Origin of the sequence: Agromyces subbeticus DSM 16689 (genome assembly GCF_000421565.1) — a bacterium.
Taxonomy (GTDB): Bacteria; Actinomycetota; Actinomycetes; order Actinomycetales; family Microbacteriaceae; genus Agromyces; species Agromyces subbeticus.
The window spans coordinates 1-56,612 of record NZ_ATXG01000016.1; the positions used below are offsets into that span (position 1 = coordinate 1).

Annotated in this window: 54 protein-coding genes and 2 tRNA genes (1 of these 56 running past the window's edge); 35 read left to right on the plus strand and 21 right to left on the minus strand. The window is 70.3% G+C overall.

The features are described from left to right. Positions 1-77: 77 nt before the first annotated feature. Positions 78-4,103: an ATP-dependent RNA helicase HrpA gene (hrpA, locus tag H521_RS0117250; RefSeq protein ID WP_022894267.1), complete on the plus strand. Its 4,026-nt coding sequence runs from the start codon at positions 78-80 to the stop codon at positions 4,101-4,103. A gap of 45 nt (positions 4,104-4,148) precedes the next feature. On the opposite strand, the gene H521_RS0117255 is transcribed toward hrpA, so the two are convergent. The 3 genes from H521_RS0117255 to H521_RS0117265 are packed head-to-tail and all read right to left on the minus strand — an operon-like array spanning position 4,149 to position 6,849. After that, entirely contained in the window at positions 4,149-4,901 is a 753-nt protein-coding gene (locus tag H521_RS0117255; protein WP_026482430.1) for an amino acid ABC transporter ATP-binding protein, read from the minus strand. A gap of 59 nt (positions 4,902-4,960) precedes the next feature. Further along, positions 4,961-5,956, minus strand: coding sequence for an amino acid ABC transporter permease (locus H521_RS0117260; protein ID WP_022894269.1), 996 nt, complete (start codon positions 5,954-5,956; stop codon positions 4,961-4,963). Beyond that, positions 5,956-6,849 (minus strand): ABC transporter substrate-binding protein, encoded by an 894-nt coding sequence (locus tag H521_RS0117265; protein WP_022894270.1) that lies wholly within the window; start codon positions 6,847-6,849, stop codon positions 5,956-5,958. Before H521_RS0117265 ends, H521_RS0117260 begins: the two co-directional genes overlap by 1 nt. 141 nt (positions 6,850-6,990) lie before the next feature. On the opposite strand from H521_RS0117265, the gene H521_RS0117270 reads away from it, so the two are divergent. The 8 genes from H521_RS0117270 (at position 6,991) to H521_RS0117305 (ending at position 14,231) form a co-directional block, all read left to right on the plus strand. Next, the gene (locus H521_RS0117270) at positions 6,991-8,199 is read left to right on the plus strand and encodes an MFS transporter (RefSeq protein ID WP_022894271.1); all 1,209 of its coding nucleotides are present in this window, start codon (positions 6,991-6,993) and stop codon (positions 8,197-8,199) included. 14 nt (positions 8,200-8,213) lie between these two features. After that, positions 8,214-9,047, plus strand: coding sequence for an aldo/keto reductase (locus H521_RS0117275; protein ID WP_022894272.1), 834 nt, complete (start codon positions 8,214-8,216; stop codon positions 9,045-9,047). Positions 9,048-9,207: 160 nt separating this feature from the next. Beyond that, a complete protein-coding gene (locus H521_RS24080) occupies positions 9,208-10,173 on the plus strand; it encodes a DUF4349 domain-containing protein (RefSeq protein ID WP_022894273.1) in 966 nt (321 codons plus the stop codon). 9 nt (positions 10,174-10,182) lie between these two features. After that, positions 10,183-11,358, plus strand: coding sequence for an acyl-CoA dehydrogenase family protein (locus H521_RS0117285; RefSeq protein WP_022894274.1), 1,176 nt, complete (start codon positions 10,183-10,185; stop codon positions 11,356-11,358). Positions 11,359-11,433: 75 nt separating this feature from the next. After that, entirely contained in the window at positions 11,434-11,610 is a 177-nt protein-coding gene (locus tag H521_RS25935) for a hypothetical protein (RefSeq protein WP_022894275.1), read from the plus strand. Between the two features lie 5 nt (positions 11,611-11,615). Beyond that, complete coding sequence (locus H521_RS0117295) at positions 11,616-12,497, plus strand: alanyl-tRNA editing protein (RefSeq protein ID WP_022894276.1); 882 nt, start codon at positions 11,616-11,618, stop codon at positions 12,495-12,497. Between the two features lie 44 nt (positions 12,498-12,541). Next, positions 12,542-13,036 carry a cation:proton antiporter regulatory subunit gene (locus H521_RS0117300; RefSeq protein WP_022894277.1) on the plus strand — a complete coding sequence of 165 codons (495 nt, stop codon included), beginning with the start codon at positions 12,542-12,544 and terminating at the stop codon, positions 13,034-13,036. 10 nt (positions 13,037-13,046) lie between these two features. Beyond that, positions 13,047-14,231 carry a cation:proton antiporter gene (locus tag H521_RS0117305; protein WP_022894278.1) on the plus strand — a complete coding sequence of 395 codons (1,185 nt, stop codon included), beginning with the start codon at positions 13,047-13,049 and terminating at the stop codon, positions 14,229-14,231. Positions 14,232-14,253: 22 nt separating this feature from the next. Here the strand turns inward: H521_RS0117305 and H521_RS24085 are convergent, their stop codons facing one another. Continuing rightward, positions 14,254-15,384, minus strand: a complete 1,131-nt coding sequence (locus H521_RS24085; RefSeq protein WP_022894279.1) for an LLM class flavin-dependent oxidoreductase — start codon at positions 15,382-15,384, stop codon at positions 14,254-14,256. A 190-nt stretch (positions 15,385-15,574) separates the two neighbouring features. Between H521_RS24085 and H521_RS0117320 the strand changes: the two genes are divergently transcribed. The 3 genes from H521_RS0117320 to H521_RS0117330 all read left to right on the plus strand — a co-directional run bounded on the left by H521_RS0117320 (position 15,575) and on the right by H521_RS0117330 (position 18,511). Further along, the gene (locus H521_RS0117320) at positions 15,575-16,228 is read left to right on the plus strand and encodes an NADPH-dependent F420 reductase (RefSeq protein WP_022894281.1); all 654 of its coding nucleotides are present in this window, start codon (positions 15,575-15,577) and stop codon (positions 16,226-16,228) included. A gap of 110 nt (positions 16,229-16,338) precedes the next feature. Further along, positions 16,339-17,787 carry an MFS transporter gene (locus H521_RS0117325; protein WP_022894282.1) on the plus strand — a complete coding sequence of 483 codons (1,449 nt, stop codon included), beginning with the start codon at positions 16,339-16,341 and terminating at the stop codon, positions 17,785-17,787. A gap of 34 nt (positions 17,788-17,821) precedes the next feature. Beyond that, positions 17,822-18,511 carry a DNA alkylation repair protein gene (locus tag H521_RS0117330; RefSeq protein ID WP_022894283.1) on the plus strand — a complete coding sequence of 230 codons (690 nt, stop codon included), beginning with the start codon at positions 17,822-17,824 and terminating at the stop codon, positions 18,509-18,511. A gap of 55 nt (positions 18,512-18,566) precedes the next feature. Here the strand turns inward: H521_RS0117330 and H521_RS0117335 are convergent, their stop codons facing one another. Continuing rightward, positions 18,567-20,060 (minus strand): MFS transporter, encoded by a 1,494-nt coding sequence (locus H521_RS0117335; RefSeq protein ID WP_022894284.1) that lies wholly within the window; start codon positions 20,058-20,060, stop codon positions 18,567-18,569. Positions 20,061-20,191: 131 nt separating this feature from the next. Here H521_RS0117335 and H521_RS0117340 point away from each other — a divergent pair, with 131 nt between their 5' ends. Next, positions 20,192-21,172, plus strand: coding sequence for a PfkB family carbohydrate kinase (locus tag H521_RS0117340; RefSeq protein WP_022894285.1), 981 nt, complete (start codon positions 20,192-20,194; stop codon positions 21,170-21,172). Continuing rightward, positions 21,169-21,912, plus strand: a complete 744-nt coding sequence (gene surE, locus H521_RS0117345) for a 5'/3'-nucleotidase SurE (protein WP_022894286.1) — start codon at positions 21,169-21,171, stop codon at positions 21,910-21,912. The genes H521_RS0117340 and surE overlap by 4 nt, the downstream gene beginning before the upstream one ends. A 65-nt stretch (positions 21,913-21,977) precedes the next feature. Here surE and H521_RS0117350 read toward each other — a convergent pair. From H521_RS0117350 to galU, 4 genes are all read right to left on the minus strand, one after another. Next, positions 21,978-22,053 (minus strand) — tRNA-Ala (locus H521_RS0117350). Between the two features lie 52 nt (positions 22,054-22,105). Continuing rightward, positions 22,106-23,155 carry a hypothetical protein gene (locus H521_RS0117355; protein ID WP_022894287.1) on the minus strand — a complete coding sequence of 350 codons (1,050 nt, stop codon included), beginning with the start codon at positions 23,153-23,155 and terminating at the stop codon, positions 22,106-22,108. A 52-nt stretch (positions 23,156-23,207) separates the two neighbouring features. Then, positions 23,208-23,870 carry a GNAT family N-acetyltransferase gene (locus H521_RS0117360; RefSeq protein WP_022894288.1) on the minus strand — a complete coding sequence of 221 codons (663 nt, stop codon included), beginning with the start codon at positions 23,868-23,870 and terminating at the stop codon, positions 23,208-23,210. A gap of 2 nt (positions 23,871-23,872) precedes the next feature. Further along, positions 23,873-24,772 (minus strand): UTP--glucose-1-phosphate uridylyltransferase GalU, encoded by a 900-nt coding sequence (gene galU, locus H521_RS0117365; RefSeq protein WP_022894289.1) that lies wholly within the window; start codon positions 24,770-24,772, stop codon positions 23,873-23,875. A 79-nt stretch (positions 24,773-24,851) separates the two neighbouring features. Between galU and H521_RS0117370 the strand changes: the two genes are divergently transcribed. Genes H521_RS0117370 through mscL form a run of 3 tightly spaced genes read left to right on the plus strand, consistent with a single transcriptional unit; the run spans position 24,852 to position 26,343 of the window. Then, positions 24,852-25,430 carry a 5-formyltetrahydrofolate cyclo-ligase gene (locus H521_RS0117370; protein WP_022894290.1) on the plus strand — a complete coding sequence of 193 codons (579 nt, stop codon included), beginning with the start codon at positions 24,852-24,854 and terminating at the stop codon, positions 25,428-25,430. Positions 25,431-25,472: 42 nt separating this feature from the next. Further along, on the plus strand, positions 25,473-25,844 hold the full coding sequence (locus H521_RS0117375; RefSeq protein WP_022894291.1) for an FmdB family zinc ribbon protein: 372 nt from the start codon (positions 25,473-25,475) through the stop codon (positions 25,842-25,844). Between the two features lie 34 nt (positions 25,845-25,878). Further along, complete coding sequence (mscL, locus tag H521_RS0117380) at positions 25,879-26,343, plus strand: large conductance mechanosensitive channel protein MscL (RefSeq protein ID WP_022894292.1); 465 nt, start codon at positions 25,879-25,881, stop codon at positions 26,341-26,343. Between the two features lie 208 nt (positions 26,344-26,551). Here the strand turns inward: mscL and H521_RS0117385 are convergent, their stop codons facing one another. Then, complete coding sequence (locus H521_RS0117385) at positions 26,552-30,244, minus strand: AAA family ATPase (protein ID WP_211215515.1); 3,693 nt, start codon at positions 30,242-30,244, stop codon at positions 26,552-26,554. 183 nt (positions 30,245-30,427) lie between these two features. Between H521_RS0117385 and H521_RS0117390 the strand changes: the two genes are divergently transcribed. The 3 genes from H521_RS0117390 to H521_RS0117400 all read left to right on the plus strand — a co-directional run bounded on the left by H521_RS0117390 (position 30,428) and on the right by H521_RS0117400 (position 32,845). After that, entirely contained in the window at positions 30,428-32,161 is a 1,734-nt protein-coding gene (locus tag H521_RS0117390) for an FAD-dependent oxidoreductase (protein WP_425393599.1), read from the plus strand. A 76-nt stretch (positions 32,162-32,237) separates the two neighbouring features. Beyond that, entirely contained in the window at positions 32,238-32,546 is a 309-nt protein-coding gene (locus H521_RS0117395; protein ID WP_022894295.1) for a rhodanese-like domain-containing protein, read from the plus strand. A gap of 2 nt (positions 32,547-32,548) precedes the next feature. Then, the gene (locus tag H521_RS0117400) at positions 32,549-32,845 is read left to right on the plus strand and encodes a metal-sensitive transcriptional regulator (protein ID WP_026482432.1); all 297 of its coding nucleotides are present in this window, start codon (positions 32,549-32,551) and stop codon (positions 32,843-32,845) included. A gap of 26 nt (positions 32,846-32,871) precedes the next feature. Here the strand turns inward: H521_RS0117400 and ald are convergent, their stop codons facing one another. After that, on the minus strand, positions 32,872-33,969 hold the full coding sequence (gene ald / locus H521_RS0117405) for an alanine dehydrogenase (RefSeq protein ID WP_022894297.1): 1,098 nt from the start codon (positions 33,967-33,969) through the stop codon (positions 32,872-32,874). Positions 33,970-34,114: 145 nt separating this feature from the next. On the opposite strand from ald, the gene H521_RS0117410 reads away from it, so the two are divergent. The 7 genes from H521_RS0117410 (at position 34,115) to H521_RS0117440 (ending at position 41,445) form a co-directional block, all read left to right on the plus strand. Further along, the gene (locus H521_RS0117410) at positions 34,115-34,630 is read left to right on the plus strand and encodes an Lrp/AsnC family transcriptional regulator (protein WP_022894298.1); all 516 of its coding nucleotides are present in this window, start codon (positions 34,115-34,117) and stop codon (positions 34,628-34,630) included. Positions 34,631-34,887: 257 nt separating this feature from the next. Beyond that, positions 34,888-35,934 carry an ATP-dependent DNA ligase gene (locus H521_RS0117415; RefSeq protein ID WP_022894299.1) on the plus strand — a complete coding sequence of 349 codons (1,047 nt, stop codon included), beginning with the start codon at positions 34,888-34,890 and terminating at the stop codon, positions 35,932-35,934. Positions 35,935-36,085: 151 nt separating this feature from the next. Then, positions 36,086-36,253, plus strand: a complete 168-nt coding sequence (locus H521_RS25940) for a hypothetical protein (protein ID WP_022894300.1) — start codon at positions 36,086-36,088, stop codon at positions 36,251-36,253. Further along, positions 36,250-36,522, plus strand: coding sequence for a hypothetical protein (locus H521_RS0117425; RefSeq protein ID WP_022894301.1), 273 nt, complete (start codon positions 36,250-36,252; stop codon positions 36,520-36,522). Before H521_RS25940 ends, H521_RS0117425 begins: the two co-directional genes overlap by 4 nt. 72 nt (positions 36,523-36,594) lie before the next feature. Then, a complete protein-coding gene (locus H521_RS0117430; protein ID WP_169514011.1) occupies positions 36,595-37,290 on the plus strand; it encodes a TMEM175 family protein in 696 nt (231 codons plus the stop codon). A 58-nt stretch (positions 37,291-37,348) separates the two neighbouring features. Beyond that, positions 37,349-40,756 carry a DEAD/DEAH box helicase gene (locus H521_RS0117435; protein ID WP_022894303.1) on the plus strand — a complete coding sequence of 1,136 codons (3,408 nt, stop codon included), beginning with the start codon at positions 37,349-37,351 and terminating at the stop codon, positions 40,754-40,756. Between the two features lie 59 nt (positions 40,757-40,815). Then, positions 40,816-41,445 carry a VOC family protein gene (locus H521_RS0117440; RefSeq protein ID WP_022894304.1) on the plus strand — a complete coding sequence of 210 codons (630 nt, stop codon included), beginning with the start codon at positions 40,816-40,818 and terminating at the stop codon, positions 41,443-41,445. An 83-nt stretch (positions 41,446-41,528) separates the two neighbouring features. On the opposite strand, the gene H521_RS0117445 is transcribed toward H521_RS0117440, so the two are convergent. Both H521_RS0117445 and H521_RS25945 read right to left on the minus strand, forming a co-directional pair. After that, positions 41,529-41,603: transfer RNA gene (locus H521_RS0117445), tRNA-Arg, on the minus strand. Between the two features lie 12 nt (positions 41,604-41,615). Then, entirely contained in the window at positions 41,616-42,212 is a 597-nt protein-coding gene (locus H521_RS25945) for an HNH endonuclease signature motif containing protein (protein WP_022894305.1), read from the minus strand. Positions 42,213-42,335: 123 nt separating this feature from the next. Between H521_RS25945 and H521_RS0117460 the strand changes: the two genes are divergently transcribed. Beyond that, positions 42,336-43,376: a lactonase family protein gene (locus tag H521_RS0117460; RefSeq protein WP_169514012.1), complete on the plus strand. Its 1,041-nt coding sequence runs from the start codon at positions 42,336-42,338 to the stop codon at positions 43,374-43,376. 45 nt (positions 43,377-43,421) lie between these two features. Here the strand turns inward: H521_RS0117460 and H521_RS25170 are convergent, their stop codons facing one another. The 4 genes from H521_RS25170 to H521_RS0117485 form a co-directional block, all read right to left on the minus strand. Continuing rightward, positions 43,422-44,372: a CHAP domain-containing protein gene (locus H521_RS25170; protein ID WP_022894308.1), complete on the minus strand. Its 951-nt coding sequence runs from the start codon at positions 44,370-44,372 to the stop codon at positions 43,422-43,424. A 136-nt stretch (positions 44,373-44,508) separates the two neighbouring features. Further along, positions 44,509-45,006: an HNH endonuclease gene (locus tag H521_RS0117470; RefSeq protein WP_022894309.1), complete on the minus strand. Its 498-nt coding sequence runs from the start codon at positions 45,004-45,006 to the stop codon at positions 44,509-44,511. 360 nt (positions 45,007-45,366) lie between these two features. Continuing rightward, a complete protein-coding gene (locus H521_RS24100; protein WP_156891522.1) occupies positions 45,367-46,047 on the minus strand; it encodes a C40 family peptidase in 681 nt (226 codons plus the stop codon). Between the two features lie 394 nt (positions 46,048-46,441). Further along, positions 46,442-47,134 (minus strand): iron-dependent transcriptional repressor DtxR, encoded by a 693-nt coding sequence (locus tag H521_RS0117485; RefSeq protein ID WP_022894312.1) that lies wholly within the window; start codon positions 47,132-47,134, stop codon positions 46,442-46,444. A gap of 70 nt (positions 47,135-47,204) precedes the next feature. Here H521_RS0117485 and serC point away from each other — a divergent pair, with 70 nt between their 5' ends. Both serC and H521_RS0117495 read left to right on the plus strand, forming a co-directional pair. Next, positions 47,205-48,320, plus strand: a complete 1,116-nt coding sequence (serC, locus tag H521_RS0117490) for a phosphoserine transaminase (RefSeq protein WP_022894313.1) — start codon at positions 47,205-47,207, stop codon at positions 48,318-48,320. Between the two features lie 5 nt (positions 48,321-48,325). Next, entirely contained in the window at positions 48,326-48,592 is a 267-nt protein-coding gene (locus tag H521_RS0117495) for a DUF2530 domain-containing protein (RefSeq protein ID WP_022894314.1), read from the plus strand. Here the strand turns inward: H521_RS0117495 and H521_RS24105 are convergent. Further along, positions 48,565-49,245 carry a DUF3027 domain-containing protein gene (locus tag H521_RS24105; protein ID WP_022894315.1) on the minus strand — a complete coding sequence of 227 codons (681 nt, stop codon included), beginning with the start codon at positions 49,243-49,245 and terminating at the stop codon, positions 48,565-48,567. The two genes, H521_RS0117495 and H521_RS24105, sit on opposite strands and share 28 nt — an antisense overlap. Beyond that, on the minus strand, positions 49,238-49,618 hold the full coding sequence (locus H521_RS0117505) for a cold-shock protein (protein ID WP_026482435.1): 381 nt from the start codon (positions 49,616-49,618) through the stop codon (positions 49,238-49,240). Before H521_RS0117505 ends, H521_RS24105 begins: the two co-directional genes overlap by 8 nt. Positions 49,619-49,727: 109 nt before the next feature. On the opposite strand from H521_RS0117505, the gene H521_RS0117510 reads away from it, so the two are divergent. From H521_RS0117510 to H521_RS0117520, 3 genes are all read left to right on the plus strand, one after another. Further along, complete coding sequence (locus H521_RS0117510) at positions 49,728-50,000, plus strand: hypothetical protein (protein WP_022894317.1); 273 nt, start codon at positions 49,728-49,730, stop codon at positions 49,998-50,000. A 9-nt stretch (positions 50,001-50,009) separates the two neighbouring features. Next, a complete protein-coding gene (locus H521_RS0117515) occupies positions 50,010-51,872 on the plus strand; it encodes a helicase-associated domain-containing protein (protein ID WP_022894318.1) in 1,863 nt (620 codons plus the stop codon). A gap of 100 nt (positions 51,873-51,972) precedes the next feature. Then, the gene (locus tag H521_RS0117520; RefSeq protein WP_022894319.1) at positions 51,973-53,616 is read left to right on the plus strand and encodes a DNA repair helicase XPB; all 1,644 of its coding nucleotides are present in this window, start codon (positions 51,973-51,975) and stop codon (positions 53,614-53,616) included. Between the two features lie 110 nt (positions 53,617-53,726). Here the strand turns inward: H521_RS0117520 and H521_RS0117525 are convergent, their stop codons facing one another. Together H521_RS0117525 and folP are read right to left on the minus strand one after the other, a co-directional pair. Next, complete coding sequence (locus H521_RS0117525; protein ID WP_022894320.1) at positions 53,727-54,449, minus strand: pyrimidine reductase family protein; 723 nt, start codon at positions 54,447-54,449, stop codon at positions 53,727-53,729. After that, positions 54,446-55,318: a dihydropteroate synthase gene (gene folP, locus H521_RS0117530; protein ID WP_022894321.1), complete on the minus strand. Its 873-nt coding sequence runs from the start codon at positions 55,316-55,318 to the stop codon at positions 54,446-54,448. Before folP ends, H521_RS0117525 begins: the two co-directional genes overlap by 4 nt. Before the next feature lie 120 nt (positions 55,319-55,438). Here folP and H521_RS0117535 point away from each other — a divergent pair, with 120 nt between their 5' ends. Continuing rightward, the gene (locus H521_RS0117535) at positions 55,439-56,131 is read left to right on the plus strand and encodes a response regulator transcription factor (RefSeq protein WP_022894322.1); all 693 of its coding nucleotides are present in this window, start codon (positions 55,439-55,441) and stop codon (positions 56,129-56,131) included. 31 nt (positions 56,132-56,162) lie between these two features. Beyond that, positions 56,163-56,612, plus strand: the beginning of a protein-coding gene (locus H521_RS0117540) for a sensor histidine kinase (RefSeq protein WP_022894323.1). Its footprint extends 1,341 nt past the window's final position; only the first 450 of its 1,791 coding nucleotides appear in the window; it begins with the start codon at positions 56,163-56,165; its stop codon lies off the right edge, out of view.

The following is a 56,612-nucleotide window of genomic DNA, read 5'->3' on the forward strand; positions in this document are numbered from 1 at the left end:
CGCGCCGCATGCTGATACTGCAGGGCTCAGAGGGAGTTCTCCCACGAGCCCGCTCGCGCCGCATACGATGGAGGGCTGTGCTTGCTGCGATCACCTACCCCGCCGAGCTGCCCGTCTCCCGGCAGCGTGAGGAGATCGCGCGCGCCATCAGCGAGAACCAGGTCGTCATCATCGCCGGCGCGACCGGCTCGGGCAAGACGACCCAGCTGCCGAAGATCTGCCTCGAGCTCGGTCGCGAGTCGATCGGGCACACCCAGCCGAGACGGCTCGCCGCCCGCACGATCGCCGAGCGCATCGCCGAAGAGCTCGGCGAAGAGGTCGGCGGCGTCGTCGGCTACCAGGTGCGGTTCACCGACAAGGCGAGCGCATCGACGCGCATCAAGCTGATGACCGACGGCATCCTGCTGAACGAGATGCACCACGACCGGATGCTGCGCCGGTACGACACGATCATCATCGACGAGGCCCACGAGCGCAGCCTCAACATCGACTTCCTGCTCGGCTACCTCAAGCAGCTCCTGCCGAAGCGCCCCGACCTGAAGGTCATCGTCACGAGCGCGACGATCGACCCCGAGAGCTTCGCGCGGCACTTCGCGACAGTGCCTACCGATGGTGGCGCGGGCAGCCCGGCACCGATCGTCGAGGTGTCGGGGCGAACCTACCCCGTCGAGATCAGGTACCGCCCGCTCGTGGCGGAGGGGGCCGACACCGACGATCCCGACGACGAGGCGTCGCCGGCCTCGGCGGGCAGGGGCGACGACAAGGACTACCTGCAGGGCATCATCGAGGCGCTCGACGAACTCGATCGAGAGTCGCGAGGCGACGTGCTGGTCTTCCTCTCGGGTGAGAACGAGATCCGCGATGCGGAAGAGGCGGTGCGGGGGCACTACGCCGGCCGCGGGGCATCCGTCACCGAGGTGCTGCCGCTCTACGGCCGGCTCTCTTCCGCCGACCAGCACCGCGTGTTCCAGCCGTCGACGGTCGCCGGCGTGCGCCGCCGGGTCGTGCTCGCGACGAACGTCGCCGAGACGAGTCTCACGGTGCCCGGCATCAAATACGTGATCGACGCGGGCACCGCGCGCATCAGCCGGTACTCGGTGCGCTCCAAGGTGCAGCGCCTGCCGATCGAGGCGATCTCGCAGGCGTCGGCGAACCAGCGCTCGGGCCGCTCGGGTCGCACGAGCGATGGCATCGCCATTCGCCTGTACTCCGAAGAGGACTTCGCGCGCCGCCCCGAGTTCACCGAGCCCGAGGTGCTGCGCACCAACCTCGCAGCCGTCATCCTGCAGATGATCTCGCTCGGTCTCGGTGACATCGAGGCGTTCCCGTTCCTCACGCCCCCCGACGCCCGCGGCGTGAAGGACGGTGTCGAGCTGCTGCGCGAACTCGGTGCGGTCGACGCTTCGTCAGGCTCAGGGAGCGGGGGGAAGGGTGGTTCCGGGGCGGAGCCGCGCCTGACGAAGGTCGGCCGCGCCCTCGCGAAACTGCCGATCGACCCGCGCTTCGGGCGCATGGTCGTGGAGTCCAAGCAGCACGACGTGAGCCGCGAGGTGCTCGCGATCGTCGCCGGCCTCACCATCCAAGACCCTCGCGAGCGGCCGCTCGAGCGACGGCAGCAGGCCGACGAGCGTCACGCGCGCTTCGCCGACCCCACGAGCGACTTCATCACCCTGCTGAACCTCTGGAACCACCTCGAGACGCAGCAGCGCGAACTCGGTTCGAGTGCGTTCCGCCGTATGTGCCGCGACGAGTTCCTGAACTACCTGCGCGTGCGCGAGTGGAACGACGTCTATCGGCAGCTCCGCCAACTGGCCAAGCCGCTCGGGTTGACGGTGCAAGGCGGTGGCTCCGGTGACGGCCCCGCGCCCGACGCCGACCGCATCCACAAGTCGCTCCTCGCCGGACTGCTCAGCCACATCGGCCTGAAGGATGCCCCGGCGAGCACGCAGCCGTCGACCACACGCGGCGGCGCGGCATCCGGCGGCCGCAAGCCCAAGGGCGAATACCTCGGCGCCAGGCAGTCGCGCTTCCTGATCTTCCCCGGTTCGACGCTCGCGAAGAAGCAGCCCGACGCGATCATGAGCGCCGAGCTCGTCGAGACGAGCCGGCTCTTCGCTCGCATGAATGCCGCGATCGACCCGGCGTGGGCCGAGCCGCTCGCCGGATCGCTCGTCAAGCGCAGCCACAGCGAGCCCCATTGGGAGAAGCGGCAGGGCGCCGCCGTCGCCTACGAGAAGGTGACCCTCTACGGCGTGCCGATCGTCGCGCGCCGGCGCATCCAGCTCGCGCGCATCGACCAGTCGTACGCCCGGGAGCTCTTCATCCGGCACGCGCTCGTCGAGGGCGATTGGCCGAACGACATCCGCCGCGACCGGCTCTTCGACTTCGACCGCGCGAACCGCAAGCTGCGCGCCGAGCTCGAGGCCGTCGAGGAGCGCAGTCGTCGCCGCGACATCCTCTTCGATGACGAGGCCGTCTTCGACTTCTACGCGTCGCGCATTCCCGCCGACGTCACCTCGACGCGGCTCTTCGAGACCTGGTGGCGCGGGGCGAAGCAGGAGTCGCCCGCCCTGCTCACGATGACCGCCGACGCACTCGCCCCCGACGACGCGCCGGTCATCGACGAAGACGCCTTCCCGCCGAACTGGCGCCAGGACGACCAGACACTCGCGCTGCGCTATCGCTTCGAGCCGGGCGCGGCCGACGACGGCGTGACCGTGCAGGTGCCGCTCGTGCTGCTCGCGCGGCTTCGCCCAGAGGGGTTCGACCGGCAGGTGCCAGGACTGCGCACCGATCTCGTGACGGCGATGATCAAGGCGCTGCCCAAGGTGATCCGCCGAAACGTCGTGCCCGCCGGCGACTGGGCGGCGAAGATCGTCGACGAACTGGGCGAGACCGATGCCCCGGCCGGCATGTCATTCGCCGACGAGGTCGCCGCGGCGATCAAGCGACTCACCCACACCCCGGTGACGGGCGCGGATTTCGCGATGGACCGGGTGCCGCCGCACCTCGTGATGTCGTTCCGCGTGGTCGACGGGCGCGGCAAGCAGCTCGCCGTCGGCAAGGACCTGCGGGCGCTGCAGTCGCAATTGTCGGAGCGCGCTCGCGACGCGGTCGCCGACACGTTCGCTCGGCCGGCCGGCGGCGAGCGCGGGCATCGCGGGCCACGAGCCGTCGAGGGTCCCGGCGGCGTCACTCCCGGCACTATCGCCGCGGCCGGCGAGGCACCGGGCGCGGGCATCGAGCGCACCGGCCTGACCAGCTGGGACTTCGCGGAACTGCCGCGGTTCGTCGACACCACCGTCGGCGGTAATCGCGTTCGCGCGTACCCCGCGCTCATCGACGACGGCGCAAGCGTCAGCATCCGGCTGCTCGCCACGCCAGAGGAGCAGGCGCGGGCGATGCCCGGCGGCATCCGTCGGTTGCTGATGCTCGCGACGCCGTCACCGGTGAACTACGTGCAGCAGCACTTGACCGGCACCGAGAAGCTCGTGCTCGCCACGAGTCCGTACGCGAGCACGACCGCGCTCTTCGCCGACTGCCTCATCGCGTGCGTCAACGACGTGCTCTACCGGGTGAAAGACGACGGCATGCTCTTCACGAAGGTCGAGTTCGACACGGTGCGCGACCGCGTCTCGGGCGTCGTGATGGACACCATGTTCGAGACCGTCGGCCTCGTCGCCCGCACACTGACGGCGCTGCGCGCCGCCGAGAAAGCCGTGAAGTCGGCCACGAGCATGGCGCTGCTGCCCGCCCTGAGCGACGCGAAGGAGCAGCTCGCCGGCCTCGTGTTCCCGGGCTTCGTCGCGCGCACCGGACTCGAACGCCTGCGGCACGTGCCGCGCTACCTCGAGGGCGTCACCGTGCGCGTCGGCAAGCTCGCCGACAATCCCGGTCGCGACCGGGTGTGGATGAACGAGGTGCAGACGGCCCTTGCTCGACTCAACGACGCCGGCGGCACGATTCCCCTCGCGACGGATGCCCCGGCGAACGTGGTGCGGGCGCGCTGGCTCATCGAGGAGCTGCGCATCAGCCTCTTCGCGCAGGAGCTGCGGGCCGCCGAGAGCGTGTCACTGCAGCGCATCGCGAAGCTGCTCGCGTAGCCCGCCGGTCGACGAGCGCTGGACTCGTCGACCGACGGCGCCCCGCTACAGCACCTTCGAGAGGAACGCCTTCGTGCGCTCGTGCTGCGGGTTCGCGAGCACCTCGCCCGGGTCCCCCGTCTCGACGACCACTCCGCCGTCCATGAAGACGAGCGTGTCGGCGACCTCTCGAGCGAAGCCCATCTCGTGCGTCACGACGATCATCGTCATGCCGCTCTTCGCGAGCCCCTTCATGACGTCGAGCACCTCGCCGACGAGCTCGGGGTCGAGCGCCGAGGTGGGCTCGTCGAAGAGCATGAGCTTCGGGTCCATGGCGAGCGCTCGCGCGATCGCGACCCGCTGCTGCTGCCCTCCGGAGAGGTGGGCCGGGTAGTAGTCGGCGCGCTCGGCGAGGCCGACCCGTGCGAGCAGCTCGTGCGCGCGAGCCCTGGCCTTCGACTTCGAGACGCCCTTGACCTGGGTCGGCGCCTCCATGACGTTCTCGAGCGCCGTCATGTGCGGGAACAGGTTGAAGCGCTGGAACACCATACCGATGTCGCGGCGCTGCTTCGCGGCATCCTTCGGGTGCATCTCGTGCAGCCGGTCGCCGACCTCGCGGTACCCGACGAGGGAGCCGTCGACCGAGAGCCGACCCGACGAGACCTGCTCGAGGTGGTTGATGCAGCGAAGGAACGTGGACTTGCCCGACCCCGAGGGGCCGACGAGGCAGAGCACCTCGCCGCGCTTCACCTCGAGCGAGATGTCTTTCAGCACCTCGTTGGAGCCGAAGCTCTTCGACACATGCTCGGCGAGCACCATCGGCGTCGGGGTCTGCGCAGCCGCCGCGCCCGCACCAGCGGACGCCGTCGTCTGTTCGCTCATCGGGCGTCTCCTCCGTGCTTTGCAGCGATCGAGGCCTCGGCGATGCCGGCGTCGACGGCGCCCATCGCGCCGGTGACCGGGCCGGGGCCGGTATCGGGCCGCGCGCCGACACCGCGCGCGAAGCGCTTCTCGAGGAAGTACTGCCCGACCATGAGCACCGAGGTGATCGCGAGATACCAGATCGAGGCGACGATCAGGAGCGGGACCGGCGCGAAGATCGCGGCCGAGATGTCGCGCGTGCGGGTGTAGAGCTCGAGCGTGAACGGCACCGCGGTGACGAGCGAGGTCGTCTTCAGCATCGAGATGACCTCGTTGCCGGTCGGCGGGATGATCACCCGCATCGCCTGCGGCAGCACGACACGGCGCATCGTCGTGCCCCAGCCCATGCCGAGCGCGGTCGCCGCCTCGCTCTGGCCGGGGTCGACCGAGAGCAGGCCGGCGCGCACGATCTCGGCCATGTACGCCGATTCGTTGAGCGCGAGGCCGATGACGGCGAGCCAGAAGGTGTTCAGCAGAGCCGTGGTCGGGTATGAGACCCACGGCTCCATGAACGGCACGCCGAGGTCGATCGACGTGTAGATGGTCGACAGCAGCCCCCAGAACACGAGCTGCACGTAGACCGGGGTGCCGCGGAAGATCCACAGCCAGACCCAGGCCACGGTTTTCAGCACCGGGTTCGGCGACTGCCGCATGACCGCCAGGATGACTCCGAGCACGACGCCGATGACCATGGAGAGCACGGTGAGCAGCAGGGTGAACCCCGCCGCCTGCGAGACGCGCTGGTCGAAGACGTACTTGCCGACGGTCGGCCAGTCGAAGGCCTCGCGTTGTGCGGCATCGATGACGAAGACGGCGACGACGGCGAGCAGCAGCACGGCGACGACGATGCGCCACGGATGCCGCAACCGCACGACCTTCGTCGGAACCGGGGCGGCACCGGGGCCGCCCGCCGGCGCGGGCCTCGTCGCCCGGCCGGAGGACGCGTCGCTCATCAGGTGCCCGCGTTGATCTCGATCGTGTCGACGGCGCCCGACTCGACGCCCCACTCGGCGAGGATGTCGCCGTAGGTGCCGTCGTCGATGAGCGACTGCATGGCCGCCTGGACGGCCGCGGCGAGCTCGGAGCCCTTCGCCACCGGGAAGCCGTACGGCGCGGAGTCGAACACGTCGCCGGCCGCCTCGAGCTTGCCGTCGGTCTGCGCGATCGCGTAACCGGTGACCGGGGAGTCGGCGCTCATGGCGTCGGCCTGCCCGAGCACCACCGCGTTCGCCGCGGCATCCTGCGTGTCGAACGGCGTGATCTCGATCGCGGGCTTGCCCGCGTCGGTGCACGCCTGGCTCTTCGCGGGCAGTTCGTCGGTGTGCTCGTAGGTCGTGGCCTGCACGGCGACCTTCAGCCCGCACGCGTCGTCGGGGTCGACGGTCGCGCCGGCGGGTGCCGCCCAGAGGATGCCGGCTTCGTAGTAGTCGACGAAGTCGACCTGCTGCTGGCGTTCGGCGTTGTCGGTGAAGCTCGACATGCCCATGTCCATCGTGCCGCCAGTGATCGACGGGATGATCTTGTCGAAGCTCGCGATCTCGTACTCGACCTCGAGGCCGAGCTTGGCGCCGAGGGCGTCGACGAGGTCGACATCCCACCCGATCGGGTTGCCGGCGTCGTCTTTGTACTCGTTCGGCGGGTAGGCGGCGTCGGTGCCGACCACGAGCGTGCCGGATTCGGCGATCTCGGCGGGCAGCAGGGCCGCAGCGGCCTCGTCGACCGCGATCGTGGGGGCCGAGGAGTCGGTGTTCGGCTCGTCGCCACCGGTGGTGTTGTCGACACAGCCGGTGAGGAGGAAGATCGCCGCGGCGGCCGCGGCGGGAATGAACAGGCGTCGGGAGTGCATGTGAGAACCTCTGTCGTTGCGATGGTGATCGACGACGAAGACTCGGGCTCCGGCGCCGTTACACAGAGAGCTTATGTCACCGGCGGCGCGCTGGATCCGGCGCCGAGATCACGATCGGTGCCTCGATAGAGTGATTGCACCGTGGGAAGCTACTCCGATCTGCTCAGAACCTCGGGCGTCGCTCGCATCATCGCCGCCCAGCTGACCGCGCGCTTCCCGTCGGGCATGCTCTCGCTCGCCTTCCTGCTGCACGTCGAGCAGCAGACCGGTTCGTACGGCGCCGCGGGGCTCGTGCTCGCCGCGACGTCGATCGGGCAGGCGGTCGCCGGCCCGATGACGAGCCGGCTGATGGGCCGATTCGGCATGCGTCGCGTGCTCATCACCACGCTCGTCATCTGCGTCGCGGCGGTCATCACGATCGGTGTGGTGCCGTTGACGGTTCCCCTCTACATGACGGTCGGCCTCGTCGCCGGACTCGCCAACCCACCGGTGCAGCCGGCGGTGCGCACGATCTATCCGAAAATGGTGAACTCCCGCCAGCTCACGCCGCTCTTCTCGCTCGACGCCTCGGCGCAAGAGATCATCTGGGTGGTCGGGCCCGTGGTCACGACGTTCGTCGCGGTGCAGATCGGCACGGTCTGGGCCATCCTGCTCGCCGCAGTGCTGATGGTCGGCGGCGGCATCTGGTTCATCTCCTCGCCCGAACTCGGTCGAGTGCGCATCCCGCGCTCGAAACGACGCTTCGGCGTGGTGCTCGGGCGCCCACCGGTGCTGCTCGCGACGGTCGTCGGCTTCCTGCTCATCGGCGCGTGCGCGGCGATCGAGGCCGGCGTCGTCGCCGTGTTCGGCCACGACGGCGCCGAAGCGGGCATCGTGCTCGCCATCTTCGCGGCGGGTTCGCTCGCGGGCGGCCTCTTCCTCGGGCACGTGCCGATCGGCCCCTGGTCGACCGCGCGACGCATGTTCATCGTGTTCGCGGGCACGGCCCTCGCCGCCGGCCTCATGGACTTCTGGTGGCTCTCGGCCACCCTCTTCATCGCCGGCATCGGCATCGCCCCGGCGCTCGCCGTGCTCTTCGCGATCGTGTCGGCGAGCGTGAAGTTCTCCGACACGGCAGAGGCGTACGGATGGGTCGGCACCGGGCAGCTCATCGGCGCGGCACTCGGATCGGCGCTCGCCGGCTTCCTGATCGACAGCTCGGGCCCGCAGGGCGCGTTCTGGGCCGCCGCCGGGCTCGCGCTGCTCGGCTTCATCGTGCCCGTGCTCGCGCGGCGATGGCATCCCGACCTTCGGGGTCGCGACGCGAGCCCCATTCCCGACACCGAACCCGTGCCGATGCAGCCGAGCTGACCGGGGAACCGTACATGTCGCACCAGTCGCCCGCCGCCCCGCACCTGCCACTCGCCGATGGCTCGTTCATCCCGCAGCTCGGGTACGGCCTCTACAAGGTGCCGACGACGGACGCCGCGAGGCTCAGCCTCGACGCGATCGCCGCCGGGTACCGGCACCTCGACACAGCTGCCTTCTACGGCAACGAGCGCGAGGTCGGCGAGGCCGTGCGAGCCTCGAGCCTGCCCCGCGACGAGCTCTTCGTGACGAGCAAGGTCTGGAAGGACGACAACGGCTTCGACTCAGCGCTGCGGGCGTTCGACGAGTCGATGCGCCTGCTCGCCCTCGACCGACTCGACCTGTACCTGATCCACTGGCCGGTGCCGTCGACCGATCGCTACGTCGACACCTGGCGGGCGCTCGTTCGCCTGCGCGACGAGGGTCGGGTGCGCTCCGTCGGCGTCTCCAACTTCCACGCCCACCACATCGAGCGGCTGATCGACGAGACCGGCGAGGCACCCGTCGTCAACCAGGTGGAGCTGCACCCGTGGCTGCCGCAGACGGCGCTTCGCGAGTTCCACGCGGCACGAGGCATCCGAACCGAGGCTTGGTCGCCGCTCGCGCGCGGCCGGGTGCTCGGCACGCCGCTGCTCGACGACCTGGCAGCGAAGCACCGGCGCACGCCGGCGCAGATCGTGCTGCGCTGGCACGTGCAACTCGGCAACGTCGTGATTCCGAAGGCGTCATCGGCCGAGCGCATCCGCCAGAACCTCGACGTCTTCGGCTTCGAGCTCGACGCCGACGACCTCGCCGCCATCGCGACCCTCGAGACCGGGGAACGCACGGGGCGCGATCCCGACGACGACTGAGTCGGGCATCGAACCGAGCCGCCCCGGACTGCGCTGAACGGACCGAGCCTCGGGAACGTTGTGGGCGTTCGGAGACTCACAGCCAAGCGCAATCCGATCGTGATCCGACTCCCAGCCGGGTACCAGACATCGGGTTCCGCCTGCGGAATACAGTGAGCGCATGAGACGACGCATCGCACCGGCGGCAGCAGCAGCGGCCGCGATCACCGCCCTTCTGCTCGCGGGATGCACGGCCGGAAACGGCGCCTCGTCGAGCGAGCCCGGCATGGCGACCCGCGAGGTCGCGCCCGAGGCGCCGCAGTCGGCCGAGGGCGGCGACGCCGCCGCCGAAGGCACCCCGTTCGCGGCCGACGCCGACTCGGAACGAAGCGTCATCACCACCGGCTGGATCTCGGTCACGGTCGACGACCCCATCGAGAGCGCCGAGGCGGCGGCCGACATCGCCGAACAGTCGGGCGGACGCATCGACAGCCGCAACGAGACCCCGGCGACCGACACCCAGCCGCCGAGTGCGTCGCTCACGATGCGGATTCCCGCCGACGAGCTCGACGCGGTCATCGACGAGCTTCGCGAACTCGGCACCGTGAACTCGGTGTCGATGAACGCCTCCGACGTCACGCAGCAGCGCCAAGACCTCGACGCCCGCATCGCGGCGCTCACGGCGTCGGTCGATCGCCTGCGCGAGCTGCTCGCCACCGCGACCTCGATCGCCGACCTCATCGCGATCGAGTCCGAGCTCACCACGCGGCAGGCCGAACTCGACAGCCTCACCCAGCAGCGCGACCAGCTCGTCGACCAGGTCGACCTCTCGACGATCACGCTCGACCTCGTCACCGAGGAGGTCGCACCCGACGCCGCGCCAGACGACTTCTGGAGCGGACTCCTCGCCGGCTGGGGAGCGCTCGCCGCCTTCGCCGGCTGGCTCGGCGTGGCGTTCGGCGTGATGCTGCCGTGGTTGCTGTCGGCGCTCGTGATCGCCGCGATCGTCGTGGCGGTCGTCGTCGGCTCGTCGCGCACGCGTCGAGCGAGGCGCACGGATGCCGCGGCATCCGCGCCGCCGGCTGCGCAGTACGGCAACGCCGCGACCCCTTCGTCGCCCCCGCCCGGAGGCACCCCCGAGGCGTAGTCTGGCGGCGTGAGTACGCCACAGCCGCCGACACCCGAGACCCTGCTGGACGACGAACTGCTCGAGCGCATCCGCGAGCGGGCGGCCGGCTACGACCGCGACAACGCGTTCTTCGACGAGGACCTCGCCGAACTGCGAGAGGCCGGCTACCTGACGGCGCTCGTGCCGGCCGAACTCGGCGGCCTCGGCTGGAGCCTCACCGATGCCGTGCAGGGCCAGATGCGTCTCGCGAGCGCGGCTCCGGCGACCGCGCTGGCCGTCAACATGCACCTCGTCTGGACCGGCGTCGCGAAGGTGCTCCGCGACCGCGGCGACGACTCGCTCGACTTCGTGCTGCGCGAGGCAGGCGCGGGCGAGATCTTCGGCTTCGGCATCAGCGAGGCCGGCAACGACCTCATGCTGTTCGGCTCGCGCACGAACGCCGAGCCGCAGCCGGGCGGCGGCTACCGCTACACGGGGCGCAAGATCTTCACGTCGCTCTCGCCCGCGTGGACCAGGCTCGGCACGATGGGGCTCGACACCACGTCGGAGGACGCACCGAAGATCGTCTACGGCTTCATCGACCGCGACGACCCCGACGTTCGCACGCTCGACGACTGGGACACGATGGGCATGCGGGCGAGCCAGAGCCGCACGACCGTGCTCGACGGCGCCTTCGCCGCCGACGACCGCATCGTGCGCCGGCTCGACCCCGGGCCGAACGCCGACCCGCTCATCTTCGGCATCTTCGCGAACTTCGAGCTGCTGCTCGCATCGGTCTACGCCGGCATCGGCGACCGTGCGCTGCAGCTGGCGGTCGCCGCGGCGCACCGTCGCACCTCGATGAAGCGCGATGGCGCACCGCTCTCGCAAGACCCCGACATCCGCTGGCGCATCGCCGATGCCGCGCTCGCCCAAGAGGCGATCGAACCGCAGTTGCTCGCGATCGCCCGCGACCTCGACGGGCTCGTCGACCACGGCGCGTTCTGGTTCGCGAAGCTCGTCGGCGTCAAGGTGCGCGCCACCGAGACCGCCAAGCACGTCGTCGACCAGGCCGTGCGGGTGTCAGGCGGCTCGACCTACTTCGCGGGCTCCGAGCTCGGCCGCCTCTACCGCGACGTGCTCGCGGGCATCTTCCACCCATCAGACGACGAGTCGGCCCACGCGACCGTCGCCAACGCGTGGCTCGGCCCGATCGAGTCGTGAGCCCGGGCCGCTCGCCGGCCGAACGGTAGACTCGACCGGGCGGCGCGGACCGCCACCGGAACACTGGAGGTCGTTGTGAACGTCGTCGCTTTCCTCATCTCGCTGGGGCTCTTCGTCTTCGGCATGTGGCTCATGGGCACCGCGCCCGAACTGACCGAGTTCCAGGCCCCGATCTTCTTCGGCGGCATCATGAGCGTCGCGCTCTCGCTCGGCATCCCGTTCCACGTGCTCGGCCGCAGCGACGGCGTCTGAGCCGTATGACGCTGCCCTCGCACGACACCGTCGTCACCTACCCCGACGGCGCCCTCGACGCCACGACCGTGGTGCTGCACACGGCGCCGGCCGGTGAATCGCTCCTCGCGATCGTCACCGAGCAGTCGAGCTTCCACCCGGTCGACGCCGTGTGGCCCGACCAGCCGGCCGACGCAGGCGTCATCGAGACCGCGCACGGCGTCGTGCCGATCGTCGACGCCGTGCTGGCCGCGACCGACGGCACCGAGCTGCTGCTCGGTGGCGACATCCCCGTTCGCAAGGGCACCGAGGGCTGGGCGTTCCTCGTCGCACACCTCGTCGCCGGCGATGCCGCGATCGCCGAGGGCGACGAGGTGACGGTGCGAGCGGATGCCGCGGCTCGACGCGCCCTCTCGATCGGCCACACCGCGTGCCATGCAGCGTCGTTGGCGCTGAACGCCGCACTCGCCGGGCACTGGTCGAAGCCCGCCCGCGAAGACGCGCTCGGCGCTCCCGACTTCGACGGCATCGCGATCGCCTCCAGCCGCATCGCACCCGACTCCTCGGTCGATGTGTACCGGCTGAACAAGTCACTGCGCCGCGCCGGGTTCGACACCGCTGCGGTAAGCGCCGACGTGCTCGGCGAGCTCGCGGCATCCGTCACCGCCACGATCACCGACTGGGCGACGGCGGGCACGACGGTGCACATCGATCGCGACGGCACCGGGCTCACCGACCGCCGGTACTGGGTGGCCGAGCTGCCCGGCGGCACGGCGCGCATCCCCTGCGGCGGCACGCACGTCGGCTCGCTCGCCGAGCTCGGCGCCGTGCGGGTCGAGTTCGAGGCGGGCGAAGACGGCGGAACCCCCGTACTGACCATGCGCACGCGCGTCGAACCACACCGCTGAGCGCGCCGGGCCGGCACACCCCCGCGCGGGGTTACGATGGCGACGTGGGAATTCGCATCGAGAAGGTCGATCTGCCAGGCATCGGCATTCGGCACGACCTCGTCACCGAGAGCGGGCGCCGCATCAGCGTCGTGTCGCATCGGGACGGCGAGCGCGACCTGGGCCTCTTCGACCAGGACGACCCCGATGCCTGCCGCGACTCGATTCCGCTGAACGACGACGAGGCCGCTGCACTCGCCGACGTGCTCGGCGCCTCGGTCATGCTCAGCCGGCTCACGAGCCTGAGCGACGAGACCGCCGGACTCTACACCGAGCAGATCGCGCTGCCGACGGACTCGCCGTACCTGAACCGCACTCTCGGGGCGACGAAGGCCCGCACCCGCACGCACGCCTCGATCGTCGCCATCGTTCGCGATGGCGCCATCATCCCCTCCCCCACGCCGGCAGAGACGCTGCGCGCGGGTGACGTCATCGTCGTCGTCGGCACACGTGAAGGACTCGACGGAGTAGCCCGCCTGCTCGCCAACGGCCCCGACTGAGGCCGCGCGAATGCACGAGACCACGCTGCTCCTCATCGAAGTCGGCGCGCTGCTTCTCGGAATGAGCCTGCTCGGGCGCCTCGCGCTCGTCATCGGCATCTCGCCGATCCCGTTCTACCTCGTGCTCGGCCTCGCGTTCGGTGAGGGCGGCCTGATCGCGCTCGATGCCAGCGAGGAGTTCTTCGAGACGGGCGCCGAGATCGGCGTGATCCTGCTGCTCGCGCTGCTCGGCCTCGAGTACACGGCCGCCGAGCTCTTCGCGAGCCTCAAATCCTCTCGCACGGCCGGGCTCGTCGACGCCGCCCTGAACGCGCTGCCGGGTGCCGCGCTCGCGCTGCTGCTCGGTTGGGGGCCGGTCGCCGCCGTCGCGCTCGCGGGCGTCACGTGGGTCTCCTCCTCGGGTGTGATCGCGAAGCTGCTCCGCGACCTCGGCCGGCTCTCGAACCGCGAGACGCCGTCGATCCTCGCGCTCCTCGTGATGGAAGACCTCGCGATGGCCTTCTACCTGCCCGTGCTCTCGGCGCTCGTCGTGGGCGTGAGCCTGTGGCAGGGCGCCGTGGCCGTGGCGATCGCCGTGGGCGTCGTCTCGGTGATCCTCTACATCGCGCTACGCCACGGTCACATCGTGTCGCGTCTCTTCCCAGCCGAGCACCCCGAGCCGCTGCTGCTCGGGGTGCTCGGCCTCACGATGCTCGTCGCCGGCATCGCAGCCGAGGTGAGCGTGTCGGCCGCGGTCGGCGCCTTCCTCGTGGGCATCGCGCTGTCAGGCCGCGTGGCGGTGAACGCGAGCCAGGTGCTCACTCCCCTGCGCGACCTCTTCGCCGCGATCTTCTTCGTGTTCTTCGGCCTCACGACCGACTCGTCGGCCCTGGTGTCGATGCTGCCCGCCGCCCTCGCACTCGCCCTCGTGACGATCATCACGAAGCTCATCACGGGCGCTTACGCTGCGCGCCGCGCCGGCGTCGGCACCCTCGGCCAGTGGCGCGCCGGGTTCACCCTCGCTCCCCGCGGGGAGTTCTCGATCGTCATCGCCGGGCTCGCGGTCGGGGCGGGAGTCGCGCCGCAGCTCGCGCCGCTCGCCACGGCCTACGTGCTCATCACGATCATCGCGGGCACCTTCCTCGCGCGTCTGCCCGAGGCGGCCTGGTTCCGAGCGGCCGTGCGCAGACGGCGTACGGCGGCCACGGTCGCCTGAGGCGGCCGGTGGCCGGTCGAGATCAGTCGCGCGGGAGATCGGCGGCTGCCGCGGCATCCGCTCGATCGGCGGCGCCGAGGTCGGCCACCGCGCTGAGCTCGGCATCTTCGGCATCGGCCGCCGCGAGGAGCTCGCGCACCCGCGGCACGACCTCGGTCGCGTAGAGCTCGATGCTGCGCATCATGACCTCGTGCGGCAGCCCGCCGTTCGAATACTTGAGATCGAAGCGCGTGGCCCCGATGGCCCGCATCGCTGCGGCGATCTTCGTCGCGACGTTCTCGGGCGAACCCGCATAGAGCGCACCGTTCGGTCCGGCCTCGTCTTCGAAATGCTCACGGCTCACCGGACCCCAGCCGCGTTCTCGACCGATGCGGCCGATGATGATCTCGTAGTGCGGCCAGAGCGTGTCGAGCGCCTCGGCGTCGGTCTCGGCGATGAAGCCGGGCGAGTGCACCGCGATCGGCTGCAGCGGGTTGCCGAACTGCTCGAGCGCACGGCGGTACAGATCGGCGAGCGGCGCGAAGCGGGCCGGACTGCCGCCGATGATGGCGAGCACGAGCGGCAGGCCGTAGTGCGCAGCGCGCACCACGGATTCGGGGCTGCCGCCCACACCGATCCACGTCTTCAGCCGGCCGTGCTCGACGGGCGGGAACACGCTCTGCTCGGTCAGCGGCGGGCGCAGCTTGCCCGCCCAGGTCACCGGCTGCTGCGGGAGCAACCCGGCGAAGAGGGCGAGCTTCTCCTCGAAGAGCTCCTGATACTGGTTCAGCTCGAAGCCGAAGAGCGGGAACGACTCGGTGAAGGAGCCCCGACCGAGGATCACTTCGGCACGCCCGTTCGAGAGGCCGTCGAGCGTCGCGAAGCGCTGGAACACCCGCACGGGGTCGTCGGAGCTCAGCACCGTCACGGCCGAACCGAGGTGGATGCGCTCGGTGCGGCCGGCGATGGCCGCGAGCACGACCTCGGGCGCCGACACGGCGAAGTCAGCACGGTGATGCTCGCCGACGCCGAAGAAATCGAGGCCGAGGCGATCGGCGAGCACGGCCTCCTCGACGACGTTGCGCAGCACCTGGGCGTGCGGCAGTGGGCCGCCGTCGGGTCCGACCGTCACGTCGCCGAAGGTGTCGAGTCCGAATTCGTAGCGCTCAGGCATCCTGATTCCTCTCCGCGTTTCCATGCGTGTGCATGCACAAGGCGGAACCCTCGTGAGGTCGAGACTATTCCCCCGGCGTCGCACGGTCACGGCCGGGAATGCCCGCTTCGCGGTACGCGTTCCGGTTCTCTGACGACGCATTGATCGAGTGCGCCGAGGCGGATGCGCAGATGAATGGGAGAATCGAAGCGTGACGGAACGACCGGTCATCGGAATCTACGGAGCGGGCAAGGTGGGCACCGCCCTCGCCCGGCTGCTCGTGGCATCCGGGCATCGCGTGCTGATCGCGGGCTCCCCCCGCCAGACCGCGCTCGACCTGCTCGTCCGCGTCGTCGCCCCTGGCGCCGAGGTCACCTCGCCCGAGGCGCTCGCCGGCACAGCCGACGTCATCATCGTTGCGGTGCCGTTCGGCAAGGCCGGCACCGTGCCGTGGCACGCGTTCGACGACCGCATCGTGGTCGACGCCACGAACTACTGGCCACCCGTCGACGGCAACATCGCCGAGATCGACGACGACCCGCGCACCACGAGCGAGATCAACGCCGCCCGCAACCCGCACGCACGCGTCGTCAAGTCCCTCAACCACCTCGGCTACCACGAGATGGAAGACGACAGCATGGCCGCAGGCTCGCCGTTGCGTCGCGCGCTCGCCGTCGTGGGCGACGACCTCGACGCCCGCGCCGTGGTCGCCGAGATCATCGACGACCTCGGCTTCGACCCCGTCGACGGCGGCGACCTCCGCCACGGCGTCACGCTCGAGCCCGGCCACCCGGCGTTCGGTCGCGAACTCTCCGCGGGCGAGCTCGCCGCACTCATGACGCCGGCCGCCAACCTCGCCGCCTGAGCAACCGCATCGCGCCGACGGGTTCATCCGCCGGCGCGGACTTCCAGACGTGTTTCCGACTGAGACGGGTGACCCACTAGGGTGAGTCCACCCGTATCCGAAGGAGCCCGATGTTGCGTGCCGCCAGACTCGGACCCGTCGCCGCGATCGTCGGGTTCCTCGCGTTCGTCGAGTTCACGAGCGGCATCCTGCAGGGCTACTACACACCGCTGCTGACCGACATCGCCCGCCACCTCGGCATCCACGACGCCGACGTCAACTGGCTCGAGGGCTCGCAGCTCATGCTCTCGGCGCTCGTCGTGCCCGCCTTCGCGAAGCTCGGCGACATGGTCGGCCACAAGCGCATGCTCGTATGGTCGACGGCGGTCACGGCCGTGGCCTCCGTCGCCCTCGCCTTCACCGACCAGTTCTGGGTGTTCCTCGTGGCGTGGGCACTGCAGGGCTTCTACGTCGTCTGGCTTCCGCTCGAGATCGCGCTCATCTGGTCGCGCAGCCGCTCGGCCGACCGCCCGGCGGCGATGACCCGCAAGGCCGCCGGCCTGCTCGTCGCCGCCCTCGAGCTCGGCGCGATCGCCGGCGCACTCTCGGCCGGCGCACTCGCCGAGGCGCTGCCGATGCAGCTCCTCCTGCTCGTGCCGGCCATCGCCGTGGTGGCGTGCTTCTTCGTGATCCTCTTCGGCGTGAAGGAGTCGCCCGACCTCACCGGCGGCACGCTCGACACGGGCGGCCTGATCCTCATCTCGCTCGCCCTCCTCTCACTCACGGGCGGCCTCAGCTTCATGCGGCTGAACGGCCCTGCCGACGTGCTCTCCTGGGCACTCGTGGTGCTCGGCGTGCTGCTCGTCATCCCCTTCTCGCGCTACGAGCTGCGCCACCCCGACCCGCTCATCGACGTGCGCATGTTCCGGCAGCCGACGCTCTGGCCGGTCTTCCTCACGGCCGGCCTCTTCGGGGTGAGCGTGCTCGGTGCCCAGGCCCCGCTGTCGACGTTCGCCAGAACGGATGCCTCGGTCTACGGCTTCGGCCTCAGCGCGACGACCGGGCAGACCTCGATCCTCGTCGGCGCCTACGTGCTCTCGCTCGTCGTCGGCGCGATGCTGTTCCCGCTCGCCACCCGCTGGGTGACGCCGCGGGTCGCACTCATCGGTGCGAGCTCGCTCGTCGCACTCGGCTACCTCCTCTTCCTCCCCTTCCACGACGGCTACGTGCAGGTGCTCGCGAACATGGTGATCGCCGGCATCGGCTCGGGCGCCCTCGTGGCGGCGCTGCCGGCCGCAGCCGCGGCGGCGGCCCCGCCCACGCAGACGGGTGTCGCAACGGGCCTCACGAACTCGGTGAAGACCGTCGGCGGCGCGATCGCCTCGTGCGTCTTCGGCATCGCATTGCTCGGCGCCGCCGGCGAGGCGGCGACCGGCACGGCCGGCGCCTTCGGCGGCTACGTCACCGTCTGGCTCGTCTGCGGCCTCACCGCGGCCGTCGCGGCCGTGCTGCTCGCCTTCGTGCCGCGGCTCGCGTTCTCGGATGCCCCTGTCGCCGAGGCATCCGCCGCCGTACGCTGATCTTCCGAGTCGCAGAGCGCAGACGGGAGCGACGATGTCGGATGCCGCGGGGCTGATCACGACCCTCGAGTCGCTCGCGAGCGACGCCGAGCGCGAGAAGTACACGAGGTACTTCGCGCCGGATGCCGATGCACCGTTCATCGGCGTTCGCATGGGCGCCGTCTTCGAACTCGCGAAGGCCGCCATCGACCTGCCGACCACCGAGCTCGAACGGCTGCTCGAGCAGCCCACGCACGAGGTTCGCGCCCTCGCCTGCAGCATCATGGGCAAGTCCGCCGCGCGGCCCAAGACCTCGGAGGGCAGGCGTACCGAACTCTACGAGCTCTACCTGCGCCGGCACGATCGCATCGACCAGTGGGACCTCGTCGACCTCGCCGCGCGCGACGTGGTCGGCGTCTACCTGCTCGATCGCGCTCCGCTCTCGCGGCTCGCGGCATCCGGCTTCTGGCCTGAGCGGCGCACCGCCCTCGTGGCGACCTTCGCCTTCCTCCGCCGAGGCGAGCTCGACGACGCCTACGGCCTCGCCGAAACACTCGCCGATGACCCCGAACCGTTGGTGCAGAAGGCGCTCGGCTGGGTGCTCCGCGCCGCCGGCGACATCGACCGCGATCGGCTGACCGCCTTCGTGGAGGCTCACGCGGCGACGATGCCGCGAGTCGCGCTGCGCGCCGCGATCGAGCACTACGACAAGCCCGGGCGGGCGAGGATCCTCGCAATCCGCTGAGTGCGCGCTCACCGTACGCAGCGGCGGGCCAGGCGGCTCAGGCGGGCCGGGCGGCTCAGCCCGCTGCCGCCTGCTCTCCGCTGAGCGCGCTGCGCTTGCGGCGACGCGACCCGAGGTCGGCCACACTGATCGCGAAGGCGAGTGCCACGAGCACCGCGACGGCGAGCATGGCGATGCCGTACGCGTGGTGGTAGACCGTGAGGTCGGGCTTGCCGTCGGACTCGCGGAAGATCGTCGAGTAGAAGAGCGAGAGCGTGACCGCCGTGCCGATCGCAGTGCCGATGCGCTGGCCGAGCTGGCCGACCGAGCCGGCGAGTCCGCCCTGCTTCACGGGGATGTCCATGAGGGTGAGGGTCTGGTTCGGCGAGACGACGAGCCCGCCGCCCGCCCCGCCGATCACCATGGCGCCCGCCATCGCCCACGGCGTGACCTCGGGCGCGGTGATGATGGCGAACAGCACGAGCAGGCCGATGCCGATGAGCAGCAGCACGAGCCCCCAGACGACGAGCGGGCGACCGATGCGGTTCACGAGCGTGCCACCGACCCATGAGCCGACGGCGCTCATGAGCGCGAAGCCGATGCCGACCATGCCGGCGAAGACGGCCTCGAGCCCCAGCCCGTGCTGCAGGTAGAGGGTCGTGAGCAGGAACATCGACGGCATCGCCGCGAAGTACACGCTCGCGAGCGCGGTGCCGTTGCGGAACGAGCTCACGCCGAACAGCCCGAGCGGAACGAGCGGGTGCTTGCCGGATGCCGCGTACCGCCGCTCCCACGCGATGAACGCGGTGATCGCCAGCACGAACACGACGAGCACCCACCAGCGCGCAGGGTTGTCGGTCGGCGCACCGGTCGTGAAGAGGAACGGCCACATGAGCGAGATCACGGTGAGACCGAAGAGGGCGAGCCCGACCGGGTCGAGCGACAGGGGCTTCGTCGACGGATGCCGCGTCTCGGGCAGCAGCCAGATCGCGAGCGCGATCGCGGCGAGCGCGAGCGGTACGTTCATCCAGAAGATGCCGCGCCAGCCGTCGGCCGGCCCGCCGATGGCGATCATGAGTCCGCCGAGCGTCGGGCCGAAGGCGGTCGCGAGACCGATCGTGGCGCCGAACAGGCCGAACGCCTTGCCACGCTCCTTGCCCGTGAAGAGCTCTTGGATGATGCCGAGCACTTGCGGCATCTGGATGCCGGCCGCCACGCCCTGCAGCAGCCGCGCGATGAGCAGCACCGTGACGTTCGGCGCGAGCGCCGCGGCGAGGCTGGTCAAGGTGAAGAGGCTGAGGCCGACGATGAACAGCGTCTTGCGCGAGCGCTGGTCGCCGATGCGGCCGGCCGGCACGAGCGTCAGGCCGAAGGTGAGCACGTACCCGGCGACGATCAGCTGCAGCTCGGTCGACCCGGCGCCGAACGCGTCTTCGATGGCGGGCAGGCCCACGTTGACCTTCGACAGGTCGAGGATCGTGAGCGCCGCCACGGCCACGCACACCCAGTAGGCGCGCCATCGGTGGCCTTCGGGCAGCGTGATCGACCGGGTCTCAGGCGCTTGCGACATCCGTTCCACCATACGCCCGGCCGAGTGGGCCGCCTGCGCACGCCGCGGCATCCTAGCCCGATGCCTCGGCGAGGTGAACGGGTGGCGGCGGCGCTCGAGGCGTCGTAGCGTCGGCGTGAGGAGGTGCTCTCATGCCCGACGTGACGATCTTCGCTCCCTCTCCGCTGTTGACGGTGACCGTCGAGGGAGATTCCAGCGGCACCGATCTGCACCTGCACGCCGGCGGCCAGGGCGTCTGGCAGTCGCGGATGCTGCAGACCCTCGGCTGCGACGTCACGATCTGCTCGGTGCTGACCGGGGAGTCCGGGCGGGTGGTGCGGCATCTGCTCGAAGACGACGGGGTCACCGTGCACGCCGTGCAGCGCGAGGGGCGCGGTGCCGCGTACGTGCACGACCGCCGCAGCGGCGAGCGGGTCGAGATCGTCGAGTTGCCTGGCGACCCGCTCTCACGACACGAGCTCGACGAGTTGTACACCATCACCGTTCGCGAGGCGATGACCGCCGATGTCGTGCTGCTCAGTGGACCCGTGGGCGAGTCGGTGCTGCCCGACGACGTCTACCGCCGCCTGGCCGCCGATCTGACGGCGGCCGGCCGCACCGTCATCGTCGATCTCGCGGGCGGGCGGCTGGCCGCTGCGCTCGAGGGCGGGGTTCGGCTCGCGAAGGTGAGCGAGAGCGAGCTCGAGCCGTCGGATGCCGCGCGCGAGCGCTCGGCCGACGAGCTGATCGCCGCCGCGACCCGACTCAGGGACCGCGGTGCCCGGAGCGTGGTCGTGACCCGCGCCGGGCATCCCTCACTGCTCGTCGACGGTGACGTCGTCTCGACGGTTCGGGGGCCCGTCATGGAGGAGGTCGATGCGAGCGGGGCCGGCGACTCGTTCACCGCCGCCCTCGCAGCTGCGCTCGCCGATGGAGAGGCCCTGCACGACGCCGTCGCGCTCGCGGCCGCCGCCGGAGCGCTCAACGTCACGCGTCACGGCCTCGGCACCGGCGATTCCGAGGCCATTCGGCGACTGCGCTCGCAGGTCGAGATCACTCGGGTCGGCGGCGAGCACGGCGCGCAGCTCTCGCCCGACGATCTCGCCGCTCGATTGGAGGTCGACGAGCGATGACCACCGTACTCGTCACGAACGACGACGGCATCGACTCCCCGGGCCTGCACTCGCTGGCCGCCGCCGCGATCGCCGAGGGCTTCACCGTCGTGGTCGCCGCACCGGCGAGCCAGTCGAGCGGCAGCAGCGCCTCGATCACCGGGGCCGAGGCCGACGGTCGCATCCACATGGAGACTCGGGAGATCGCCGGATTCGAGATCCCGTGCTTCGCGGTGCGCGCGGCTCCTGCACTGATCGCCCTCATCGCCTCGCACGGCGCCTTCGGCGACGCACCCGAACTCGTGCTCTCAGGTGTCAACCGCGGTGCGAACATCGGGCGGGCGATCCTGCATTCCGGCACGGTCGGCGCGGCGCTCACCGCCGGCGCGAATGGAGCCCGGGGACTCGCCGTCTCGCTCGACGTCGGCATGGACCCCGACGTCTGCCATTGGGACGCCGCGTCGAGCGCCGCCCGAAAGCTGCTGCACGCCCTCCTCGACGCTCCGCTCGGAACCGTGCTCAACCTGAACGTGCCCAACAACGCCGATGCCGGCGGCCGGCGCCCGCAATCGGCGACGCTCGCCCCCTTCGGCATCGTGCAGACGACGGCCGCCGAGCACGGCGAGGGAGAAGTGCGACTCACGGTCGCCGACCTCGCCGGCACGCAAGACCCGCACAGCGATGCGGCCCTGCTCTCTGCGGGGCATCCGACCCTCACCTCGATCACCGGCATCGGCGAGACGCACCTGCCGGAGTGGTGACGCGAGGCCTCGCCCGGAGACGACGACACCCCTGCCGGTTCGACCGGCAGGGGTGTCGTTTCGAGTGGTGGACCCAGGGGGATTCGAACCCCCGACCTTCTCATTGCGAACGAGACGCGCTACCAACTGCGCCATGGGCCCGAGCGAGAAAGAGCCTATCATCTCGCGCGCGGCCGTTCAGACCATCGCAGCCTCAGCCGGCCTGCCGCCGACGCCGCAGGACGGCATCGAGATCGGCGAAGCCGGGGTCGGCGTCATCGATGATTCCCATGCTGGCATACGCGCTCGGACCGGACTCGCGCCGCTCATCGGGGCGTCCGAGACCCGCGGATGTCGCGGCCGGCGCCTTGGGCCTGACAACCGGCACCTCGGGCTCGAGTTCAGCAGCCCGCCGCGCGATGTCCTCCCCCGCCTCGACTCGCTTGAGCTGGGCGGCGGCCTCGATCGACGCCATCGCGGTCGCAGCGATCGTGCCACGCGACAGGTGCAGCGGCTTCGGCAGCGGCTGCGGCGTCCAGCTGTCGTCGACGGCATCGGGCTCTGCGAACTCGAACGGCTCGAACGGCTCGGCTTCGACGACGCTCGTCGGAAGCACCGAAGCGGCCGGCATCGGTCGGACGCGCGCGAGGCGCGACAGCGTCCCGAGGGCGAGCACGACGCCGGCAGCGCCGACGGCGGGCACGATGAGGGTCGCACCGAACGCCGCGGCGACGGCGCCCGCCATGACCGTGAGCAACGAGACCAGCAGCACGAGCGAGCACAGCGCGCGCCGTCGACGACGCGCCCGGCGAGCGGCAGCGGTCGACGCGGGTCGGCGCTGCGCGACCGGAGCTTGCGATGCCGCCGTACCGACGATCGACGGCACGATCTCGATCGGTGCGGTCGCGGCGAGGTTGGCGGCCAGCGCTTCGGCGGCACGTTCGCGCGCGGCATCCGCTGCACCCTCGGCGACGCGCCGTTCGGCGAGCGCCTGCTGCTCGGCCGCCTCGGCTGCGAACCGCGCCGTCGCCTCGCGCTCGTGGAGGATCCGCTGCTGGTTCGCGACCTCGCGGGCGGTCGCCTCGACGCGAACGGCCTCGGGCGTCTCAGCGGTCTCGGCGAGGATGCGGAGGGTCTGCTGGAGGCGCACGGCGTTGCGCTCGGTCGCGAGGTACTGCCGCCGCCGCAGCCAGCTCGGCAGCAGGTAGGCGACCCACAGCGCGGCCGCCACAGCCACGAGCAGTCCCCCACCGATCACGTCCATGGGACAACGCTAGGTCACTGCATGCCATTGCCCCTACTCGACGCCCGCGTGTTCACCGATCGGGGAGCGGCAGGGGGTGGGCGGATGCCGCACGGTCCTCGGCAGAGACCCTCGCGACGCCCTCGGGCACGCGGCCCTCGCGCCAGCGGCGGAGCACCCCCCGCGGCACCTCTTCAGAGACGAGCGCGAAGGCGAAGTGGTCGCTCCACTCGCCGTTGATGTGGATGAAGCGCCGGCGGAACCCCTCGTAGCGGAAGCCGAGCTTCTCGACCACCCGCAGCGACGGGGCGTTCTCGGGGCGGATGCAGATCTCCATGCGGTGCAGCCGCAGCACACCGAAGCAGTAGTCGGTGGCCAGCGCGACGGCCGTCGGGGTGATGCCGCGACCCGCGACGTCTTGGGCCACCCAGTAGCCGATGGTCGCCGAGGAGAGCGAGCCGAAGGTGATCGAAGAGACGTTCAGCTGTCCGACGAGTTCGCCATCGACCTCGATGATGAACGGCAGCGCGTGCCCGGTGCGGGTGTGCGCGAGCAGATTCCGGATGCTGGACCGCGTGTCGATGACGGAGCCGCCGCCGGGATACGTGGCCTCCCACTGCCGCAGCCATCCACGGTTGGCGAGCAGCACCCGCTCGAGGGGTTTCGCGTCGCGCACGCGGATCGGTCGCAGCGTGACGTCGCCGTCGCGCAGGGTGGGTACGGCGGCTGCGGACATGCTCAGACTGTATCGAGTCCTGCGGCGTACTCGACCAGCCACGGGCGCAGCTCTGGACCGAGATCGGCGCGATCGGCGGCGAGCTGGATGACCGCCTTGATGTAGTCGAGCTTGTCGCCCGTGTCGTACCGGCGTCCGCGGAAGATGACCCCGAAGACCCCGCCGGTGCCCTCGACGTCGTTCGCCATGGTCATGAGCGCGTCGGTCAGCTGGATCTCGCCGCCCTTGCCCGGTTCGGTGTGCTCGAGGATCTCGAACACCTCGGGCTTCAGCACGTACCGACCGATCACGGCGTAGTTCGAGGGAGCCACCTCTTTGGCAGGCTTCTCGACCATTCCGGTGATGCGCACCACATCGGGCTCGTCGGTCGGCTCGACGGCGGCGGCGCCGTAGAGATGGATCGAGTCGGGGTCGACCTCGAGCAGCGCGACGATCGAGGCATCCCTCGCGACCTGTTCGTCGAGCATGCGCGTGAGCAGGGTGTCGCGAGCATCGATGATGTCGTCGCCGAGCAGCACCGCGAACGGCTCCTGGCCGACGTGCATGCGAGCCCGGAGCACCGCGTGCCCGAGGCCGAGCGGGTCACCCTGCCGCACGTAGTGCATGTCGGCGAGATCGGTGGATTCGTTGACCTTCGCGAGCTTGACGGTGTCGCCCTTCGCCTCGAGGCTCGCTTCGAGCTCCGCGACGCGGTCGAAGTGGTTCTCGAGTGCGTTCTTGTTGCGCCCCGTCACCATGAGCACGTCGGTGAGTCCGGCTTCGACGGCCTCTTCGACCACGTATTGGATGGCCGGCTTGTCGACGACCGGGAGCATCTCCTTCGGCATCGCCTTGGTCGCGGGCAGGAACCGGGTTCCGAGCCCGGCAGCAGGGATGACGGCCTTCGTGATGCGTGAGGTCATGCGATTCAGCGTACCGTTCGCAGCCTCGGGTCGCCCGGGCGACGGGCGATCACGAGGGCAGCAGCTTAGGATGTGTGCCATGCCCGAGGATCCGGTCGCCCAGAAGCGCGTGCTCCGCGCCGAGCTCCGCGAGCGGCGCCAGAACATGCCGGCGCACGAACGGGAGCTCGCGACCGAGGGCTTCACCGCGCGCCTCGAAGAGCTCGTCGGTTCGACCGAGGCGATGTCCTTGTCGTGCTATCTGTCGATGCCGAGCGAGCCCGACACTCGGCCGTTCGTGAACTGGGCCGAGGCCCGCGGCATCCGCGTGCTGTTCCCGGTGACCCGCGAAGACGGACTGCTCGATTGGACCGTGGGCGAAGAGGAGACCGAGCAGCTCGGCCTCTACGGCATGCCCGAGGCGGTCGGCGAACTGCTCGGCCCGATGGCCATCAACGACGTCGATCTCATCGTCGTGCCGGCGGCTGCCGTCGACTCGACCGGCATGCGGCTCGGCTGGGGTCGCGGGTATTTCGACAAGACCCTCGGATCAATGGGAAAATGTCCTCCGGTGTACGCCGTGGTCTTCGACAGCGAGTTCGTCGAGACCGTGCCGCGTGAGGTGCACGACCAGCCTGTGAACGGCGTCGTGACACCCACGCGCATCATCGCGTTCTGACCCGGCCCCGCGCCGGCGCCGCCCGAAACCGGAAGAAGCTCCATGCCCACCTACTCGTACCGTTGCACCGAGTGCGACAACGCCTTCGACATCCACCAGGCGTTCACCGATGACACGCTGAGCGTCTGCGAGGTCTGCGGCGGCAAGCTGCGCAAGCTCTTCAACACCATCGGCGTGACGTTCAACGGCTCGGGGTTCTACCGCACCGACTCGCGCGCCGCCGGCCAGGGCTCGTCGGGTTCGAAGGGTTCGCGGAGCGACGGTTCCTCCTCGGGTTCGTCCAGCTCGGGCTCCTCGGGTTCGTCCGGCTCCGGCTCCTCGGGATCCGGCTCCTCAGGTTCGGGCTCCTCGGGCTCGAGCTCCTCGGGCTCCGGCTCGTCGACCGGCGGGAGCACGTCGGCTAGCGTGGCGTAGGTCGCCGATGGGCGACACGAGTCGAGGAGGGGCAGTGCTCAAGGGCTTCCGGGATTTCATCATGCGGGGCAACGTCATCGACCTCGCCGTCGCTGTCGTGATCGGTGCGGCCTTCACGGCCGTCGTCAACTCGCTGGTGACGAACATCTTCAATCCGCTGATCGGCGCGATCTTCAGGGCCGAAAGCCTCGACGCGGCGCTGATCCTCCCGATTCCCACCGTCGACGGCGGCGTCGCCGAGGTCAAGTTCGGTGCCGTGCTCGGCGCCATCCTGACGTTCGTCATCGTCGCGGCCGTCGTCTACTTCGTCTTCGTGCTGCCGATCAACACCATGAAGAAGCACGCCGAAGAGCGATTGAAGCGCGGCGGCACGCCCGATGCGTCGGAGCCGGCACCCGAGACCGAGCTCGTGCTGCTCGGACAGATTCGCGACCTGCTCGTCGAGCAGCGCGGCGGCAGCACCGACGACTCGGCCGCGGGCAAGCACCAGCTTTCCTGACCGGCGGTTCAGCCCCAGTGCGGCGGTCGCTCGCGCGTGATGCGCTCGTCGTCGGCTGACCCCGGTGACGCGCGTTTGCGCTTCGCCGGAGCCGCCTCCGCGCCCGGAACCGGTGTCTCGGGCGACGGGTCGGATCCCGGCGCGGGCGTCAGCCGAGCACGCCGGGCCCTTCCGCTCGCGCGTTCGACGCGCTGACGTGGCTCCTCGGTCATCGACGTGCAGCCGCGGCGCCCGAGGGCCGTTCGGCCTCCGGCCGCCCGAGCAGTGACGCGACCCGCGAGGCGACCGCCTCGGGGTTGCCGAACAGCTCGAAGCTGTGCACCCGCAGGTAGTGCCAGCCCAGGCGGCGCAGCACGTCGGGCCGCAGGCGCAGCGACTCGCGCAGGCTGAGGCCGGCCAGTGCCTCGTCGGTCTCGACGACGACGGCCTTGCCCGCGTTCGCGGCGGCGAGCGCGAGACGGTCGCGATGGCCGACGCTCACTCGGATGCCCCGGCGCTCGAGCCGTGCCGCGAGGTCGTGCAGCATCGACGGTGCGTCACCGACCTCGCCGGCAGCGGCAGCGGCAGCGCGGGCCTCGGTCTGCGTGAGCACGTTCGCGAGCGCGAGCACGCCGTGGCTCTGGCGGTCTTCGTCGATGTCGTCGGGGCGGAAGGCCGAGACGAGATCCATCGAACGCCTCGCCCGCGTCATGCCGACGGCGAGCAGGCGATCGCCGCCGGGCTCGCCGAGCGAGCCGAAGTTCGAGAGCAGGCGGCCGTGGGGGGTGCGGCCGTAGCCGACCGAGAAGATGACCCGGTCGCGGCTCTGGGCGACGGCCTGCTCGAGCGTGAGCACCGTGAACGGCTCGGCCCGGTCTTTCAGGATGAAGTCGGAGAGATCGGTGCGCTTGGCGAATGCGGCGAGCACCGCCTGGTGTACGCGAGCAGCGTGCCGGGTGCTCGCGGTGATGACCATGAGCGACTCCCGCGGGCGCTTCACCGCGTGATCCATGACGAGTTCGACGACCTTCGCGACCTCGGAGTCGATCGACTCCACCGTGCCGGTCACCGAGTCGGGCAGGCCGTTGCCCGAGACGTAGTGCAGGCCGAGGCTGCCATGGCCGAGGAAGCTGCCGGCCCACGGCATCGAGACGATGCGGCCGGCGTAGAAGCGGTTGTTCACGAGCTCGGCGAGATCTTCGCCGCCGGCTCGGTAGCTTCGGGTGAGGGTGAGCGTCGGCAGCAGTTCGCCGAGGCGGGCGAGGGCGGAGTCGGCGTGCAGCGCGTCGACGCCGTGCTCGGTCGACGGGCCGCCCGACTGTTCGACGTCGTCGATGCCGGTCTCGAACAGCGTTGGCGTCTGCGTGACGGGATCGCCGAAGGCGACCACTTGCTTCGCCCGGCGGATCGCCCCGAGGTTCTCGGCGATGCTGGTCGCCCCCGCGTCGACCAGGATCACGGTGTCGAACCCGATCGAGTCGTCGATCGCGGCGACGTCGTAGGGCGACGCGAGCCACACCGGAGCGAGCGCCCGGAAGAGATGCGGCGTCTCGGCCTGCAGCGTCTCGGGGCGCACCCGGTCGCCACGGAGCATCCGCTTCAGTCGACCGGCCTCGTCGGGATGGTCGACGAGCGCGACCTTCCAGTTCTCGGCGAGCCGCCACGCGAGTTGCGGGCCGGCCGCAGAGGCGTGCGCCTCGTCGACGAGCCGGAAGTCGCCTTCGAGCCGGTCGAGCACCGTCGTGTTCGCGCCGAGCAGCGCCTTCTCGTGCGCGAGCACCGATTCGAGCACCGACTGCCACCAGGCGAGTTCGAGCTCGGCGGCGACCGCGCGCTCGGGCACGTGACGCTTGGAGAGATCGAGCAGCAGCGGGTCGAGACCGAGGTCGCGAAGGCGGCCGAGCACTGCTGTGCGCTCCTGCAGGTTGGTGAGCACCTCGGACTCCGCGGCGAGCCCGGTGAGCGTGGCGGTCAGCTCCCGCACGGGACGCGCCGCGAGCTGGCGAGGAGTGGCGACGATGCCGAGCGGTGCGTCGAGGGCCGCGAGATCGTTCGTGACGTGCTGGTACGCGACGTGCACGTCGTCGATGCCGACGGGAACGCTCGGGATCGCCCCGGCGTCGGAGTAGCGCTGCCAGAGGGTTCGCTGCTGCTGGATGCCGCGGAGCGCCGCATTCAGGTCGGAGACATGCACGCCCGGGCGTACGAACTCGAGTGCGTGCCGGCGCAGCCTGCGACGGTTGGCGCTCGACATGCCGGGCGAGTCCCGTCGTGCGGAGGTCGCGGCGATGAGCTCGCCGAGCGGGCGATCGAAGACCGAGGGCTGGAACCGGTCGAGCGTCTCGCGCACATCGAGCAGGAGTCGGAGGAACACCCCGAGTTCGGCGACGGACTCGAACTCGCGCAAGCGGGTCTGGGCGATGAGAGCCCGCCCGCGATCGAGCAGTCTCGGCAGGTCGTTCGCCGAGAGGCGCTTCGCGAGGTCGTGCGCGGTGCTCGCCTCGACGGACGAGCTGAACGAGGCGCCGTACCAGGGAGAGTCGCCGGGGCCGTAGCGGAACTCGCCGAGCGCGGCGGCACGGGCGAGCTCGCGCGCGACGTCATCACGGCCCTCGGCGAGCGCCACGAGCGCGCCGTGATCGAGTCGTGCGGTCGTCGACGGCGACTCGGGTGCGAGCGCGAGGCCCGCGAGCGCTCCGAGCGCGTCGAGTACCGAGACGTGCAGTTCGGGGTCGGTGCGAGTGAGTGCCGCGCGGTAGTCGAGCAACACCTTGCGCAGGCGCACGAGGGCGTCGTCGACGTCGGCGACTCGCGGACGCTCGGCCTTCTCGTTGCGGGAGATCGATTGGATCAGTTCACGACGGAGGCCGGCGGTCGTGACGGCCGCACCGCCGAGGCCGACCTGCCCGAGCCGGTGGGCGATGCCGTCGAGGCTCGCCCGACGTGCGCCCACGACGAGCACGCGCTTGTCTTTCGACACGAGGGCGCCGATGGCATTCACGATCGTCTGCGTGCCGCCGGTGCCGGGCAGCGTCTTCACGACCACCGAGGTGCCGGCCTCGATCTCGGCGACGGCCTGCTCCTGCTCGGGGTCGGCGTCGAGCAGCAGAGTGTCGGTCGACGGCGGACGCGCGTCTTGCGAGACCGCGCGCACGCGCTCGCCGGTCGCGGCGACGACCGCCGCACGTGCCGCCCGGTTGCCCGCGATGGCGTCGATGGCGGGGTGCTCGAGCTTCGCGGCATCCGCTGCCATCGCCGGTCCGACCTCGGCGAACGACGACACGACGAGTCGTGGCGCGACGTGGAACCAGGGCAGGTGACTCGTGAGCCCCCGGAGGCGGTCGATCACCGGTTGCGGCTTGAACACGCCGTTCGTGATCGCGAGCGCGACGAAGGCCTCGGCATCGAGGGTGATCTGGAACTGCTCGCGGAGCTCGCGGGCGAGCGCGGGGTTCAGGAACGGCTGGCCCTTGAGCTTCAGTTCGAAGTCGCGCCCGTACCGGCGGATGGCGAGCGGGCGCAGCAGCACCGGCGCGAGGAACTCCTCGCCTGCATTGCGCCACGAGGCGAGGCCGATGGCGAGGTGCACCGACTCGATGCCGCGCACCGAGCGCAGCTCGATGCCCTTCTGCGTGATCTCGGCGGCCGCGAGACGCGCATTGCGCAGTGCGAGCTCATCGCGGATCAGGCTCGAGAGCAGGGTGGACTTGCCGGTGATGAACTGCGGCAGGCCGCCGGGATGCGTCGTCGACAGCTCGATGCGGGTTCGCGGCGTGTCGACGAATCGCGCCAACGGCGATCTTCCGCCGACGGCGGCGAGTTCGGTGTGCCAGCGTCGCCAGGCGGGTTCGGCGACGTTACCGGCGACCAGCTCGGGGTCGCCGAGGCTGAGGCCTTCGGGGCTCGTGATGTCGTGTCGCATGTGTTCCGGTGTGAGGAGTTCCGCGGCAGCGTCGATCTCGGGGTCGAGGATCTCGTCCTCGTCGTGATTTCGATCGAGCCGCCGCACACCGACACCATACGTGGTATCGCGCGGAATCCACGGAGCATCGCCGCGCAGTGGCGTCTTCCGATACCCCCCGGGTATCGTGCTAGCCTCGCTCGGGTGACTCCTGCTCCCGCTGCATCCGTCTCTTCGGCCCCCCACCGGGCCCACGACTCTGCCGCCGACCGCGTGCGAACGACCGTCATCGTCGGCGGCGTCGCGGGCGGCATGTCGGCGGCGACCCGGCTGCGACGGCTCGACGAGCGCCGCGAGATCATCGTGCTCGAACGCAGCGGCGCCGTGTCGTTCGCCAATTGCGGGCTGCCCTACCACGTGTCGGGCGTGATCGCCGAGCGCGGCGAGCTCGCCCTGCAGACGCCCGAGCGGCTCGCGGCGCGGTTCCGCATCGATGCACGGGTGCGGCACGAGGTGCTCTCGATCGATCGCGGCGCGAAGACCGTCGTGGTGCGGGACCTCGACCGCGATCGCCTCCACGAGATCGGGTACGACGAGCTCGTGCTGTCGCCCGGCGCCGCGCCGCGCCGACCCGCGCACATCGCCGCCGGGGCGGCCGTGCACGCCCTGCGCACGCTCGACGACCTCGATGGCATCATGACCGGCCTCGGCGGCGTTCCCGCCGGCGACCCGGCGGTCGTCATCGGTGGCGGCTACATCGGCATCGAGATCGCCGACAACCTGCACCGGCGCGGCCTCTCGGTCACGATCGTGCAGCGCGGCGATCAGTTGCTCGCGCCACTCGACGAGGAGATGGCCGCTCCCGTCGCCGATCACCTCGCGAGCCTCGGCATCGGCGTGCTCCTCGGCCGCAGCGCCGTCGAGGTCGCAACCGATCACGTGACGCTCGACGACGGCGCCCGGCTGCCGGCCGCGCTCGTGATCGCCGCGATGGGCGTGACTCCCGAGGCGTCCCTCGCCGCTGACGCCGGCCTCGCCATCGGCGACGAGGGCGGCATCGCGGTCGATGCCTTCCACCGAACGCGCGACCCGGCGATCTTCGCGATCGGCGACGCGGTCGAGAAGGCCGACGCGATCGACGGAGCCGGGCGCCTCGTGACGCTCGCCGGGCTGGCGAATCGGCACGGCCGGGCCGTGGCCGACGTCATCGCCGGCGACGCGGTGCCGGCGCGGCCCTCCCTCGGCACCGCGATCGTCGATGCCGCGGGGCTCACCGTCGCGAACGTCGGCTGGTCGGAGCGCGCCGCGGTCGAACGCGGCCGCGACGTGCGAGTGATCCACACGCACCCCTTCTCGCACGCCACGTACTTCCCGGGTGCCACACCCCTGTCGCTGAAGCTCGTCGTCGATCGGGCGGACGACCGCATCCTCGGCGCCCAAGCCGTCGGCACCGACGGGGTCGACAAGCGCATCGACGTCATCGCGACCGCGATGAGCGCCGGGCTCGCGGCATCCGCCCTCGCCGATCTCGAACTCGCCTACGCACCGCAGTACGGCTCGGCGAAGGACCCCGTCAACATGCTCGGCTACGTCGACCGCAACCTCGCGAACGGCGACGACCGCGTGATCCAGTGGCACGAACTCGAGCACGAGCTCGCCGCGGGCGCCGCGCTCGTCGATGTGCGCGCCGAGGGGCAGCTCGCCGAGGGGCTGATCCCCGGCGCACGCTGGATCCCCGTCGAAGCGCTGCGCGAACGGCACGCCGAGTTCGGCGGCCGCCGCATCGTCGTGCACTGCCGAGTGGGCCAGGGGGCACACACCGCCGCGCGCCTGCTCGCCGCCCTCGGCCACGACGTCGTGAACCTCGACGGCGGCTACCTCACCTGGCGAGACGGCCAGCGGGCGAGGGCGCTCGTCGGGATTCGGCTCGCCGCCTGACGACGCCGACCGCACCGCGCCGCGCCACCCCCGATCACGACCACCACTCCCACACCCGACCATTCCAGGAGCCCAGATGCGAACCACCACCCCGAACGACGCGCACGAGAACGGCGACGCGGTCATCCTCGACGTGCGCGAGCCGCACGAGCTCACCCAGGCGCGCATCGAGGGCACGATCGACATCCCGCTCGGCGAACTCGTCGAGCGCGTGGCCGAGGTGCCGACCGACACGACCGTCTACGTGCTGTGCCACGTCGGCGGCCGCAGCGCGCAGGCCACGCAGTACCTCGAATCGATCGGCGTCGATGCTGTGAACATCGACGGCGGCATCATGGCCTGGTATCAGGCCGGACTGCCGGTCACCCTCGGCGGCACCTCGTGAGCATCGAAACGGCCGTCGGCGAGCCGGCCGCCGACGCCCAGCGCCGCATCGCGAACCGACTGAAGCGCGCCCGCGGCCAGTTGAACGCCGTGATCGAGGCCGTCGAGTCGGGCGCCGACTGCCGCACCGTCGTGACCCAGCTCTCCGCCGTCTCGAGCGCGCTCGACAAGGCCGGCTTCACGATCATCTCCACCGCGATGCGGGACTGCGTCGCCGACACCGACGCCGATGGCGGGGCGGATGCCTCGGGGCGGCTGACCGTCGATGAGCTCGAGAAGCTCTTCCTCACCCTCTCCTGAATTGCCCGCTGCGTTTCAGCTCGAGGTCAGCGCAGGGCGAGCTCGAGGTTGTGGGCGGCGGCGACGCCCTCGTTGGTGAGGCGACCGGCGGTCGCGTTGAGGCCCTTCGCGAGTGCGGGATCCGCGGCGAGCGCGGCCTCCCAGCCGAGGTCGGCGATCTTCAGGGTGTACGGCAGCGTGGCGTTGGTGAGCGCCGGGGTCGAGGTCGCCGGCACCGCGCCCGGCATGTTGGCCACGCAGTAGTAGATCGCGTCGTGCACGCGGAACGTCGGGTCGGCGTGCGTCGTCGGGTGCGAACCCTCGAAGCATCCGCCCTGGTCGATCGCGATGTCCACGAGCACCGAGCCCGGCTTCATGGCGGCGACCATCTCGTCGCTGACGACCTTGGGCGCTGCTGCGCCCGGCACGAGCACGGCGCCGACGACGAGGTCGGCGTCTTTCAGCTGACGGGCGATCTCGTACGGCGACGAGGCGAGCGTGTGGATGCGGTGGTCGTAGCGGGCGTCGATCTCGCGCAGCTTCGGCAGCGAGATGTCGAACACCGTGACGTCGGCGCCGAGTCCGAGCGCGGTCGCGGCGGCCTGCTCGCCGGCGACGCCGCCGCCGATCACGACGACCTTCGCAGGCGAGGTGCCCGGCACGCCGGCCATGAGCACGCCGCGCCCGCCGCGCGAGGCGAGCAGCTCGGCCGCGCCGACCTGGGGTGCCAGGCGCCCGGCGACCTCGCTCATCGGGGTGAGCAGCGGCAGCGAGCGATCGGCGAGCTGCACGGTCTCGTAGGCGATCGCCGTGACGCCCGAGTCGAGGATCGCCCGGGTCAGCGGCAGGTCGGCTGCGAGATGCAGGTAGGTGAAGAGCGTGAGGTCGGCGCGCAGGTGGCCGTACTCGGCGGCGATCGGCTCCTTGACCTTCAGCACGAGCTCGGCCGACCACGCTTCATCGGCGGTCGCGACGATCGTCGCACCGGCCTCGGCGTATTCGGCATCGAGGTACCCGGCCCCCACGCCGGCGCCGGCCTGAATCGCGACCGAGTGACCTCGGCCGGCGAGCGCGTGCACCCCTGCGGGCGTCATCGCGACGCGGAATTCGTTGTTCTTGATCTCTGCGGGCACGCCGATGCGCATGGGTTGCTCCGATAGCTGTGGGCCGAATGTCGTAGTGACGACAGCCCTCATTTTCGCCGCTTGTTCGTCATGCCGAAAGATCAACCGCACAGAATTCGGTAGAATCGCGACATCCGCAGCACTCATTCGAATCAAGGATGCCTGGATGGCCGACGCACCGCAGATCACCGCACCCGGAGTCGAACCGACGCCCGTCGTACTCGATGCGATCGATCGCCAGATCATCGCCCGCTTGCACGAGAACGCGCGCATTCCGAACGTCGATCTCGCGCGAGCGGTGGGCGTCTCACCGTCGACCTGCCTCGCCCGTGTGCGGTCGCTGCGCGAGCGCGGGGTCATCGTGCGCTACACCGCCGAGATCGACCCGGCGGCGCTCGGCTATCACCTGCAGGCGCTCGTGAGCGTGCGCATCCGCCCTGGGGCGCGGCACCTCATGGAGCAGATCTCCGACGAACTGCGCATGCAGCCCGAGGTCGCGCAGCTCTTCTTCCTCGGCGGCTCAGAAGACTTCCTCATCCACGTGCGCGTGCGCGACAGCGATCACGTGCGTCAGTTCGTGCTGAAGAACCTCTCGGCGAATCCGGCCGTCGCCCTCACCGAGACGAACCTCGTCTTCGAACACCACACGGCGCTCTCGGCGGGCCTTCGCGCCGTGATCTGAGCGACGGAGCACCACTCGTCGAATCGACGACGGCTGCCGCGGGCCCTCGCCAGCGGCGGCATCCGGACATATCGTTGTGGGGATCACGATGTGGATGCCGCGGGCCCTCGCCAGCGGCGGCATCCGGACATATCGTTGTGGGGATCACGATGTGGCTGCCGCCCTCGCCAGCTGCGCCCTCCGGACATATCGTTGTGGGGATCACGATGTGGCTGCCGCCCTCGCCAGCTGCGCCCTCCGGCAATATCGTTGTGGACATGGCGCCCACCGAGATCGTCGCTCCCATGCTCGCCAAGGCCGTGCCGGCCGTGCCCGAGCCCGACTCGGTGCCTGGCGGTCTCGCCTACGAGCCGAAGTGGGACGGCTTCCGCGGCATCATCGCGTTCGACGGCGAGCACGTCGAGATCGGCAGTCGCGGAGCGAAGCCGCTCACCCGTTACTTCCCCGAGCTCGTCGAGGCGTTCGAGCGTCTGCTGCCGGGGCCGTGCGTGCTCGATGGCGAGATCGTGATCTCGACCGCTCGCACGGGGCGGGCTCGGCTCGACTGGGAGGCGCTCTCGCAGCGCATCCATCCCGCTGCGAGTCGGGTCGATCTCCTCGCCCGTGAGACGCCCGCGATGTTCGTCGCCTTCGACCTGCTTCACGAGGGCGGGCGCTCCCTGCTCGACGAGCCGTTCTCCGAACGTCGCGCGCACCTCGAGCGACTCGTCGGCGAGCTCGGCGACCCGATCCGGCTCACTCGCATCACGACGGATGTCGCGCTGGCCCGCCGCTGGCTCGAGGAGTTCGAGGGGGCGGGTCTCGACGGCGTCGTCGCCAAGCCGCTCGCGGCGGCCTACGCGCCCGGCAAGCGGGTGATGCTGAAGGCGAAGCACCATCGCACGGCCGACGTGGTCGCCCTCGGCTATCGCGTGCACGCGTCGGGCAACGGGGTGGGTTCGATCCTGCTCGGGCTCTACGACGATGAGGGCCGGCTCCGCAACGTCGGCGGCATGTCCGCGTTCAGCAACGCCAGACGGCTCGAACTGCTCGACGAGCTGGCGCCCTACGTCGTGCGCGACGGTGACGGCGGGGCAGTCACCGGCGAGACGGAGCGCAGTCGGTTCTCATCGGGACGCGACGTCTCGTTCGTGCAGTTGCGCCCCGAGCTCGTCGCCGAGGTGCGGTACGACCAGCTCGAGGGCGACCGGTTCCGGCACACCGCGCAGTTCGAGCGGTGGCGGCCCGACCGCGAGCCGCGATCGTGCACCTTCGAGCAGATCGAGCGGCCGGTCGCCTACGACCTCGACGAAGTACTCGGCTGAGGTCGGGCACCCGCGGGGCACGCGGTTCGACCGCCGCAGGCGGCCGGGTAGCAGGCCCGCCGGGAAAGTCAATCCCTATCGCGCCCCCGGGCGCCCGCGTAGCTTCGATTCGTCGGCCCCACCGCCGTGGCCGAGCGACCGAGGAGTACCGATGAGCGATCCAGCCCCGATTGAGTCGAGCGCCGACGACGACGAACTCGACCAGGCGGTTGCCGCCGCCGAGCAGCACCAGCATGCCGAGGAGGACGCCGACGCCGACGAGCACGTCGTCAAGCGCGACCCCGAGACCGGCCGAATCGCAGAGGAGCCGGCGCAATGAGCTCGATCCTCGACGACCCGGCACACGACGAGCGGGCCAAGCGAGCGCACGGACTTCCGCCGATCGGCCTCTGGTGGCCGATGCTCGAGCGCCCGCTGCAGATGGAGGTGCTGGAGAACGTCGACGCCCCGCTCCGAGCGGTCGTCGTGCGTCGCATCTTCGACCTCTGCGAGCTCGACCCCGGTTTCACCCCGCGACTCGGCGTGCGGCTCGGCGAGAACGAACGCGCCTACATCGCCGGCTGGATGCACTCGGTCGACTGGTACTGAGTTCCGATCCCTTATCGAGCACCATCGGCGGGTCGGATGCCGCGGCGGCCCGCCGTGCCACAGAATCCTGCCGTGGCCACAGCATCGCTGGAGTCGAGTCGGTACGAGCGGGAGAGCGTCGAGTTCGCCCGCACGTTCGCTTTTCTCGACGCCGTCTACGCGATTGCGCTGACGCTGCTCGTCGTGAACGTCGAGCCGCCCGCGGCATCCGACTGGCGGAGCCTCACCGCGCTGCTCGGCAGCGAACTCGGCTGGCAGCTGCTCGGCTTCGGAATCAGCTTCGCGGTGATCGCGGTGTTCTGGCGGGCGAATCACCGCATCGTCGGCGGGTTCAGCGCGATCACCCCGGCGACCATCACGGCGAACCTCGTCGCGATCGCCTTCATCGTGCTCATCCCGTTCTCGACGCAGGGCATCAGCGACTCGGCGACCGCCGATCAGCCGCTCGCGATCTCGGTGTACGCCGTGAACATCAGCGTCGCCGTGCTCGCCCAGGCCGCGGTCTTCTTCGTCGCCCGGCACGACGGAGTGCTGCGCGATCCGCTTCCGCCACGTGCCGACACCGTGAAGCTGCTCGACACCCTCACCACGCCCGCGGTCTTCCTCGCCTCCATTCCCGTCGCGTACCTGCTCGGCGCCGACTGGGCGCGTTACACGTGGGCGCTGCTGCTCGTCATCGGCCCGCTCAGCGGCCGGTGGGCGGCCCGGCGTATCGCGCGCATCCGGGCGGCATCGGCGTCGCACCCGGCGGGCGCCGCGCGCGGCTGAGCGACGCCCGCCGCACCGGGTGTGCATTCATGTCGCCGCGGGGTGCGACGATTGAAGGATGCCCGTCGACACGTACCCGTTCGTGGAAGAGCTCGCCATCGCGAGATTCGTCGGTCCGCTGAACCTGAGCCGTGGTCGCACGGCAGCCCGTGCCGGGGCCGTGGTGTCGCTCACCTGGGAACCGGCCCACTTCCGACTGAGCGCCGACGTGCGCGGCACCGCGGCTGAGCCATATCGGTCGAGTGTGAAGCTCGATCTCGGCATGCCGGGGCGCGCGACGATCCTCGCGGGCGCCTGCACGTGTCCCGTCGGGCGCAACTGCAAGCACGTGGCGGCGATGCTGCTCGCCGCTGCCGAACATCACCGCAGAGCACAGGCAGATGCCGCTGGGGCCGCCTCGCGCGATGCCGCGACGGCGGCAGCCGCAGGGTGGCGCGGCGAACTCGAGGCGCTCGCAGGTGTACGCGACCACGACGGCGGCGAGACGGATGACGCGGCGCCGCGTCAACCGCTCGCGCTGCAGTTCGAACTCCGCGAGCGTGTCGCGCGCCGGGGCACCGGGCGACAGGCTGCTCGCGATGAGACGGCGTCGTCCGCGGCATCCGTCGACCGGCTCGCGGTTCGCCCGGTCACCCGCGGTACCCGGGGCGGCTGGATCAAGGGCAGCCTCACGTGGCAGAACGTCGGGTTCCAGGGCCGTGCCGGCGGCTTCGATCCGGCCCAGGCCCGCTGGTTCGCCGAGTTCTCGCTCCTGAAGGGCACTCGTCACTCGGCCTTCGCCGAGTTCGGCTCCGCCTGGATCTCGCTCGACGAATACGAGAGCCGCACCCTGTGGGCGCTGCTCGAGGCGGCGACCCGGCTCGGCATCGGCCTGGTCGGCAGCACGGCGCGGGCCGTCGTCGCGGTCGCCGACGCCGCGGTCATCGGACTCGATGCCCGACGCGCCGAGCCCGACGCTGAGCCCGACGCTGAGCCCGATGCCGACGCCGAGCCCAGTGCCGGCGTGAGCCCGGCGCACGAAACCGACCTGGTGCTGACGCCGTCGGTCACCGTCGGCGAGCTCGTGTATCCCGCAGAGCAGGTGCGGATCATCGGCGACCACGGCGTCTACGCCTACGACTTCGCTCGCGGCACGATCACGCTCGCGCCGCTGGCTGCGCCGCTGACGCCGGCAGGCCGCGCCGCGGTGCGACGCCGCGCACCGATCGTGGTGCCGTCGAGCGAGGTGCCGGCGTTCATCGAGGAGCAGTACGCGCCGCTCGCCCGGTCACTGCGTCTCGCGAGCGGTGACGGCAGCTTCGCGCTGCCCGAGCTGCCCCCGGCAACGCTCGTGCTGACGATGCACCACGAACCGCAGCACACCCTCCGCCTCGAATGGCAGTGGCAGGCCGATGGCGGGCGGCGGTTCGCGCTCGGCGCACCCGATGCCGAGTTCCACGACGCCGAGCGCGAACGGCTCGTCGCGGCATCCGCTGCCGCCCTGCTCGCCGACGATCCAGCCGGGTTGCCGGCGGTGACCCCCGGTGCCAGCCCCGCGCTTCGCCCCGAGGCGACGCTGCGCGGCCTCGCGAGCGCCGAGTTCGCGGCGAGACTCCTCCCCCGTCTGCAGGAGCTCGACCGGCTGCGCATCGACACCGTCGGCGACCCGCCCGCCTACCGCGAACTCGTCGAAGCGCCGAAGCTCACGGTCACGACGGTCGAGAGCGAGCGGACCGACTGGTTCGACCTCGGCGTCGTGGTGACGGTCGAGGGCAAGCGAGTGCCCTTCGGCCCGCTGTTCAGTGCGCTTGCCAAGGGGCGGGCCAAGCTCATGCTCATCGACGGCAGCTACCTCTCGCTCAAGCAACCGGTGTTCGATCCGCTGCGCGAGCTCATCGAAGAGGCCGGTTCGCTGCGCGAGTGGGAGGTCGGGCTGCGCATCAGTCGCTACCAGACGAGCCTCTGGGCGGAGTTCGAAGACCTCGCCGACGAGTCGGAGACGGCGGTGGCCTGGCGCGCGACGGTCGCGGGACTGCGCGCCGCCGATCGGGTCGAGGAGATCGCGCCACCGGCAGGCCTCGCGATGGAGCTGCGGCCCTACCAGCTCGCCGGCTATCGATGGCTCGCCTTCCTGTACCGGCACGGGCTCGGCGGCATCCTCGCCGATGATATGGGACTCGGCAAGACCGCCCAGACGCTCGCCCTCATGGCCCACGCGCACGAGACGACCGCCGAGGCTGAACGCCGCCCGTTCCTCGTCGTGGCCCCGACCTCTGTGGTCTCGAACTGGGCGACCGAGGCCGCGCGCTTCGTGCCGGGGCTCAGGGTCGAGTCGGTCACCACCACGAGGGCGGCCAGCCGCACCCGACTCGCGGATGTCGCGGAACGCGCCGACATCATCGTGACGAGCTACGCGATCCTCCGTCTCGACGCCCCCGAGTTCGCGGGCCTCGAGTGGGCCGGGCTCGTGCTCGACGAGGCGCAGTTCGTCAAGAACGCGTCGTCGAAGGCGAACGCCGCGGCCCGCGACATCCGAGCCCCCTTCCGGCTCGCCGTCACCGGCACGCCCGTCGAGAACAACCTCATGGAGCTGTGGGCGCTGCTGAAGATCGTCGCGCCCGGCCTCTTCCCCTCGGGCCGCGGCTTCGCCGAGCGCTTCGCGCGGCCGATCGAGAACGATCACCACGTCGAACGCCTGGCCACGCTGCGTCGACGCATCCGCCCCTTCATGCTGCGCCGCACGAAAGAGGTCGTCGCGCCCGAGCTGCCACCGAAGCAGGAGCAAGTGCTGACCGTCTCGCTCGACCCCGAGCACCAGCGCATCTACGACGCCTTCCTGCAGCTCGAGCGGCAGAAGCTGCTCGGCCTCATCGAAGACCTCGATCGCAACCGGTTCACGGTGTTCCGCTCGCTCACGCTGCTGCGCATGCTGAGCCTGCACGCCGGGCTCATCGACCCCGAGCAGTACGCCGAGGTGCCGTCGGCCAAGCTCGACGCGCTGTTCGAGCAGCTCGACGAGGTCGTGGCCGAGGGGCACCGCGCGCTCGTATTCAGCCAGTTCACCTCGTTCCTGCAACTGGCGGCGGCGCGACTCGACGCCGCAGGCGTGCCGTACGCCTACCTCGACGGGTCGACCACCAAGCGGGCCGACGTGATCTCGAAGTTCCGTGAGGGCGATGCCCCGGTGTTCCTCATCAGCCTGAAGGCCGGCGGTTTCGGCCTGAACCTGACGGAGGCCGACTACGTCTTCCTCCTCGACCCGTGGTGGAACCCCGCGAGCGAGGCGCAGGCCGTCGACCGGGCGCACCGGATCGGCCAGTCGAAACCCGTGAACGTCTACCGCATGGTGGCCGAGGGCACGATCGAAGAGAAGGTCATGGCGCTGAAGGCGCGCAAGGCGAAGCTCGTCTCCTCGATCATGGACGACGGCGAGCTCTTCAGCGAGACGCTCACCGCCGACGACATCCGGGGGCTGCTCGGCGGCTGAGCGGCATCGAGCAGTTTCGAAGAAGCACCGGCGGGTCGGCCGCGAATAGCGTCAGCTGCATGAACACACTCACCGCTCAGACCACGATCGAATCCGTCACCCTCGAAGCCGCAGACGTCACCGCGGCCGAGCGCATCATCGCCGCATTCGGGCTCGACGACCGCATTCGCGTTCGTCAGGCGGCGGATGTCCCGAGCTCGGGATTCCGCGGCTTCACCATCTCGCTCATCGTCGCCCAGCCGTCGACCGTGACCGCCCTGTTCGACGCAGCGATCGCCGCCGGCGCCACCGCGCTGAAGCCCGTCGAGAAGTCCATGTGGGGCTACGGCGGCAGCCTCCAGGCACCCGACGGCACGATCTGGAAGGTCGCGACTTCGGCGAAGAAGAACACCGGCCCTGCGACCCGGCAGATCGAGCAGATCGCGCTGCTGCTCGGCGCCGAAGATGTCGGAGCCAGCAAGCGGTTCTACGTCGACCACGGCTTCACCGTGGGCAAGAGCTTCGGCAGCTACGTGGAGTTCGCGTCACCGGCGAGCGCCGTCAAGCTCGGCCTCTACAAGCGACGCGCCCTCGCCAAGGACGCCGGCGTCGATGCCGAGGGCAGCGGATCGCACCGCATCGCGATCGCCGCGACCGGCGGGCCGTTCACCGACCCCGACGGCTTCGCATGGGAGGCCGCCTCGGTGTGAGGGGCGGGCTGCCGGATGGCGGGTGCACTGGCGTAGGCCTGCACCCGCCATCGTCATGCTGCCGCGGCGGACCTCCCATGTTCTGGTGCCCCCGGCAGGATTCGAACCTGCGCTTCCGACTTAGGAGGTCGGCACTCTATCCCCTGAGTTACGGGGGCGGCCGTAAGAGTCTACTTCCTTCGATTGCTCGTCTCGGTCTGCGCATGGCAGTTGGGGCAGAGCAGCCGAAGGTTCGAGAGTTCGTTGTTGAGACGGTCGCCGTCGACGTGATCGAGCTCTAGGGTGAGCGGCTTTCCGTTCCACTCCGGACCGAGCCTGCACAAGACGCAGACGTACGCGATGCCGAGCCGACGAGTCATCCACCGCTTCAGAGACGCACTGTCTTGCGGGACGTCGCCGCGCCGGAATCGGGCTCGCACCTCGTCTTCATCAAGCCTCGGCGTGGCGACGCGAGCGTGCCACTCACCTCGCCGCGCCACCGGGAGGGCCACTCCGAGTCGACCGGCCATGACAGCGGCACGCCGATAGTTGCCGCTGTACTTCGATACGCCGATGCGATCGAGTACCTCTGCGACCGTGCGCGACTCGGCGCACGCCTTGGTGAAGGCGTCAGGGTCCCAGGGCTTCGCCGGCGCTCGACCGCTCGTACGCAGCCCGTGCTGCTTCAACCAGTACCTGATGGTCGTGTGCGACACCGCGAGCCGCTCCGCGATTGCCCGTTGAGTGAGGCCCTCCTCGCAGAGTTCCGTCAGCTGCTCCCGTTCCACATCTGCACCGTACCGATGACCTCCGACGCACGGCGCCGCAACGGCAGCTGCTCGGCGCGGTAGCGTGTTCTGCGGCGCGCGTGCGCCAGGTGAATGGCGGCGCGGCCGCAGAACGGGGCAGGCATGAGCGAGTCGACGAGCACCAGGTTCTGGGTCGGCGCATCGACGACCGGTGCACTGGGATCGGCGGCACGGGGCATCCGGCCATTGGATGTCGCGGCCGACGGCCATGCCACGCTCGGCGAACCCGTCGATGTCGGGCCGAACCCCATGTTCCTCGCGATTTCTCCCGCCACCGGCGTGCTCGGCATCGTGCACGAGCTCGACGAGGGACTCGTCTCGACGTGGACGATCGAGGGCGATGAACTCGCGCCGTTCGGCCGGCCCGGCGTCACCGGCGTCTCGGGCCCCTGCCATTTGGCGTTCGACGAGTCGGGCGACCTCATCTTCGCGGCGAACTACTCGGGCGCGCGGCTCTCGATGCACCAGTCGGCGCCGGATGTCGCGGCCGACGTCGTGCTCGCCGCCGACTTCACCGGCACCGGTCCGCACTCCACGCGTCAGCAGGCCTCCCACCCCCACCAGGCCGTGGTCGATTCCGCGAGGAACCGGCTGCTCGTGCCCGACCTCGGCACCGACCGGGTGCGCGTGCTCGCGCTCGACGCGCTGCCGGCATCACTCGCCCACGCCGAGGCGAGCGACATCACGATGCACGCCGGCGCCGGGCCACGCCACCTCGTCGTCGCGGGCGACCTCGCGATCACGGCCAACGAACTCGACCGCACGGCGAGCATCATCGATCTCGTCGAGGGTCGCGAGGTGGCATGGTTCTCGATCGGCGACGATGTCGAGCCGCGCGGACTCGGCTGCTCGGCGATCCAGCTCACGAGGGGCGGCATCGTGCTCATCGGCGACCGTGATGCCGATGCTCTCCGGGGCCTGCGCTTCGACGCCGCCGCTCGCACGCTCGAACTCGTCGCGACGGTGAAGACGGGCGGGCGGCATCCGCGCGACCTGAACGTGACCCGCGACGAGCGATTCGCGCTCGTGGCCGACCAGGCGTCGGACTCGATCGCGGTCATCGCGCTCGATGCCGATGGCGTGCCGCTCGAGGTCGTCGACGTCGTCGAGACACCGGCTCCGGCGTGCCTGGCGCGCGTGTAGATCTCTCGATGCGGCCCTAGCGGGCCTGCTCGACCAGCAGGTGGCTCAGACGGGCGGGTAGAGGTAGAGCGCCGAGCCCGCCGGAATCGTGCGCCGGTGGTACGAGTGGTCGGAGTTTTGGTTGTACTCCTCGATGTTGACCGAACCGTCGCCGTTGATCGACTGCACGTACGCAACGTGGTTGTACGGGAACCACGCGACCGCGCCCACGACGGGCTCGCTCGAGGTTGGCCAGCCGCGGCTCTCCCACTCACCGGCCCAGGCGTGAGCGCTGCCCGACGCGAGGTTGCCCCAGTCCCACTTCCATGGGGCGCTCGTGACGCCGGCGTCGCGGTTCATTCGCCATGCCACGAAGTCGACGCACTCGCGGTAGTAGTACCGCAGCGGTGAGAGCCCGCCGCCGAAGTCGTCAGGGGTCTGATCCCACCAGGGGTAGTCGTCGCCCTCGGCCTTGACCGTGTGCACGGCGTACGCGCCGGTGCCTCGCGAGGCGAGGTTCGCCGCCCACGCCGCCTTGTCTTTGGCCTCCTGGTCGAGGCGGGCCGCTTCGATCTCGGCCTTCGAGGTGACGGAGTAGCCCTCGGCCGAGAGCGGCGCGCCGCTCGCGAGCGATGAGACCTCGATGTCCTGCGCCTCGGCCTTCGTCAGGCTGAAGGTACCGGATGACGCGAACGTCTCGCCGCCCGGCATGAACGCGTACGCCGGCAGGGCGACCGTGCCGACGATGGCCGGCACCACGAGCACCGTCGCGAAGACGCGCATGGGGCCGTTGCGACGCGTCGGTCGCGGCGAGCGGGAGACGGTGGTCGCGAGGTCGGGCGTGCCGGCAGGGGCGTTCGAGTCGACGGCGATGGATGCCGTGTCACGGCCCTTGCCCTTGGCTCGCTTCGAGCGGCCCTGCTCGGTTGCCGCGCTTCGTCGCGCTCGACCTCGGTCGGCCTCCCGACGCGAGGAGCGCGGGCGCTCGTGTGCGTCGTTCGTGTCGTCACCGTTCAACAGCAGAACCTCCGGGCACCGTTCGAAGGCCGCGGTGCAGCCCGGAACGGAGTGGCTTCTCGGGTGTCGGCGGCCTCAGGGGACGGCCGGACTCGTACCACCATAGGGCACGTGTCGTGGGTTTGTCACGAATCGGTCACGCCGCGGTCGCGAGGTACTCGTTCCACTGCGGCAGCGGCCGCTCGAAGCCGCGCGCCACCCAGCTGCGTCCGTTCGGCCGCGCGGGCGTGAAGCGGAGCTGCCATCCCATCTCGGCCGGCGTGCGATCGCTCTTCGTGTTGTTGCAGCGCAGGCAGCAGGCGACGAGGTTCTCCCACGTATCGCGACCGCCGCGAGAGCGCGGGAGCACGTGGTCGATCGTGGCCGCCGCGCGGCCGCAGTACGCGCACTGGTGTTCGTCGCGTCGAAGCACCCCGCGTCGGCTCACCGGTGCCTGACTCAGGCGTGGCGCCCGAACGTAGCGCGTCAGCAGGATCACGCTCGGTCGTTGCCACGATCCGCTCGCCGCGCACACCGGATTGCCCTCCTCGTGCTGGATGACGGTGGCCTTGTGATTCATGACGAGCAGCAGTGCCCGCTTGAACGAGACGATGGCGAGCGGCTCATAGCCCGCGTTGAGCACGAGTGTGCGCATGGTGTGCCTTTCGATCGGTGCTGGATGGCTTCCAGCCGCGTGAACGGATCGGCGTTCCGAGGGGTCGATTCCGGGTGGGCAGCGCCGGCAGTCGGCGGCTCGAGCTGCCCGGAAAACAGAGAACGGGCACCGTCGTGATGACAGTGCCCGTCGGGGCGTGCGCCCGGTTCGTGCTCGATTGACTACTGCGCCGTTGGTCGAAGAGCGCGCGGGCATCCGTGGAATGGATGCTGCGCGACGTGACCATCGGCTTCCCCTGCCCGGTTTCTCGGATCGTCAGGATCTCAGGTTAGAACACGAATGGCGCGCCGGGAACTTCCGGCGCGCCATTCACGTGTGGAGTCATGCGATGTTCACCGATCAGATGCCGATGCGCACGATGTAGTAGTCGCTCGTCCAGATGGGCTGAACACGAACGGATGCCCCTTCGTAGGGCGCGTGCAGGATCATGCCGTTGCCCGCGTAGAAGCCGTCGTGACCGGGCATGATCACGAGATCGCCCGGCTGCGCGTCGGCCTCGGAGATGCGGGTGCCCATGGCGCCCTGGCCGTTGGAGGAGTGCGGCATGCTGACGCCGAACTGCGCGTAGACGTACATCACGAAGCCCGAGCAGTCGAAGCCGGCCGGGGTGGCGCCGCCGTAGACGTAGGGCGTGCCGATGTACTGCGTCGCGACGTTGTAGACGCTCGCGAGGTCGAAGTTCGGGTACGGCGGGTTGGCGAGGAAATCGCCGACCGACGGTCCGGAGTACGAAGCGGCATACGAGGTCATCGCCGACTCGGCGGCGACACGGGCCGCCTCGGCTGCAGCGGCCGCCGCGGCAGCCTCGGCAGCGGCCTGGATCTCGGCTCCGGAGACGGCGGCGTAGCCGTCTTTGGTCACAGGCGCGGCGATGACGTCATCGGTGACCTCGACGGACTGCGCCTCGGCCTTCGTGAGCCGCGACTCGGCCGTCTGGCCGTATTGCGGTCCGGCCGAGCCGGGAGCGAAGGCGTACGCCGGGATGGCGAGCGTGCCGACGATGCCGGCGGCAACCGTCATCACGAGGACGTTCGCAAGCCGGCCGCGGCGCAGGCGACGGGTCGACGGCAAGGTCGACGATGTCACGCGAGCGGCGGCATCGGGTTGCGGTGCACTGGGGGAAACGGGTGCCTTCGCGGCGATGATCGCCTTCGTAGCAGCCCTGCGGGTGTGGTTCCTGGGCAGGTTGCGCCGGGAGAATCGAGCCAAAACGTGTACCTCCGTCGCCCCACGACAACTGATGTCACCCCACCGGATGCGCTCGAAGGCGCTTACGGGTACTTGATCGAGCGGTGGGCTTGGGAGGCGTCTCGACCCTGGTCCTCCGACTGGCTTCGTGCCGGCGGACTCGAACGAGACTACGCGACGAGTGCTCGATTGTCACATTCTGATCACGGCGCGGCCGCGATGCCCCTCATTCCGCGATGAAGATATGACCGGCGACTTCGCTCGGCAGCTCGAGCCCGCCGTCGGCGCCGTCGACCTCGACGAGCACGTACCCACCGGCCCGACTGAAGGTCGCCATGGCACCGGGCATGACCCCGGCCTGGCGCATCTGCGCGAGCAGTTCGGGGTCGAACTGCACGGGTTCGCCGAGTCGGCGAACGACGCCGCGAACCGGGGTCTCGCTCGCGTCGACGGCCTCGACGACGTTGACCACGCCGGTCATGAACGCGTCACTGGGCGGAAGCCCGAGCTCTTCGAGTCCGGGGATCGGGTTGCCGTACGGCGACTCACGAGGGCTGCCGAGGATCTCGATGAGGCGGCGCTCGACCTGCTCGCTCATCACGTGCTCCCAGCGGCATGCCTCGTCGTGCACGAACTCCCACTCGAGCCCGATCACGTCGGCGAGCAGCCGCTCGGCGAGGCGGTGCTTGCGCATGACGTGCACGGCCTTGGAGCGGCCGTCTGGCGTGAGTTCGAGGTGCCGGTCGCCCGAGACGACCACGAGCCCGTCGCGTTCCATGCGGGCGATGGTCTGCGAGACGGTGGGACCGGAGTGACCGAGCCGCTCGGAGATGCGTGCCCGCAGCGGCACGATGTTCTCCTCCTCGAGGTCGAGGATCGTGCGGAGATACATCTCCGTGGTGTCGATCAAGTCGGTCACGCGCGATCCTCCCGTTGTCACAGCCCGTCGTCCAGCCTACCGGGCGCCGCGCCCTCGCTAGACTCGTCGCATGCCGAGCATCGTGATTCCCCGTGACCTGCTGCCCGTCGACGGGCGCTTCGGCTGCGGACCCTCCAAGGTCCGCCCCGAGCAGCTCGCGCACCTGGCCGAGCGTGGTCCGGCCGTGCTCGGCACCTCGCATCGGCAGGCCCCCGTCAAGCAGCTCGTGGGCCGAGTGCGCAGCGGCCTCGGCGATCTCTTCTCACTGCCCGACGGCTACGAGGTCGTGCTCAGCAACGGCGGTTCGACGGCGTTCTGGGATGCCGCGGCGTTCGGCCTCATCGAGCAGCGCGCCCAGCTCTCATCGTTCGGCGAGTTCGGCGCCAAGTTCGCCGCCGCCGCCGCCGCTCCGTGGCTCCAGGCACCCGATGTGCGCAAGGCCGAGCCCGGTTCGCGAGCCGAGCCCGCAGCGCTCGACGGCGTCGACGTCTACGCCTGGCCGCAGAACGAGACCTCGACCGGCGTCATGGCCCCGGTCAGCCGTGTCACCGGCGACGCGGGCGCGCTGACCGTCATCGATGCCACGAGCGCGGCGGGCGGCATCCTCGTCGACCCCACGCAGTTCGACGCCTACTACTTCGCGCCGCAGAAGAATTTCGCCGCCGACGGCGGCATCTGGTTCGCGCTGCTCTCACCCGCGGCGATCGAGCGGGTCGAGCGCATCGACGCGAGCGGCCGCTACATTCCCGAGTTCCTCTCGCTGAAGAACGCGGTCGACAACTCACGGCTCGACCAGACGCTGAACACCCCTGCCCTCGCGACGCTGCTGCTCCTCGAGAACCAGCTCGAGTGGATGAACACCTCGGGCGGCCTCGCCTGGGCCGACGCCCGAACCCGCGAGTCCTCGTCGGTGCTCTACGACTGGGCCGAGCGCACCTCGATCACAACACCGTTCGTCGCGAACCCGGCGCACCGCTCGCAAGTGGTGGTGACGATCGACTTCGACGAGTCGACGGATGCCGCAGCACTCGCCTCGGCGCTTCGGGCCAACGGCATCGTCGACACCGAGCCCTACCGCAAGCTCGGCCGCAACCAGTTGCGCGTGGCCACGTTCACGGCGATCGAACCCGACGACGTTCGGGCGCTCACGGCCTCGATCGACTACGTGCTCTCGCAGATCGGCTGATCCACGTGCGGCTCTGGCTCAGCGACGGAGAGCGACGCCCCGACCCGGCGCCGGCGCGCGCCGATGCCCGCAAGGCCATGCTCGTGGGCACCATCGGCTGGGTGGTCGCACTCGTCGCCTGCTTCGTCTTCCGCGAGTCGCTGCAATCGGCCGGGCTCTGGTGGTTCGCGGGCGCCGCGATCACCGGCATCGTCGTGGGCCTGGTCGGCCTCGTCTCGGTGCAGGTGATCCGCAAGCGCGCGACTCAGTCGACGGAGCGGCCGAGCAGCTGATCTTCGACGTCGTCGTCGGCGTCGTCATCGTCGTCTGCGTCGTCATCGGCGTCGTCGACAGCGCCGTGATCACTCGATTGGTCGAGTGCGTCGATGTCGATGCCGTCGAACTCGTCGTCTCCGTGATCGTCATCGTCGGCGTCGAGCTCGTCGTCGTCGTCCGAGTCGTCATCGTCGTCGGAGTCGTCATCGTCCTCGGACTCGTCATCGTCATCGTCGGCGTCGAGCTCGTCGTCGTCGTCGCCGAGCTCGTCGTCATCGGAGTCGGCATCGTCGTCGGCCGATTCACCGGCAGCGGCGGCGATCGCCTCTTGCGCGGCGCGGTAGTCGGCGAGGCGGTCGGACCACGGCACCCACTCGGGAGCGAGCAGCGCGGTCTCGCCCGGCATGAGCTCGGTCTCGAGCACCGTCGGTTCGGCGTCGGCGTCGACGCGGGAGAGCGTGACGCTCCAGCGCCACCCCGGATATCCGCTGAGGTCGGAGGCGAACAGCAACGTCAGCACGTGCTCGCCCTCGACGAGGTGCCCGACGACCGAGCCGACGGTCTCGGGCGCGGTCACCTCGAGCAGCGCTCGCCGGGCGAGATCCACCGACGCCAGCAGCACCTCGTCGGCCACGACGGGCGTGTTCTCGGACTCGGTGGACTCAGGCATCCAGATCGTCAGCCACCTTGCGCAGCACCGCGGCGACAGTGCGTGCCTTCGACTTCTCGGGGTAGCGGCCGCGCCGCAGATCGGTGCCGATGCCGTCGAGCACCTTCACGACGTCTTCGACGATGATCGCCATGTCGTCGGCGGGCTTGCGGTTGATCTTCGTGAGACTCACGGGCGCATCGAGCACGCGCACCGAGAGGGCCTGCGCGCCGCGCTTGCCCTCTGCGACACCGAACTCGAGACGGCTGCCCGCACGCACGGTCGCGCCGGCGGGAAGAGCGGATGCATGGAGGAAGACCTCTTGGCCGTCATCGGAGCTGATGAAGCCGAATCCCTTCTCCTCGTCGTAGAACTTGACCTTGCCGGTGGGCATCGTGTGAACCTCGCTCATGTCTGCAGGCGCGCCGAAACGCATCGCCGTGCACCGTCCAGTCTAGGCCTCGGGGCACCCGCGAGCAGGCCGCCTGGCCTATTCTGGACGTGTGAGCGATTCCGGCCCCATCACCGACAATCGCGCCGAACGCGTCCTCGCGTACATGTTCGCCGCCGTCGTCGGTCTGTCCATCGTCTGCTTCTTCGCCGTGATGATCGGCACGTTCAACGGCGTGACCCGCGACGATATGGGCTCCGGCCTCTGGGCCGTCGTCACGATGCTGCCCTGGTTCGGGCTGCCGATCGCCTTCCTCCTGCTGATTGCGCTGCTCATCGTCAACGGCGTGCGGCGTGCCCGCGCGGCGCGGGCCGGAACGAGCTGACCGGAGACGATGCTCGAACTCGCCGCACGACTCCGCGGGCTGTCGCGAGACTCTCTCGCAGCAGCACTGCACTCGCGCGAGTTCGACCCCTCGGCCGTGCGCGACCTCTTCGATCTCGCCGAAGCCGTGCTCGCACCCGACTCGATCGATCACATCGTCGGCCGCCTCGACCGCCGACGGCTCGCCGTGCTCGCGGCAGCCATCGAGCTCGCGGCCGACGGCGACACCACGTCGGGGGCGGTGCAGAGCGCATTGGTGCACCACGGGGCTTCCGCCGAGCTGTCGGAGGCGACGAGCGAACTGCTCGATGCGCTCACCGAGCTGCTGCTGGTGGTGCGCATCGGCGAGCGCGTGCACGTGCCGTCGAGCGTCATCGCACGCGTGGCCCCGCGGCTCGGCGGCGAGCTGCCGGCCGTGGCCGAGCTCGCATCGCCTGCTCCGCCGGTGCTCGTGGTGAACGACCAGGTCGACCGCACCCTGCTCGATCGGCGTGCCGCCGAGACGGCGTACGCGACTGTCGCGGCGACCGCCGAGGTGCTCGCAGCCCTCGGCACACAGCCCGCGCGCGAGCTCGCGAAGGGCGGGCTCGCGCTGCCCGACTCGAAGCGCCTCGCCGAGGCGAGCGGCACGGCCCTCGACGCCCTGCCCCGGCTCTTCCATCGCGCCGACGAAGCCGGGCTCGTGGTGCGCGAGGGCGCGTTCTGGCTCGAGTCCGAACTCGGCGCGAGCTGGTCGCTCAAGTCGGCAGAGGGGCGGTGGCGCCGGCTCGCGGAGTGCTGGCGCGACCGCATCCCCGAGCCGCTGCGCGAGCTGGTCACCCGCCGAAGCGAATCGCTCACCGCGAGCACGCTGCGCGACGACGTGCGCTGGTTCTACCCCGCGGGCGGTCGGTGGCTCGACGACGGCATCGAACGCCTCGTCGACGAGGCCGAGGCACTCGGGCTCGCCGTCGCCGGCGAACCGGCCCCGACCGCGCTCCTCGTGCTCGCCGGCGACTTCGACCGGGCCGCCGCCCGGCTGTCGGCGCACTTCCCGGCCCAGGTCGACAGGGTGTACCTGCAGCATGATCTCTCGATCGTCTCGCCAGGGCCGCTCGAGCCATCGCTCGATGCGCGGCTGCGCGGCTTCGCCGACGTCGAGGGTCGCGACCTCGCCTCGACGTATCGCGTCAGCGCGGCATCCGTCAACCGCGGACTCGCGGCCGGTGAGAGCGCCGACTCGATCCTCGACTTCCTGCGCCGACTCTCGCTCACGGGCATTCCGCAGCCCCTCGCCTACCTCGTCGGCGAAGCCTCTGCGAGGTTCGGGTCGCTCCGCGTCTCCGTCGCCGATGAAGCGGATGCCCCGGCGCGATCGGCGATCCGCTCCGATGACGAGCAGCTCGTGCGCACGCTCGCCGTCGACCAGTCGCTCGCGCCGATCGGGCTCCGCCAGACCGGGCCGCACCGGCTGCTCTCCCGCTTCACGCCCGAGGTCGTGTTCTGGGCGCTCTCCGACGCCCGCTATCCCGTCGCCGCCGAAGACTCGTCGGGCAACATCATCCGACTGCGACGTCACCATCTGGCCCAGGTGCCCGATCCCGCGCCGAAGGCCGACCCGATCGAGGCGCTGCTCGACCTCGTGCTCGCCGAGGGCGAAGCCGGAGCCACCGAGCAGGCGTGGCTGGCACGCCAACTCGAGGCGGCCGCGCGGGCGAAGGAGACGCTCACGGTGACCGTGCGCATGCCGGGCGGCGATACCGCCGACTACCTCCTCGCGCCCGCGAGCGTTGCCAACGGCCGACTGCGAGCCCGCGACCGAAAGGCCGACATCGAGCGCACGCTGCCCCTGTCGGCGATCGCGGCCGTGTCGCCGGCGCCCGCCGGAGCCTGAGCGCGCGCGGCGACCGCGGCCGCGACGGCTGCCGCCTCGGCGACGGGCGAACCGGCGCAACCGGCCGTGCTCCCATGAACCGGGCGTAGACTCGACCGCTATGTCAGACGGCCCACTCATCGTGCAGAGCGACCGAACCGTCCTCCTCGAGGTCGCCCACCCGCTCGCCGAAGACGCGCGCCATGATCTCGCCGTGTTCGCCGAGCTCGAACGGGCTCCCGAGCACGTGCACACCTATCGCATCACGCGGCTCGGACTCTGGAACGCCCGGGCCGCCGGACACGATGCCGCCGACATGCTCGCGACCCTCGAGAAGTACGCGAAGTTCCCCGTGCCGCAGACGGTCGCCGTCGACATGCGCGAGACGGTGGGCCGCTACGGCCGGCTCGTGGTCGACCGCACCGACGACGGCGCCCTTCGCCTGCACAGCGACGACGTCGCGGTGCTCACCGAAGTGGCCTCGGCCAAGCGCATCGCTCCGCTGCTCGCCGAGCGCATCGACGACCGGAGCTTCCTCGTCGCGCCGTGGGCTCGAGGCGCCCTGAAGCAAGAGCTCGTGAAGCTCGGCTGGCCCGCCGAAGACCTCGCCGGGTACACGCCCGGCACGCCGCACCCGATCGATCTCGATCAGGCCGACTGGCATCTGCGCGACTACCAGCAGAAGGCCATCGACAACTTCTTCGAGGGCGGCTCGGGCGTCGTGGTGCTGCCGTGCGGGGCCGGCAAGACGCTCGTCGGCGCCGGCGCGATGGCGACCGCGAAGACCACCACGCTCATCCTCGTGACCAACACCGTGTCGGCTCGCCAGTGGCGCGACGAGCTGCTGCGCCGCACCTCGCTCACCGCCGACGAGATCGGCGAGTACTCGGGGCAGGTCAAGGAGGTCAAGCCGGTCACGATCGCGACCTATCAGATCCTCACAGCGAAGCGGAAGGGCGAGTACGCCCACCTCGCGCTCCTCGACGCGCTCGACTGGGGCCTCGTCGTCTACGACGAGGTGCACCTGCTGCCTGCGCCGGTCTTCAAGCTCACCGCCGAGCTGCAGGCCCGCCGCCGGCTCGGCCTCACCGCGACCCTCGTGCGGGAAGACGGCCGCGAGGGCGACGTCTTCAGCCTCATCGGCCCCAAGCGGTTCGACGCGCCGTGGAAGGAGATCGAAGCCCAGGGCTTCATCTCCCCCGCCGCCTGCTACGAGGTGCGCATCGACCTGCCGCAGTCCGAGCGGCTGACGTACGCGGCATCCGCCGATGACGAACGTTACCGCCTCGCGGCGACCGCACCGGCGAAGCTCGGCGTGGTCAAGGAGCTCGTGGCCAAGCACGCCGGCGAGCGCATCCTCGTGATCGGCCAGTACCTCGACCAGATCGACGAGCTCGCGCTGGCCCTCGGCGCCCCGCAGTTGACCGGCTCGACCCCGGTCGACGAGCGCGAGAGGCTGTTCCAGGAGTTCCGCGACGGACGCACGACGGTGCTCGTGGTATCGAAGGTCGCCAACTTCTCGGTCGACCTGCCCGAGGCGACCGTCGCGATCCAGGTCTCGGGATCGTTCGGCTCGCGTCAAGAGGAGGCGCAGCGCCTCGGCCGGCTCCTGCGGCCGAAGGAGTCGGGCCTCAGCGCGAACTTCTACACGCTCGTCGCCCGCGACACCGTCGACCAGGACTTCGCGCAGAACCGTCAGCGCTTCCTCGCCGAGCAGGGCTACAGCTACACGATCCTCGACGCGCACTCGCTCGAGGCGGCGTGACCCGGCGCGGCGCGAAGCGACGCGGCAGGTCACGCAAGGCGGAGCAGGAGCGTGAAGGGACGAAGTCGCTTCACGCGTGCTCGGCAGATTCGAGAACGTGACGTCTGCCCTCAACCACGCTGATACCGCAATAGCAACAGGTCGCCCGCCGGCATCGCGTGCATGAGGTGCATGCGTCGCTGCAGCTCGGGGGCGCCCCGCACGATGCGACCCGCCGTGCCGCCCACGAGCAACGGGCTGAGCGACAGGCAGAGCTCGTCGACCAGGTCGGCCTCGAGCAGCGAGCCGAAGAGGTGCGGCCCGCCCTCGCAGAGCACCTGTCGCAGTCCGCGCTCGTCGAAGACGTCGAGCATCGCGCGCACGTCGACCTGGCGCTCGCCGACCACGATGACCTCGGCGACCCGCTCGAGCGCACGCCGCTTGGCCGCGGGGGACGCGGCGTGGGTCACCACGATCGGACGCGCGACCGCCGCGGCGAAGACGGCTGCTTCCGGATCGAGATCGAGCGACGAGGAGACCACTGCGAGCCGGGGCTGCGCCGGGCGCCCGGCGGCGACCCGCATCGCGACATCCGACTCACCGACCGCCAGGCCGCCGTATCCCTCGACCCGCACGGTGCCCGCACCGACCAGCACGACGTCGGCCAGGGTGCGCAACACTTGCATCGCGAGTCGATCGTCGGCATCGCCGAGCCCGCCACTGCGTCCCTCGACGGTCGCAGCTCCGTCGAGACTCGCGACGAAGTTCATGCGCACCCGCCGCGCCCCGGGCTCGGGCGGCGCGTAGGCCGCGAAGAGCTCATCGCGGTCGAGCTTCGGCGCGTCGTCGGTCATCGGTTGTGCTCCAGGAACACGGGCTCGCGCCACCCTTCGATGGCCTCGATCATGCGCATCGCGTCGACCGTCTCGCGCACGTTGTGCACGCGCACGATGCGGGCGCCCTGCATGACGCAGTAGACGGCGGCGGCGATCGAGCCCTCGATGCGCTGCTCGCGCGGCCGACCGAGGCTCTCGCCCACGAAGTCCTTGTTCGAGAGGGCGACGAGCGTGGGGTACCCGAGACTCGTGATCTCACCGAGCCGCCGGGTCAACTCGAGCGAGTGCAGGGTGTGCTTGTTGAGGTCGTGACCCGGATCGACGATGATGCGGTCGGATGCCACGCCTCGCGACTGCGCGAGGGCGACGCGCTCGGCGAGGAACGCCGACACCTCGGCCACGACATCGCCGTAGCGAGGCGACGGGTACGGCGTGCGGGGCTTCGCGAGACTGTGGGTGACCACGATGGTCGCTCCGGTCTCGGCGACGACGTCGGCCATCGCGGGGTCGTGGAGGCCGGTGGTGTCGTTCACGACGTGCGCACCGGCGATGATCGCCGCACGGGCGACCTCGGGGTGGAAGGTGTCGACCGAGATCACGGCGCCGGAGTCGGCGAGCGCGGCGACGACCGGCACGACCCGGTCGATCTCCTCGTCGGGCGGAACAGCCGGGCCCGGCGCGAACTTCGCGCCGCCGACGTCGATCCAGTCGGCGCCCTGCTCGATCGCCAGCGATGCCGCGGCGATCGCGGCGTCGAGCGCCTCGGTGCGGCCTCGGTCGTAGAACGAATCGGGCGTGCGATTCACGATCGCCATCACGGCGACCTCGCGCGCGAAGTCGAATTCGCGCGGGCCGATCCGCCGGATCACCTGGGTACGAGTCGCCATGCTGCGAGTCTTCCACGGTCGCGTCGGTGCGGCCAACGCCCACCGAACGCGAAGCGCCCGGTTCGGCGACCCTCGAAGAATGTTCAGGAAAGTTCCAGCCGATGCGCAGAGAATCGACTCATGAGCGACGGACCACGCATTCTCATCGTCGATGACGAGCCCAACATCCGCGACCTCCTCACCACGAGCCTTCGGTTCGCCGGCTTCGCCGTGCGAGCGGTCGGCAACGGCGCGCAGACCATCTCGGCGGTGCTCGAAGAGGAGCCCGACCTCATCATCCTCGACGTCATGCTGCCCGACATGAACGGGTTCGGCGTCACCAAGCGGCTGCGGTCGGCCGGGTACACCGCGCCGATCCTCTTCCTCACCGCGAAAGACGACACCGAAGACAAGATCACGGGTCTCACCGTGGGCGGCGACGACTACGTCACGAAGCCCTTCAGCCTCGACGAGATCGTCGCGCGCATCAAGGCGATCCTGCGACGCACGATGCACGCCGAAGAAGACGCGGTCATCCGCACGGGCGAGCTCACGATGGACCAGGACACGCACGAGGTACTCGTCGGCGACGTTCCGGTCGAGCTCTCGCCCACCGAGTTCAAGTTGCTGCGCTACCTCATGCTGAACCCCAACCGGGTGCTGTCGAAGGCGCAGATCCTCGACCACGTGTGGGAGTACGACTTCAACGGCGACGCCGGCATCGTCGAGAGCTACATCTCGTACCTGCGCCGCAAGCTCGACCAGCACTCCGCAGAGCCGCTGATCCAGACCAAGCGCGGATTCGGCTACATGCTGAAGTCCTCCAAGCCCTGACTCAGGAAGGCCCACCTAGACTCGGCCCGCCATGAATCAGATCTCCGAGCGGTGGAACCGCATCTCCCTGCGCACCAAGATCACGGGTGTCACCGTGCTCATGCTGACGCTCGGTCTTCTGGTCTCCGGCATCGGCACGGCGGCGATGCTGCGCTCGTACATCGAGGCGCAGATGACCGCGAAGCTCGAGGCGATCGCGTCGAGTGATCTGGAGAAGTACTTCACCGACGACGAGGAGATCGACGAGCGCCGGTTCGCCCCCTCCGAAGAGGTCTTCGTGGCCGTCTACGATGCCGCGACCGGCGAGCTCGACGGCACCAACTGGGCCGGTCGCCACGGCGACGAACTCCCGGTGATCCCGAAGATCCTCACGCAGGCCCGGGTGAGCGAGCTCAACAACTCGCACTTCCAGATCTTCTCGTTGAACGACAAGTCCGGGGCGACGAGCTTCCGCGGGGTCGCCACGATCATGCTCTCCGAT

Excerpts from the sequence above, each read along its gene's own strand:
- H521_RS25940 (WP_022894300.1), top strand. The coding sequence starts at position 36,086 with ATGAGCGATCCAGCCCCGATTGAGTCGAGCGCCGACGACGACGAACTC.
- H521_RS0117435 (WP_022894303.1), top strand. The coding sequence starts at position 37,349 with ATGCCCGTCGACACGTACCCGTTCGTGGAAGAGCTCGCCATCGCGAGA.
- H521_RS0117375 (WP_022894291.1), top strand. The coding sequence starts at position 25,473 with ATGCCCACCTACTCGTACCGTTGCACCGAGTGCGACAACGCCTTCGAC.
- H521_RS24085 (WP_022894279.1), bottom strand. The coding sequence starts at position 15,384 with ATGCCTGAGCGCTACGAATTCGGACTCGACACCTTCGGCGACGTGACG.
- H521_RS0117525 (WP_022894320.1), bottom strand. The coding sequence starts at position 54,449 with ATGACCGACGACGCGCCGAAGCTCGACCGCGATGAGCTCTTCGCGGCC.
- surE (WP_022894286.1), top strand. The coding sequence starts at position 21,169 with ATGACCACCGTACTCGTCACGAACGACGACGGCATCGACTCCCCGGGC.
- H521_RS0117470 (WP_022894309.1), bottom strand. The coding sequence starts at position 45,006 with ATGCGCACACTCGTGCTCAACGCGGGCTATGAGCCGCTCGCCATCGTC.
- H521_RS0117295 (WP_022894276.1), top strand. The coding sequence starts at position 11,616 with ATGACGCTGCCCTCGCACGACACCGTCGTCACCTACCCCGACGGCGCC.
- H521_RS0117425 (WP_022894301.1), top strand. The coding sequence starts at position 36,250 with ATGAGCTCGATCCTCGACGACCCGGCACACGACGAGCGGGCCAAGCGA.
- ald (WP_022894297.1), bottom strand. The coding sequence starts at position 33,969 with ATGCGCATCGGCGTGCCCGCAGAGATCAAGAACAACGAATTCCGCGTC.
- H521_RS0117520 (WP_022894319.1), top strand. The coding sequence starts at position 51,973 with ATGTCAGACGGCCCACTCATCGTGCAGAGCGACCGAACCGTCCTCCTC.
- H521_RS0117265 (WP_022894270.1), bottom strand. The coding sequence starts at position 6,849 with ATGCACTCCCGACGCCTGTTCATTCCCGCCGCGGCCGCCGCGGCGATC.
- galU (WP_022894289.1), bottom strand. The coding sequence starts at position 24,772 with ATGACCTCACGCATCACGAAGGCCGTCATCCCTGCTGCCGGGCTCGGA.
- H521_RS0117415 (WP_022894299.1), top strand. The coding sequence starts at position 34,888 with ATGGCGCCCACCGAGATCGTCGCTCCCATGCTCGCCAAGGCCGTGCCG.
- H521_RS0117370 (WP_022894290.1), top strand. The coding sequence starts at position 24,852 with ATGCCCGAGGATCCGGTCGCCCAGAAGCGCGTGCTCCGCGCCGAGCTC.
- H521_RS24105 (WP_022894315.1), bottom strand. The coding sequence starts at position 49,245 with ATGCCTGAGTCCACCGAGTCCGAGAACACGCCCGTCGTGGCCGACGAG.
- H521_RS0117360 (WP_022894288.1), bottom strand. The coding sequence starts at position 23,870 with ATGTCCGCAGCCGCCGTACCCACCCTGCGCGACGGCGACGTCACGCTG.
- H521_RS0117515 (WP_022894318.1), top strand. The coding sequence starts at position 50,010 with ATGCTCGAACTCGCCGCACGACTCCGCGGGCTGTCGCGAGACTCTCTC.
- H521_RS0117535 (WP_022894322.1), top strand. The coding sequence starts at position 55,439 with ATGAGCGACGGACCACGCATTCTCATCGTCGATGACGAGCCCAACATC.
- H521_RS0117255 (WP_026482430.1), bottom strand. The coding sequence starts at position 4,901 with ATGGTGCTCGCCGAGCATGTGTCGAAGAGCTTCGGCTCCAACGAGGTG.
- H521_RS0117275 (WP_022894272.1), top strand. The coding sequence starts at position 8,214 with ATGTCGCACCAGTCGCCCGCCGCCCCGCACCTGCCACTCGCCGATGGC.
- H521_RS0117325 (WP_022894282.1), top strand. The coding sequence starts at position 16,339 with ATGTTGCGTGCCGCCAGACTCGGACCCGTCGCCGCGATCGTCGGGTTC.
- H521_RS0117330 (WP_022894283.1), top strand. The coding sequence starts at position 17,822 with ATGTCGGATGCCGCGGGGCTGATCACGACCCTCGAGTCGCTCGCGAGC.
- H521_RS0117440 (WP_022894304.1), top strand. The coding sequence starts at position 40,816 with ATGAACACACTCACCGCTCAGACCACGATCGAATCCGTCACCCTCGAA.
- H521_RS0117505 (WP_026482435.1), bottom strand. The coding sequence starts at position 49,618 with ATGCCCACCGGCAAGGTCAAGTTCTACGACGAGGAGAAGGGATTCGGC.
- H521_RS24080 (WP_022894273.1), top strand. The coding sequence starts at position 9,208 with ATGAGACGACGCATCGCACCGGCGGCAGCAGCAGCGGCCGCGATCACC.
- H521_RS0117460 (WP_169514012.1), top strand. The coding sequence starts at position 42,336 with ATGAGCGAGTCGACGAGCACCAGGTTCTGGGTCGGCGCATCGACGACC.
- serC (WP_022894313.1), top strand. The coding sequence starts at position 47,205 with ATGCCGAGCATCGTGATTCCCCGTGACCTGCTGCCCGTCGACGGGCGC.
- H521_RS0117340 (WP_022894285.1), top strand. The coding sequence starts at position 20,192 with ATGCCCGACGTGACGATCTTCGCTCCCTCTCCGCTGTTGACGGTGACC.
- H521_RS24100 (WP_156891522.1), bottom strand. The coding sequence starts at position 46,047 with ATGACGGTTGCCGCCGGCATCGTCGGCACGCTCGCCATCCCGGCGTAC.
- H521_RS0117260 (WP_022894269.1), bottom strand. The coding sequence starts at position 5,956 with ATGAGCGACGCGTCCTCCGGCCGGGCGACGAGGCCCGCGCCGGCGGGC.
- H521_RS0117395 (WP_022894295.1), top strand. The coding sequence starts at position 32,238 with ATGCGAACCACCACCCCGAACGACGCGCACGAGAACGGCGACGCGGTC.
- H521_RS0117410 (WP_022894298.1), top strand. The coding sequence starts at position 34,115 with ATGGCCGACGCACCGCAGATCACCGCACCCGGAGTCGAACCGACGCCC.
- H521_RS0117355 (WP_022894287.1), bottom strand. The coding sequence starts at position 23,155 with ATGGACGTGATCGGTGGGGGACTGCTCGTGGCTGTGGCGGCCGCGCTG.
- H521_RS0117385 (WP_211215515.1), bottom strand. The coding sequence starts at position 30,244 with ATGCGACACGACATCACGAGCCCCGAAGGCCTCAGCCTCGGCGACCCC.
- folP (WP_022894321.1), bottom strand. The coding sequence starts at position 55,318 with ATGGCGACTCGTACCCAGGTGATCCGGCGGATCGGCCCGCGCGAATTC.
- H521_RS0117335 (WP_022894284.1), bottom strand. The coding sequence starts at position 20,060 with ATGTCGCAAGCGCCTGAGACCCGGTCGATCACGCTGCCCGAAGGCCAC.
- H521_RS0117305 (WP_022894278.1), top strand. The coding sequence starts at position 13,047 with ATGCACGAGACCACGCTGCTCCTCATCGAAGTCGGCGCGCTGCTTCTC.